The sequence below is a fragment of the Streptomyces sp. NPDC088400 genome (assembly GCF_044753355.1).
Classification (GTDB): Bacteria; Actinomycetota; Actinomycetes; order Streptomycetales; family Streptomycetaceae; genus Streptomyces.
Map to the genome: position 1 here is coordinate 57,672 of NZ_JBIVMZ010000015.1, position 57,671 is coordinate 115,342.

The 57,671-nt window shown below is 69.9% G+C and carries 45 protein-coding genes (2 of these 45 cut by a window edge); 30 read left to right on the forward strand and 15 right to left on the reverse strand.

Features of this window, described 5'->3' with window-relative positions; translation table 11 throughout:
• Positions 1-556: the 3' end of an AAA family ATPase gene (locus tag ACIQD6_RS30265; RefSeq protein ID WP_401888546.1), read on the forward strand. Its footprint begins 2,543 nt before the window's first position; 556 of the gene's 3,099 nt are visible here — the last part of the coding sequence; its start codon lies beyond the left edge, outside the window; its stop codon occupies positions 554-556.
• Here the strand turns inward: ACIQD6_RS30265 and ACIQD6_RS30270 are convergent, their stop codons facing one another.
• The 3 genes from ACIQD6_RS30270 to ACIQD6_RS30280 form a co-directional block, all read right to left on the reverse strand.
• The gene (locus ACIQD6_RS30270) at positions 557-748 is read right to left on the reverse strand and encodes a DUF6191 domain-containing protein (protein ID WP_401888847.1); all 192 of its coding nucleotides are present in this window, start codon (positions 746-748) and stop codon (positions 557-559) included.
• Between the two features lie 53 nt (positions 749-801).
• Entirely contained in the window at positions 802-1,977 is a 1,176-nt protein-coding gene (locus ACIQD6_RS30275) for a PQQ-dependent sugar dehydrogenase (RefSeq protein WP_401888548.1), read from the reverse strand.
• A 174-nt stretch (positions 1,978-2,151) separates the two neighbouring features.
• The gene (locus ACIQD6_RS30280) at positions 2,152-3,147 is read right to left on the reverse strand and encodes an aldo/keto reductase (RefSeq protein WP_401888551.1); all 996 of its coding nucleotides are present in this window, start codon (positions 3,145-3,147) and stop codon (positions 2,152-2,154) included.
• A 73-nt stretch (positions 3,148-3,220) separates the two neighbouring features.
• Here ACIQD6_RS30280 and ACIQD6_RS30285 point away from each other — a divergent pair, with 73 nt between their 5' ends.
• From ACIQD6_RS30285 to serA, 6 genes are all read left to right on the forward strand, one after another.
• Complete coding sequence (locus ACIQD6_RS30285; protein ID WP_401888553.1) at positions 3,221-4,183, forward strand: 2-hydroxyacid dehydrogenase; 963 nt, start codon at positions 3,221-3,223, stop codon at positions 4,181-4,183.
• A gap of 325 nt (positions 4,184-4,508) precedes the next feature.
• Positions 4,509-7,622: a putative bifunctional diguanylate cyclase/phosphodiesterase gene (locus ACIQD6_RS30290; protein WP_401888555.1), complete on the forward strand. Its 3,114-nt coding sequence runs from the start codon at positions 4,509-4,511 to the stop codon at positions 7,620-7,622.
• A 207-nt stretch (positions 7,623-7,829) separates the two neighbouring features.
• On the forward strand, positions 7,830-9,680 hold the full coding sequence (locus ACIQD6_RS30295; protein WP_401888558.1) for an acetolactate synthase large subunit: 1,851 nt from the start codon (positions 7,830-7,832) through the stop codon (positions 9,678-9,680).
• Between the two features lie 82 nt (positions 9,681-9,762).
• Positions 9,763-10,287 carry an acetolactate synthase small subunit gene (ilvN, locus tag ACIQD6_RS30300; protein ID WP_401888560.1) on the forward strand — a complete coding sequence of 175 codons (525 nt, stop codon included), beginning with the start codon at positions 9,763-9,765 and terminating at the stop codon, positions 10,285-10,287.
• Between the two features lie 192 nt (positions 10,288-10,479).
• Positions 10,480-11,481, forward strand: a complete 1,002-nt coding sequence (gene ilvC / locus ACIQD6_RS30305; RefSeq protein ID WP_401888562.1) for a ketol-acid reductoisomerase — start codon at positions 10,480-10,482, stop codon at positions 11,479-11,481.
• A gap of 364 nt (positions 11,482-11,845) precedes the next feature.
• The gene (serA, locus tag ACIQD6_RS30310; protein ID WP_401888564.1) at positions 11,846-13,438 is read left to right on the forward strand and encodes a phosphoglycerate dehydrogenase; all 1,593 of its coding nucleotides are present in this window, start codon (positions 11,846-11,848) and stop codon (positions 13,436-13,438) included.
• A gap of 147 nt (positions 13,439-13,585) precedes the next feature.
• Here the strand turns inward: serA and ACIQD6_RS30315 are convergent, their stop codons facing one another.
• Complete coding sequence (locus ACIQD6_RS30315) at positions 13,586-14,830, reverse strand: PucR family transcriptional regulator (protein ID WP_401888566.1); 1,245 nt, start codon at positions 14,828-14,830, stop codon at positions 13,586-13,588.
• A gap of 185 nt (positions 14,831-15,015) precedes the next feature.
• On the opposite strand from ACIQD6_RS30315, the gene ACIQD6_RS30320 reads away from it, so the two are divergent.
• From ACIQD6_RS30320 to ACIQD6_RS30330, 3 genes are all read left to right on the forward strand, one after another.
• The gene (locus ACIQD6_RS30320; protein WP_401888568.1) at positions 15,016-15,942 is read left to right on the forward strand and encodes a proline dehydrogenase family protein; all 927 of its coding nucleotides are present in this window, start codon (positions 15,016-15,018) and stop codon (positions 15,940-15,942) included.
• A gap of 82 nt (positions 15,943-16,024) precedes the next feature.
• Entirely contained in the window at positions 16,025-17,656 is a 1,632-nt protein-coding gene (gene pruA / locus ACIQD6_RS30325; protein ID WP_401888571.1) for an L-glutamate gamma-semialdehyde dehydrogenase, read from the forward strand.
• A 426-nt stretch (positions 17,657-18,082) separates the two neighbouring features.
• Positions 18,083-18,211 (forward strand): hypothetical protein, encoded by a 129-nt coding sequence (locus ACIQD6_RS30330; protein WP_401888574.1) that lies wholly within the window; start codon positions 18,083-18,085, stop codon positions 18,209-18,211.
• Between the two features lie 34 nt (positions 18,212-18,245).
• On the opposite strand, the gene ACIQD6_RS30335 is transcribed toward ACIQD6_RS30330, so the two are convergent.
• Positions 18,246-19,838, reverse strand: a complete 1,593-nt coding sequence (locus ACIQD6_RS30335) for a purple acid phosphatase family protein (protein WP_401888576.1) — start codon at positions 19,836-19,838, stop codon at positions 18,246-18,248.
• A 128-nt stretch (positions 19,839-19,966) separates the two neighbouring features.
• Between ACIQD6_RS30335 and ACIQD6_RS30340 the strand changes: the two genes are divergently transcribed.
• The 3 genes from ACIQD6_RS30340 to cimA all read left to right on the forward strand — a co-directional run bounded on the left by ACIQD6_RS30340 (position 19,967) and on the right by cimA (position 24,384).
• On the forward strand, positions 19,967-21,010 hold the full coding sequence (locus ACIQD6_RS30340) for a 3-isopropylmalate dehydrogenase (RefSeq protein ID WP_401888579.1): 1,044 nt from the start codon (positions 19,967-19,969) through the stop codon (positions 21,008-21,010).
• Positions 21,011-21,234: 224 nt separating this feature from the next.
• The gene (locus tag ACIQD6_RS30345) at positions 21,235-22,353 is read left to right on the forward strand and encodes a branched-chain amino acid aminotransferase (RefSeq protein WP_401888582.1); all 1,119 of its coding nucleotides are present in this window, start codon (positions 21,235-21,237) and stop codon (positions 22,351-22,353) included.
• A gap of 423 nt (positions 22,354-22,776) precedes the next feature.
• On the forward strand, positions 22,777-24,384 hold the full coding sequence (gene cimA / locus ACIQD6_RS30350; RefSeq protein ID WP_401888584.1) for a citramalate synthase: 1,608 nt from the start codon (positions 22,777-22,779) through the stop codon (positions 24,382-24,384).
• Between the two features lie 244 nt (positions 24,385-24,628).
• On the opposite strand, the gene ACIQD6_RS30355 is transcribed toward cimA, so the two are convergent.
• Positions 24,629-26,596: a ricin-type beta-trefoil lectin domain protein gene (locus ACIQD6_RS30355; RefSeq protein ID WP_401888586.1), complete on the reverse strand. Its 1,968-nt coding sequence runs from the start codon at positions 26,594-26,596 to the stop codon at positions 24,629-24,631.
• 311 nt (positions 26,597-26,907) lie between these two features.
• Between ACIQD6_RS30355 and ACIQD6_RS30360 the strand changes: the two genes are divergently transcribed.
• The 9 genes from ACIQD6_RS30360 to ACIQD6_RS30400 all read left to right on the forward strand — a co-directional run bounded on the left by ACIQD6_RS30360 (position 26,908) and on the right by ACIQD6_RS30400 (position 39,874).
• The gene (locus ACIQD6_RS30360) at positions 26,908-27,912 is read left to right on the forward strand and encodes a LacI family DNA-binding transcriptional regulator (protein ID WP_401888589.1); all 1,005 of its coding nucleotides are present in this window, start codon (positions 26,908-26,910) and stop codon (positions 27,910-27,912) included.
• Between the two features lie 61 nt (positions 27,913-27,973).
• A complete protein-coding gene (locus ACIQD6_RS30365; protein WP_401888592.1) occupies positions 27,974-29,641 on the forward strand; it encodes an ABC transporter substrate-binding protein in 1,668 nt (555 codons plus the stop codon).
• A 15-nt stretch (positions 29,642-29,656) separates the two neighbouring features.
• A complete protein-coding gene (locus ACIQD6_RS30370) occupies positions 29,657-30,961 on the forward strand; it encodes an ABC transporter ATP-binding protein (RefSeq protein ID WP_401888593.1) in 1,305 nt (434 codons plus the stop codon).
• The gene (locus tag ACIQD6_RS30375) at positions 30,958-31,938 is read left to right on the forward strand and encodes an ABC transporter permease (protein ID WP_401888596.1); all 981 of its coding nucleotides are present in this window, start codon (positions 30,958-30,960) and stop codon (positions 31,936-31,938) included. Before ACIQD6_RS30370 ends, ACIQD6_RS30375 begins: the two co-directional genes overlap by 4 nt.
• A 3-nt stretch (positions 31,939-31,941) precedes the next feature.
• Positions 31,942-33,024 (forward strand): ABC transporter permease, encoded by a 1,083-nt coding sequence (locus ACIQD6_RS30380; protein WP_401888599.1) that lies wholly within the window; start codon positions 31,942-31,944, stop codon positions 33,022-33,024.
• Positions 33,021-34,052, forward strand: coding sequence for an ABC transporter ATP-binding protein (locus ACIQD6_RS30385; RefSeq protein WP_401888602.1), 1,032 nt, complete (start codon positions 33,021-33,023; stop codon positions 34,050-34,052). Before ACIQD6_RS30380 ends, ACIQD6_RS30385 begins: the two co-directional genes overlap by 4 nt.
• Positions 34,053-34,167: 115 nt before the next feature.
• Positions 34,168-35,643, forward strand: coding sequence for a GH1 family beta-glucosidase (locus ACIQD6_RS30390; protein WP_401888604.1), 1,476 nt, complete (start codon positions 34,168-34,170; stop codon positions 35,641-35,643).
• 25 nt (positions 35,644-35,668) lie between these two features.
• Entirely contained in the window at positions 35,669-38,320 is a 2,652-nt protein-coding gene (locus ACIQD6_RS30395) for a glycoside hydrolase family 3 protein (protein WP_401888606.1), read from the forward strand.
• A 96-nt stretch (positions 38,321-38,416) separates the two neighbouring features.
• Positions 38,417-39,874: a hypothetical protein gene (locus ACIQD6_RS30400; protein WP_401888609.1), complete on the forward strand. Its 1,458-nt coding sequence runs from the start codon at positions 38,417-38,419 to the stop codon at positions 39,872-39,874.
• Here the strand turns inward: ACIQD6_RS30400 and ACIQD6_RS30405 are convergent.
• Positions 39,849-40,481, reverse strand: coding sequence for a YceI family protein (locus tag ACIQD6_RS30405; protein WP_401888612.1), 633 nt, complete (start codon positions 40,479-40,481; stop codon positions 39,849-39,851). The genes ACIQD6_RS30400 and ACIQD6_RS30405 overlap by 26 nt on opposite strands.
• Before the next feature lie 290 nt (positions 40,482-40,771).
• Between ACIQD6_RS30405 and ACIQD6_RS30410 the strand changes: the two genes are divergently transcribed.
• Complete coding sequence (locus ACIQD6_RS30410) at positions 40,772-41,278, forward strand: hypothetical protein (RefSeq protein ID WP_401888614.1); 507 nt, start codon at positions 40,772-40,774, stop codon at positions 41,276-41,278.
• Between the two features lie 112 nt (positions 41,279-41,390).
• Here the strand turns inward: ACIQD6_RS30410 and ACIQD6_RS30415 are convergent, their stop codons facing one another.
• Positions 41,391-42,581: a glycoside hydrolase family 64 protein gene (locus ACIQD6_RS30415; RefSeq protein WP_401888850.1), complete on the reverse strand. Its 1,191-nt coding sequence runs from the start codon at positions 42,579-42,581 to the stop codon at positions 41,391-41,393.
• Between the two features lie 194 nt (positions 42,582-42,775).
• A complete protein-coding gene (locus tag ACIQD6_RS30420; RefSeq protein ID WP_401888616.1) occupies positions 42,776-43,321 on the reverse strand; it encodes an ATP-binding protein in 546 nt (181 codons plus the stop codon).
• Positions 43,322-43,610: 289 nt separating this feature from the next.
• Between ACIQD6_RS30420 and ACIQD6_RS30425 the strand changes: the two genes are divergently transcribed.
• Both ACIQD6_RS30425 and ACIQD6_RS30430 read left to right on the forward strand, forming a co-directional pair.
• Complete coding sequence (locus ACIQD6_RS30425; RefSeq protein WP_401888618.1) at positions 43,611-44,462, forward strand: helix-turn-helix domain-containing protein; 852 nt, start codon at positions 43,611-43,613, stop codon at positions 44,460-44,462.
• 11 nt (positions 44,463-44,473) lie between these two features.
• The gene (locus tag ACIQD6_RS30430; protein ID WP_401888620.1) at positions 44,474-44,665 is read left to right on the forward strand and encodes a hypothetical protein; all 192 of its coding nucleotides are present in this window, start codon (positions 44,474-44,476) and stop codon (positions 44,663-44,665) included.
• 1 nt (position 44,666) lies between these two features.
• Here ACIQD6_RS30430 and ACIQD6_RS30435 read toward each other — a convergent pair whose 3' ends face one another.
• Positions 44,667-45,428 (reverse strand): DeoR/GlpR family DNA-binding transcription regulator, encoded by a 762-nt coding sequence (locus ACIQD6_RS30435; RefSeq protein WP_401888621.1) that lies wholly within the window; start codon positions 45,426-45,428, stop codon positions 44,667-44,669.
• 89 nt (positions 45,429-45,517) lie between these two features.
• Here ACIQD6_RS30435 and ACIQD6_RS30440 point away from each other — a divergent pair, with 89 nt between their 5' ends.
• Positions 45,518-46,801, forward strand: coding sequence for an MFS transporter (locus tag ACIQD6_RS30440; protein ID WP_401888624.1), 1,284 nt, complete (start codon positions 45,518-45,520; stop codon positions 46,799-46,801).
• Between the two features lie 56 nt (positions 46,802-46,857).
• Positions 46,858-47,529: an HAD-IA family hydrolase gene (locus ACIQD6_RS30445; RefSeq protein ID WP_401888853.1), complete on the forward strand. Its 672-nt coding sequence runs from the start codon at positions 46,858-46,860 to the stop codon at positions 47,527-47,529.
• 28 nt (positions 47,530-47,557) lie between these two features.
• On the opposite strand, the gene bla is transcribed toward ACIQD6_RS30445, so the two are convergent.
• Positions 47,558-48,397 (reverse strand): class A beta-lactamase, encoded by an 840-nt coding sequence (gene bla / locus ACIQD6_RS30450; protein ID WP_401888856.1) that lies wholly within the window; start codon positions 48,395-48,397, stop codon positions 47,558-47,560.
• A 256-nt stretch (positions 48,398-48,653) separates the two neighbouring features.
• Between bla and ACIQD6_RS30455 the strand changes: the two genes are divergently transcribed.
• From ACIQD6_RS30455 to ACIQD6_RS30465, 3 genes are all read left to right on the forward strand, one after another.
• On the forward strand, positions 48,654-51,014 hold the full coding sequence (locus tag ACIQD6_RS30455) for a polysaccharide lyase 8 family protein (RefSeq protein ID WP_401888859.1): 2,361 nt from the start codon (positions 48,654-48,656) through the stop codon (positions 51,012-51,014).
• A 153-nt stretch (positions 51,015-51,167) separates the two neighbouring features.
• Positions 51,168-52,751 carry an acyl-CoA carboxylase subunit beta gene (locus ACIQD6_RS30460; protein ID WP_401888626.1) on the forward strand — a complete coding sequence of 528 codons (1,584 nt, stop codon included), beginning with the start codon at positions 51,168-51,170 and terminating at the stop codon, positions 52,749-52,751.
• A 93-nt stretch (positions 52,752-52,844) separates the two neighbouring features.
• Entirely contained in the window at positions 52,845-53,048 is a 204-nt protein-coding gene (locus ACIQD6_RS30465; protein ID WP_401888628.1) for an acyl-CoA carboxylase subunit epsilon, read from the forward strand.
• A gap of 80 nt (positions 53,049-53,128) precedes the next feature.
• On the opposite strand, the gene ACIQD6_RS30470 is transcribed toward ACIQD6_RS30465, so the two are convergent.
• From ACIQD6_RS30470 to ACIQD6_RS30485, 4 genes are all read right to left on the reverse strand, one after another.
• A complete protein-coding gene (locus tag ACIQD6_RS30470) occupies positions 53,129-53,710 on the reverse strand; it encodes an ATP/GTP-binding protein (RefSeq protein WP_031229389.1) in 582 nt (193 codons plus the stop codon).
• Positions 53,691-54,425 (reverse strand): DUF742 domain-containing protein, encoded by a 735-nt coding sequence (locus tag ACIQD6_RS30475; RefSeq protein WP_401888631.1) that lies wholly within the window; start codon positions 54,423-54,425, stop codon positions 53,691-53,693. The genes ACIQD6_RS30470 and ACIQD6_RS30475 overlap by 20 nt, the downstream gene beginning before the upstream one ends.
• A 92-nt stretch (positions 54,426-54,517) precedes the next feature.
• On the reverse strand, positions 54,518-54,931 hold the full coding sequence (locus tag ACIQD6_RS30480) for a roadblock/LC7 domain-containing protein (protein WP_010984131.1): 414 nt from the start codon (positions 54,929-54,931) through the stop codon (positions 54,518-54,520).
• A 10-nt stretch (positions 54,932-54,941) separates the two neighbouring features.
• Positions 54,942-57,671, reverse strand: partial view of a nitrate- and nitrite sensing domain-containing protein gene (locus ACIQD6_RS30485; RefSeq protein WP_401888633.1) — the 3' portion only. Its footprint extends 696 nt past the window's final position; only the last 2,730 of its 3,426 coding nucleotides appear in the window; its start codon lies off the right edge, out of view; it ends in the stop codon at positions 54,942-54,944.

Genomic DNA, 57,671 nt, shown 5'->3' on the forward strand with positions numbered 1-57,671 from the left:
GGACGCCGAGCTGGCGCGCGCGGAGGGCCGGGCGGCACCGGAGCTCTGGGCGCGCGCCGTGGCGGCCTTCGAAGCGGTCGAGCGGCCCTACGAACGGGCGCTCGCCCGGCAGCGCCGGGCCGCCGCCCTGCTGGACTCCCACGGCGACCGCGCCGAAGCGGCGGAGCTGCTCGTCCGGGCCCACACCACGGCCGTCCGGCTCGGCGCGAGTCCGCTGGCCGAGGAGATCGCACGGACCGCGGGCCGGGCGCGGATCAGCCTCGCCCCGGCGGCCGGTGGCCGGACCGCTCAGGCCCCCGGTACGCCCGCCCAGGCGGCCGACCCGGCACGCTCACTGGGTCTGACCCCGCGCGAGCGGGACGTACTGCGCCTGGTCGCCGCCGGCCGCAGCAACCGCCGGATAGCCGAGGAGCTGTACATCTCGCCCAAGACCGCGAGCGTCCACGTCTCCAACATCCTGGCCAAGATGGGGGTTTCGGGCCGCACGGAAGCGGCGGCGCTCGCCCATCGGCTCCAGCTCTTCCCCGTCCCCGTCCCTGTAACGGGCGAGTCCTGATCAGTTTTCAGGATCCGTAGGTTTCGAGGAGTCCACCGGCTCCTCCTCGACTCTTATCGTGACCTTTCCCGAAGCGAGGTCTATCGGGCCCCGTCCCGGGTCGTTGTCATTCACATCGGCCCGGCTCAGTTCCAGTCTTTTCTGTTCGTCATGGGCATGCTTACGGCCCGGCGCGAAGAGCTGCTCGATCATGTTGAACACAGACTGCCCACCTCTTTGTGTGCGTTACCGCTCACCGTGCGTCGCTATGAGACCTCCAGCTGGAGGATCTTGTCGTCCCCCGGCTTCGGTGTGCCCCGGCCGTCCGTATTGCTGGTCATGAGCAACACCTTGTCGCCACCCACCGAGAGCACCGTGCGCAGGCGGCCGTACTTTCCCTCCAGCAACGCCTGAGGAGCGGCCGCGGATTCCCGTCCCGCCAGCGGAATCCGCCAGAGCCGCTCGCCACGCAGTGAAGCCATCCAGATGGAGCCCTCCGCGTACGCGATACCGCTCGGCGACGCGTCCTTCGTCTTCCACTGGACCACGGGATCGACATATCCGGCCTTACCGGCCTTGCCCTCGACGGTCGGCCAGCCATAATTCTTCCCGGGCTCGATCAGATTCAGCTCGTCCCAGGTGTTCTGGCCGAACTCCGATGCCCACAGCCGTTTCCCGGAGTCCCAGGCAAGTCCCTGCACATTGCGGTGGCCCAGCGAATAGACGACCGAATCCGCTTCCGGATTGCCGTGCACGGGCTGTCCGTCCGGGGTCATTCTGAGGATTTTGCCCGCCAGTGAATTCTTGTCCTGAGCGAGCCCCGTCTCACCCGTCTCGCCCGTGCCCGCGTAGAGCATCTTGTCGGGGCCGAAGGCGATCCGCCCGCCATTGTGGATGGTGCCCTTGGGAATGCCGCGCAGGATCGTGTCGGGCGCCCCCAACTGCTGCCCGGCCGGCTTCTTCTCGTCGTACACCATGCGGGCGATGCGATTGTCCGACTCAGTGGTGAAGTACGCGTACACCAGATGGTCCGAGGCGTAGGTGGGGGAGACCGCGATCCCCAGCAGACCGCCCTCGCCCGCCGGGGAGACCCCCGGCACCGTGCCGATCCCGGTCTTCTGCCCGCTCGCGCCGTCGACTCGGGTGATCGTGCCCTCGTCGCGTGAGGAGACCAGCAGGTCGCCGTCCGGCAGGGCGGCCAGGCCCCAGGGTGACTTGAGGCCCTCGGCCAGGGTGGCCGCCACCTTCGCCGACCCCTTCGCGGGCGCGGCCGACGGACTCGGGGACGCGTCCCCGGACCCGTCGCCGGACGCGGTGGCGGCCGGACTCGACGCGGCGGGCAGACCGCGGCCCGTACCGTCCCCGCCGCCGTCGGAGGAGCATCCGGTGACCACGAGAAGCGCGGCAGCGGCCCATACGGCCGTCACTGCTGAACGTTGCACGGTTCTGATCCCTTCGACGGCTGCGTTCCTACAGTTCTTACACTGCCGCTCCGTCTCGGGTTCCCCATGACGGCCGATCAGCACATCCGAGAAACGGGCGATCAGCACATCCGAGAAGGGGCAACGAGACGACCCCGATCAGCCGGCACACCCGCCCCGTCCGGCCCGGCCGCCTCAGTCCCACGACTCCCGCACCGGCGGCAGCGCCGCTATCTCGGCCAGGTCCCGCGCCGTCAGCTCAAGCTCCGCCGCACGCGCGTTCTCCACCGCCCACGGCTCCCGCTTCGTCCCCGGCAGCGGCACCACATGGCGCCCCTGGCTCAGCACCCACGCCAGCGCCACCTGCGCCGGTGTCGCGCCGTGCCGCTCCGCGACCCGCCGCAGCCCCGCCACCAGTGGCTGGTTCGCGGCCATGATCTCCGCCGTGAACCGCGGATGGCGCGCCCGTATGTCGTCCGGCTCGAAACCCTGCCCCGGGGGGAGCGTGCCCGTCAGAAAACCGTTGCCCAGCGGCATCGCCGCCAGGAACCCGATACCGCGCGCCTCGCACCACGGCAGCAGCCGCCGCAGCGCCTCCGGCGACCAGACCGACAGCTCCGCCTCCACCGCGCTCACCGGGAACACCTGCTGTACGCGCTCCAGTTGCCGGATCGTCGCGTCGTGCGGATGCGTCCCCGATCTGCGGCGCGGCGCGGGCGCCCCCACCGCGCACAGCCCGAGCGCGCGCACCTTCCCCGCGCCCACCAACTCCGCCATCGCCCCCCAGGTCTCCTCGACGGGTATCTCGGGATCGGCGCGGTGCAGCTGGTAGAGGTCGATCACATCGGTCTGGAGCCGCCGCAGCGAGGCGTCGCAGGCCCGCCGCACATAGCCGGGCCGGCCGTTGGCGACGATGTGCTGGTCGCCGACCAGCAGCCCGCACTTGGTGGAGACGAACGCGTCCGCGCGCCGCTGCCCCAGCGCCCGGCCCAGCAACAGCTCATTGGTGAAGGGGCCGTACATGTCGGCCGTGTCGAGCAGGGTCGTACCGGCGTCGAGCGCCGCGTGCACCGTACGGAGTGAGCGGTCACCGCGCTGCTGCGAGCCGGTGTACGCCCAGTGCATCGGCATACAGCCGAGCCCGACCGCCCCCACTTCGAGCGCCGCCGCACCGATTGTCCTGCGCTCCAACTGCCGTACCCCTCCTTGTGCCGTCCTCAAGCTAACCTCATTGGCCCGGAACGCTTCGCATAGCCTCCTGACCATGACTTCAGAGACTTCAGACGTGTGGCTCCCGTTCCCCGCCGATGAGATCGAAGGTCTTCCCGAGGGCCTCGACTACCGCCTCTGGGACGGCGGGCCGGACTATCCGGCGGACCCCGCCGACTGCGCCTTCTACGCCGTCCCGTACATGAAGAAGGTGGAGGTCGGTATACGGCCGTTCGCCGAGATGACCTCGGTGCGCGTGGTGCAGACCCTCTCGGCCGGTATCGATCATGTGGCACCCGGGCTCGGCACGCTGCCCGCCGGAGTCCGGCTGTGCAACGCCAAGAGCGTCCACGAGGCCAGCACCGCCGAACTCACCCTCGCACTGATCCTCGCCTCACTGCGCGGAATTCCGGGCTTCGTCCAGGGCCAGGAACGGGAGGAATGGCGCTCGGGCTTCTATCCGGCGCTCGCCGACAAGTCCGTACTGATCGTCGGATACGGCTCGATCGGCGCCGCCGTCGAAGACCGGCTCGCGCCTTTCGAATGCGCGCGGGTGGCGCGCGTCGCGCGCTCCGCCCGCACGACGGAACGCGGTCCGGTCCACGCGCTCACCGACCTTCCCGCGCTGCTCCCCGAAGCCGATGTCGTGATTCTCTCGACGCCGCTCACCGAGCAGACAAAGGGCTTGGCGGGAGCCGAATTCCTGGCCCGGATGAAGGACGGAGCGCTGTTCGTGAATGTCGCGCGCGGCGCCGTCGCCGACACCGGGGCGCTGCTCGCGGAACTGGAAAGCGGAAGGATCAGGGCCGCGCTGGATGTCACCGATCCGGAACCCCTGCCCGCCGGCCATCCGCTCTGGCATGCTCCGGGTGTCCTGATCAGCCCCCATGTCGGCGGATCCACTTCGGCGTTCCTGCCGCGCGCCAAGCGCCTGCTGGCCGCACAGCTCACCCGGTTCGCCGCCGGCGAGGAGTTGCGGAACGTCGTACTCACCACCGAAGGAGCGCCCCGGACCTGAGGAAGGGAGCGAGGAGCGGACGGGACGGCGCGACGGCGGCCGAAACGAGGGGAAGCGGCCCGTACGAGCCGCCGCGCGAGCCGCCACCGGGGCAGCCGCCGGAACCGCCGCACGAACAGCCGCCGGAACCGCCCCGCAACCACTCTCCGCAGCCGCTCGAACACCCTCGTGGCCGACAATATCCCTGGTCGTCACGGAGAGTAGGAGAACTATGTCCCTGAGTGACGAGTCTGGTGTATCGTCCCGATCTGGGGGCTGCACCGAACCAGTGACGGTGCGGCGGAAAGATCAGAATCCGAGGGGGGCGACGGGCGATGTACGGCCAATGGACCAACGATCCGACGCGGCAGGGGCGGCGAACGCGGCCTCCGGACACCCTGGTACGTACGCCGGACATCCCGGCGCGCATGCCGGAGGATCCGGTGCGCATCGCGCCTACCCCGGCGCGCACGCCGGACACCCCGGTGAGCCACCCGAGTTCCTCGACAGCGACAGCGACAGCGACAGCGACAGCGACAGCGACAGTGGCAGTGACGGCCACGGCGACAGCGACAGCCACGGTGACAGCGACGCCCCCCGGGACGATCCGGTGAGCGCCGGGAGCGTCCTCGTCAGCAGGCGGCCGTTCTGCGGCGGAAGCACCGGACTGGTCGCCCAGCTCTTCCTCGCCCTGATCTGCGGAGGTTACGCGGCGGGCGCGGCGCTGGGCTGGGGGTCGACCGAACTGGCCCTGTTCATGGGTGACTTCGGGCTGAGCCTCGCGGCAGCCATCGCCGCGGTCTCCTGTTTCTTCTACGCACGCGGCCGCGACCGCCGATTCCGGCCCGCCTGGCTGCTGTTCTCCTTCTCCTCGGCCATGGCCTCGGCGGGGAACGCGGTCTGGGGCTGGTACGAGGTCGTCCTCGGCCGGTCCGTGCCCAACTTCTCGCTCGCCGACCTCTTCTTCCTCTGCTTCGCACCGCCCGCGATCGTGGGCCTGCTCGTTCTCGCCAAACGCCCGGTCAGCAGGGCCGGCTGGGTCTGCCTCGGGCTGGACTCCTGGCTGATCGGCGGCTCACTGCTGACCCTCTCCTGGAGCCTCGCCCTGGCGCGCACCACGCAATTCCAGGGCGAGAGCGTCACTCAGGCCGCGCTCTCCCTCGCGTATCCGCTGCTCGACATCGTCCTCGTCAGCATGGTGCTCGCGCTGCACTTCCGGCGGGCCACGGGCAGCCGTTCCGCGGTGAACACGGCGATCGCCGCACTCGCGCTGACCGTGCTGTGCGACGCCCTGTTCACCTCCCCGCTGCTGCGGGAGTCCTACCGCTCGGGGCAGTTGCTGGACGCCGGCTGGTTCGCCGGTTCGCTGCTCCTCGCCTACGCGCCCTGGGGTGTGCGCCGCGTCCCCGAGAGCGTCCCGCAGCCCCGCCAGGCCCGGCAGTCCGGCCGCCCCATCGCGGGCTCGCTCGCCGCGATCACGCCGTACCTCGCCGCGGCCGTCTGCACGCTGGGCATCCTCTACAACGTCATCGAGGACCGCCGGGTCGACCGGGTGGTCGTCCTCACCGGCTGTACGGTCGTGCTCGCCCTGGTCGTCCGGCAGGGCATCATGCTCGTCGACAACATCGCGCTCACCCATGAACTGGCCCAGAAGGAGAACCACTTCCGCTCCCTGGTGCAGGGCTCCAGCGATGTCATCATGATCGCCGCGCCCTCCGGCATACTCCGCTACGTGAGCCCCGCCGCGTCGGGTGTGTACGGCCGCGAGGCCGAGGATCTCGTCGGCGCCGAACTGGCCTCGATCATCCATCCCGAGGATCTCGGCCGCGTCGTCCACGAGGTACGCCGGTTCCTCGCCGCTCCTCCGTCGGACGAGCCCACGACCCGTATCGAATGCCGCTTCAGGTCCGGGACGGGCGACTGGCTCAACGTCGAGTCCACCGTCAACCGCCACCAGGGCGGGCTGATCTTCAACAGCCGAGATGTCACCGAACGGGTCCGCCTCCAGGCACAGTTGCAGCACAACGCCGAGCACGACCCGCTCACCGACCTGCCCAACCGGGCCCTGTTCACCGAGCGGGTCCGCCAGGCCCTCTGCGGCCGCCGGACGACCGACCCCGGCACCGCCGTGCTCTTCATCGACCTCGACGGCTTCAAGGCCGTCAACGACCGGCTGGGCCACCAGGTCGGGGACGAACTGCTGATCCTCGCCGCCCACCGCCTCCAGGACTCGGTACGGTCCGGGGACACCGCGGCCCGCCTCGGCGGCGACGAGTTCGCGGCCATCGTCCTCGGTGACGGCAACCCCGACCGTACGGCCCGGGAGTACCAGGTCCACGAGATCGCCGACCGGCTGCGCCTCAAGCTCTCCCAGCCGTACCGCATCGACGGCAACGACGTCCGGGTCGCCGCCTCCATCGGCGTCGCCTTCGCCGGGCCCGGCATAACCCCCAGCGAACTGATGCGCAACGCCGACCTCGCCATGTACCGCGCCAAGGCCGGCGGCAAGAACCGCGTCGAGATGTACGCGCCCCAGATGCAGGCCGACGTAGTCCGCAGGACCGAGCTGGCCGCCCGGCTCCGTACCGCCCTGCACGACGGCGAATTCGCCCTGCTCCACCAGCCGGTGGTGAACCTCGCCACCGGCCACGTCTCCTCCGTCGCCGCCCAGGCCCGCTGGCGCTCCGCCCAGGGCATCCTCTTCACCCCCGCCGAGTTCCTGCGCGTCGCCGACGACGGCGACCGCACGGCGGAGCTCGGCCGCTGGCTGCTGGAGGAAGCCGTCGCCCAGGCCGCGGAGCGCGCCGGAACCGGGCACGACGTGCCCGTGGCCGTACGGCTCCCGGCCCGCAGACTGCTCGACAAGTCCCTGCCGCTCGGCTCCATCGAAGGGCTGCTCACCCGCCACGGCCTGCCCTCCGGGGCCCTGATGATCGAACTGGCCGACAGCGACCCGCGCGCCTCCCTGGACGAGCTGGAGCACCGCCTCGTCGCGCTGCGCCGGCTCGGCGTACGGATCGCGCTCGACGGCTTCGGCAGCGGCTACGCGGCGATCAACGCACTGCGCCGGCTCCCCGTCGACGTACTGAAACTGGACCGCGGTCTGGTGGAGGGCGTCGTGGAGTCCGCCCGGCTGCACAAGATCACCGCGGGGCTGCTGCGGATCGCCGGAGATCTGGGCATGCAGTCCGTCGCCGACGGCGTGGACCTCCCCGAGCAGGTGCTCGCCCTGCGCGCCATGGGGTGCACCCACGGCCAGGGGATGGCCTTCTCCGGGCCGCTCGACGAGTACCGGCTGCGCCGGGCCCTGGCGCGCGGCGCGTATCCGCTGCCGGGCGGCACCGCCCTGCCCGTCCTCACCGGGAGCGCGCTGCCCGTACGGCACTCCCGCCCTATCCCCGACCGGATCCCGCACACCTCGCTGCGCTCAAATAATGAGACTCCCGTCCCACCCACTTGACAGTCATAGCGCGCGGGGGGGAGGGTCGGTTCCATGCGCACCCGAATTCTCGTACTTGGAAAGCGCGTCGGCTGAAGCAGAGTCCCGTCCCGCTCTGTCACCGCACCGACGCGCTCCCCTCGCCTGCCTCCCGGCACGAGGGGTTTTTTGTTGCATCAGCACCCCCCAAAACCCCGCAAAAACCTCAGCTTCGAGAAGAGAATGCAGATGACCGAGCAGGCCACCGGGGCCCACCAGCCGCAGCCGCGGGCCCGTAACGCCGGATCGTCCTCCAACCCCGTCGAGCACGTCACGGGTGCGCAGTCCCTCATCCGCTCTCTCGAGGAAGTGGGCGCCGAGACGGTATTCGGCATCCCCGGCGGCGCCATCCTCCCCGCCTACGACCCGATGATGGACTCCACCCGGGTCCGGCACGTCCTCGTCCGCCACGAGCAGGGCGCGGGCCACGCGGCCACCGGCTACGCCCAGGCCACCGGCAAGGTCGGCGTCTGCATGGCCACCTCGGGCCCCGGCGCCACCAACCTGGTCACCCCGATCGCCGACGCGCACATGGACTCCGTGCCGCTGGTCGCGATCACCGGCCAGGTGGCGAGCAAGGCCATCGGCACGGACGCCTTCCAGGAGGCGGACATCTGCGGCATCACGATGCCGATCACCAAGCACAACTTCCTGGTCACCGACCCCCAGGAGATCCCGCGGACCATCGCGGAGGCCTTCCACATCGCCTCCACCGGCCGCCCGGGGCCCGTCCTGGTCGACATCGCCAAGGACGCCCTCCAGGCGCGCACGACCTTCAGCTGGCCGCCCACCCAGGACCTGCCCGGCTACCGCCCGGTGACCAAGCCGCACGCCAAGCAGATCCGCGAGGCCGCCAAGCTGATCACCCAGGCCAAGCGCCCGGTGCTGTACGTCGGCGGCGGTGTGATCAAGGCCGGCGCCACCGCCGAGCTGAAGGTCCTCGCCGAGCTCACCGGCGCCCCCGTCACCACCACCCTGATGGCGCTGGGATCGTTCCCCGACAGCCACCCGCTGCACGTGGGAATGCCGGGCATGCACGGTTCGGTCACCGCCGTCACCGCGCTGCAGAAGGCCGACCTGATCGTCGCCCTCGGAGCCCGCTTCGACGACCGCGTCACCGGCAAGCTGGACAGCTTCGCGCCGTACGCCAAGATCGTCCACGCCGACATCGACCCGGCCGAGATCGGCAAGAACCGCACCGCGGACGTGCCCATCGTCGGCGACGCCCGTGAGGTCCTGGCCGATCTGGTCCAGGCCGTGCAGGCCGAGCACACCGAAGGCCACGTCGGGGACTACAGCGCCTGGTGGAAGGACCTCAACCGCTGGCGCGAGACCTACCCCCTCGGCTACGACCAGCCCGGCAACGGCAGCCTCTCCCCGCAGCACGTCATCCAGCGCATCGGACAGCTCGCGCCGGACGACACCATCTACGCCGCGGGCGTCGGCCAGCACCAGATGTGGGCCGCGCACTTCATCGACTACGAGAAGCCCGCCACCTGGCTGAACTCCGGCGGCGCCGGGACCATGGGCTACGCCGTCCCGGCCGCCATGGGCGCCAAGGCCGGACAGCCGGACCGTACCGTCTGGGCGATCGACGGCGACGGCTGCTTCCAGATGACCAACCAGGAACTGACCACCTGCGCGCTCAACAACATCCCGATCAAGGTCGCCATCATCAACAACGGCGCGCTCGGGATGGTCCGCCAGTGGCAGACCCTCTTCTACAACCAGCGCTACTCCAACACCGTGCTCCACTCCAGCACGGAGCCGGACGGCGCCCCGAGCGGCGGCACCCGCGTCCCCGACTTCGTGAAGCTGTCCGAGGCCATGGGCTGTGTCGCGATGCGCTGCGAGTCCCCGGACGAGCTGGACGCGGTGATCGCCAAGGCCAACGCGATCAACGACCGCCCGGTCGTGGTCGACTTCATCGTCCACGAGGACGCGCAGGTGTGGCCGATGGTCGCCGCCGGCACCTCGAACGACGAGGTCATGGCCGCGCTGGGAGTCCGCCCCGACTTCGGCGACAACGAAGACGACTGACGGCCCCCCCCGCCCGCCCCCGACCGACCCCCCGACCGACGACTGACGACTGAAGACGACTGAGCCGAGAGAGACCGACACCATGTCCAAGCACACACTCTCCGTCCTGGTGGAGAACACACCCGGCATCCTCGCCCGGATCGCCGCCCTGTTCTCCCGCCGCGGCTTCAACATCGACTCGCTCGCCGTCGGTGTCACAGAACACCCCGACATCTCCCGCATCACCATCGTGGTCAATGTCGAGGAACTGCCCCTGGAGCAGGTGACGAAGCAGCTCAACAAGCTGGTGAACGTCCTGAAGATCGTCGAACTCGAGCCCGGCGCTGCGATCCAGCGCGAGCTCGTCCTGGTGAAGGTCCGAGCCGACAACGAGACCCGCTCCCAGATCGTCGAGATCGTCCAGCTGTTCCGTGCCAAGACCGTGGACGTCTCGCCCGAGGCCGTCACGATCGAGGCCACCGGTTCGAGTGACAAGCTCGACGCGATGCTCAAGATGCTGGAGCCGTTCGGCATCAAGGAGCTCGTGCAGTCCGGGACGATCGCCATAGGGCGCGGCGGGCGGTCCATCACGGACCGCAGCCTGCGGGCGCTCGACCGCAGCGCCTAGGCGCGTCGCGACCGCGGCGCCGTCCGCCCCTCTCAGTACGCCTGCCCATTCCCGTCCGCCGCGCCGGCCCGTCCGGTTCGTATGGCGAGACCGGGAGACCGGCTTCGAACGTCCCGCCGTACGGTGGGACACAAGCTGCGACATTTCACAGCTGCGTTCACCTCAAGCAGCGCACACCAAGGAGAAGACCCAGTGGCCGAGCTGTTCTACGACGACGATGCCGACCTGTCCATCATCCAGAACCGCAAGGTCGCGGTCATCGGTTACGGCAGCCAGGGCCATGCCCACGCGCTGTCGCTCCGTGACTCGGGTGTCGATGTCCGGGTCGGTCTGCACGAGGGCTCCAAGTCCAAGGCCAAGGCCGAGGAGCAGGGCCTGCGCGTGGTGACGCCGGCGGAGGCCGCCACCGAGGCCGACGTCATCATGATCCTGGTGCCGGACCCGATCCAGTCCCAGGTCTACGAGGAGTCCGTGAAGGACAACCTGAAGGACGGCGACGCGCTGTTCTTCGGCCACGGCCTCAACATCCGCTACGGCTTCATCAAGCCGCCGGCCAACGTCGATGTCGCGATGGTCGCCCCCAAGGGACCGGGCCACCTGGTCCGCCGCCAGTACGAGGAAGGCCGCGGCGTTCCGTGCATCGCCGCCGTCGAGCAGAACCCCACGGGCAAGGCCTTCGAGCTGGCCCTGTCGTACGCGAAGGGCATCGGCGGCACCCGCGCCGGCGTCATCAAGACGACCTTCACCGAGGAGACCGAGACCGACCTGTTCGGTGAGCAGGCCGTGCTCTGCGGCGGTACCGCCGCCCTGGTCAAGGCGGGCTTCGAGACCCTGACCGAGGCCGGCTACCAGCCGGAGATCGCGTACTTCGAGTGCCTCCACGAGCTGAAGCTGATCGTGGACCTCATGTACGAGGGCGGCCTGGAGAAGATGCGCTGGTCGATCTCCGAGACCGCCGAGTGGGGCGACTACGTCAGCGGCCCGCGCGTCATCAACGACCAGACCAAGGTCGAGATGAAGAAGATCCTGTCCGAGATCCAGGACGGGACGTTCGCCAAGAACTGGATGGACGAGTACCACGGCGGCCTGAAGAAGTACAACGAGTACAAGAAGGCCGACAGCGAGCACCTGCTGGAGACCACGGGCCGTGAGCTGCGCAAGCTCATGAGCTGGGTCGACGACCCGGACGCGTAACACCGTGCGGTGGGCGCCCGGGCCGGGGACGAGCCGGGGCGCCCACCGTGGCGGGTCGCGAAAGCAGCGCCGTCCGCCCGCAGTCGCGGGCCGGGCGGGACTGTCGCCACCCGCCCTGACGCCGCCGCGGGACCGCACGTACGAGTGACCCTGGCACACGGGCGGAATTCCGCCCGGTGGCGGCACTACACTGCACGAGACATACGCGTCAGGGCCCACAGCGTCGTGCGTCTTCCACGCGGCCGGGGGTGTCTTACGGATGACGCCGCAGGCCCGGCCTGATCCGTAAACAGACACCCCCTTCCCCCTCCACCGCCTGCGGCCGTCGGGACGGCCGTCCGCAATGGGACTTGTGAGGACTCACGTGAGCTCGAAACCTGTCGTACTCATCGCCGAAGAGCTTTCGCCCGCCACCGTCGACGCGCTCGGTCCGGACTTCGAGATCCGGCACTGCAACGGAGCCGACCGCGCGGAGCTGCTGCCGGCGATCGCCGACGTGGACGCGATCCTCGTCCGCTCCGCGACCAAGATCGACGCCGAGGCCGTCGCCGCGGCGCCGAAGCTGAGGGTCGTCGCCCGAGCCGGCGTCGGGCTCGACAACGTCGATGTCTCCGCCGCCACCAAGGCCGGCGTGATGGTCGTCAACGCGCCGACCTCCAACATCGTCACCGCCGCCGAACTGGCCTGCGGTCTGCTGGTCGCCACCGCGCGCAACATCCCGCAGGCCAACACCGCCCTCAAGAACGGCGAGTGGAAGCGCTCCAAGTACACGGGCGTCGAGCTGAGCGAGAAGACCCTGGGCGTCGTCGGCCTCGGCCGGATCGGCGTACTGGTCGCGCAGCGGATGTCCGCCTTCGGCATGAAGATCGTCGCGTACGACCCCTACGTACAGCCGGCCCGCGCCGCCCAGATGGGCGTCAAGCTGCTGACGCTGGACGAGCTGCTGGAGGTGTCGGACTTCATCACCGTGCACCTGCCCAAGACCCCCGAGACGCTCGGCCTGATCGGCGACGAGGCGCTGCACAAGGTCAAGCCGTCGGTGCGGATCGTCAACGCCGCGCGCGGCGGGATCGTCGACGAGGAAGCGCTGCACTCCGCGCTCAAGGAGGGCCGCGTCGCCGGCGCCGGCCTGGACGTGTACGCGAAGGAGCCCTGCACGGACTCCCCGCTGTTCCAGTTCGACCAGGTCGTCTGCACCCCGCACCTCGGCGCGTCCACCGACGAGGCGCAGGAGAAGGCGGGCATCGCGGTCGCCAGGTCCGTCCGTCTCGCGCTCGCCGGTGAACTCGTGCCGGACGCGGTCAACGTCCAGGGCGGGGTCATCGCCGAGGACGTCCGCCCCGGTCTGCCGCTCGCCGAGAAGCTCGGCCGGATCTTCACCGCGCTCGCGGGCGAGGTCGCGGCCCGTCTCGATGTCGAGGTGTACGGCGAGATCACCCAGCACGACGTGAAGGTGCTCGAACTCTCCGCGCTCAAGGGCGTGTTCGAGGACGTCGTCGCCGAGACCGTCAGTTACGTCAACGCCCCGCTGTTCGCGCAGGAGCGTGGCGTCGAGGTCCGGCTGACCACGTCGAGCGAGTCCCCGAACCACCGCAACGTCGTCACGGTGCGCGGCACGCTCGCCAGTGGCGAGGAGGTCTCCGTCTCCGGCACGCTGGCGGGCCCCAAGCACCTCCAGAAGATCGTCGCGATCGGCGAGTTCGACACGGACCTGGCGCTGGCCGAGCACATGATCGTGCTCCGGTACGAGGACCGTCCCGGTGTGGTCGGCACGGTCGGCCGGATCCTCGGCGAGGCCGGGCTGAACATCGCGGGGATGCAGGTCTCGCGCGCGGAGGAGGGCGGCGAGGCGCTGGTCGTTCTCACCGTCGACGACAACGTGCCGGCGGCCGTGCTCGCGGAGATCTCCGAGGAGATCGGTGCGGCTTCGGCGCGCTCGGTGGACCTGACCGACTGAACTGACGCGGTCGCGAAGCGACTTGGTGGTGAACTGACCCGGTCGTGAACTGGCCCAGTCATGAACTGACCTGGTCGCGAACCGACTCGGTCGCGAACTGAACGATCCGAAGGGCCCGGTGGCTTCCACCGGGCCCTTCGGCACAGGTCAGAGCCGGGCCGACTTCAGCGCCATGTGCAGGAGCAGGCGGTCCTCGCCCTCGTCCAGGTCCAGGCCCGTCAGCTGTTCGATCCGGGAGAGCCGGTAGTAGAGCGTCTGGCGGTGGATGCCGAGGGCCGCCGCCGTGCGGCCCGCCTGGCCCGCGTGGTCGAGGAACACCTCGGCGGTGTGCGCCAGTTCGCCGTGGGCCCGGGTGAGCAGCGGCCGGACGGCGGGGTCGGGCCCGGTGGGGAGCGCGGTCAGCAGGCGGTACGCGCCCATCGACGCCCACTGCGCGACCGGGCCGAGGCGAGGCTGCGCCACGGACGCGCGGGCCGCCGCGACCGCCTCCCGCCAGGCCGCCGGAAGCTCGTGCGGACCCCGGCGCGGCGCCCCGGCCCCGGCAGCGGCTTCCGGGCCCGCGCCCTCGCGCAGCCGGGACACGGCCGCGAGGACGGGCGGGAGCGCGTCCGCCGAGCGGAGCCGCACGAGCAGGGCCAGCGCCTCGACGCCGCCGGAGGAGGTGGCCGCCCCGTCCTCGGCCGCCGGAAGGGCATCCGGCCCCGCATGCTCGGAGGCGTACTCGGACGCAGGCTCCTGAGGAGACTGCCCCTGGCCGGGCCCCGGCCCGTACGGCAGCGTGCACAGGGCCGCCGTCCCCGGCACCGCCCGTACCCGTGGTTCCTCGCCCCGCCACGGCGCCACACACGCCACCACATGCAGCCCGTCCGCGCCCGGTCCCAGCGCGGTGCGCAGCGCCGCCACCGCCATGTCCCGCTGCCAGCCGGGCTCCGCCGTGAGGACGGCCCGCAGCTCCCGGGAGAGGTCCGTGCCCGCCTTCACCTCCTCGGCCAGCAGGTCGCCGATCCGGGACGTCACCTCCATGGCCGCCGCCAGCCGGGCCTCGCTCGGGCCCGGGTCGGAGTCGCCCAGCAGCCAGACGTATCCGAGCACCATGCCCCGGTGCCGAACGGGCAGACAGATCCGGTCCCGGAACACCCCCGCCTCCGGGGCCGCCGGGATACGGACCGGTTCCGTGGCGCGGGTGATGCCGAAGGCCTCGAACCACGCGCGGACCGCCGGGGTGGACTTCCTCGTCAGGATCGAGCGGGTCCGGACGGGGTCCATCGCCGTGTCGTCCTCGCTGTCGTGCGCGCCGAAGGCGATCAGGCCGAAGTCCCGGTTCTCCAGGGTCGCGGGGACGCCGAGCAGCGCCGAGATCTCGTCCACCAGGTCCTGGTAATCGCCTTTCATCCGGACATTCTCGCACCGCCTTCAGACAAATGTCTGAGATCCGGGCCACGGATGCGTGACAGCTGTCGATGGCAGAGGATCGGAGCGGTCCCTAGGTTTCACAGTGGTTCTCCGTGCCGTACCGGACATGGTCATTTCTGGTCCACTCCGGTCCGGCCCCGCTCGTCCTACCGTGGAGGTGCCCTGTGCTGGGTCCCGTGATCCTCGCCGCGTCCCGCAGCGGCACCATGCGCCGTGCCGTCTCGGCCGCACCGGTCACCAAGCCCGTGGTGAAGCGTTTCGTCGCAGGTGAATCGGTCGAGGAGACGGCGCCCGTCATCCAGGCCATGGCCGACCGCGGCCTGGAGGTCACGCTCGACGTCCTCGGCGAGGACATCACCGACCCGGCCGCCGCGCTGCTCGCCCGGGACTCCTACCTGCGGCTGATCGAGGCCCTCGCGCCGCTGGAGCTGGGGACGCGCGCCGAGATGTCGGTGAAGCTGTCCTCCTTCGGCCAGGCCCTGCCCGGCGGACACGACCTCGCGCTGAAGAACGTCACCGCCGTCGTCGAGGCCGCCGCCGCGATCGGCACGACGGTCACCCTCGACATGGAGGACCACACCACCGTCGACTCGACGCTCGCCATCCACGGCGAGCTGTTCGCGCGCTTCCCGGAGACGGGCGCCGTCGTCCAGTCGTACCTCTTCCGTACGGAGGACGACTGCCGCGCGCTGGCCGCCGCCGGGGCGCGCGTACGCCTGGTCAAGGGCGCGTACAACGAGCCCGCCACCGTCGCGTACCAGGACAAGGCCGAGGTCGACAAGGCGTACATCCGCTGCCTCAAGATCCTGATGGAGGGCAGTGGTTATCCGATGATCGGCTCCCACGACCCGCGCGTCATAGCGATCGGTCAGGATCTCGCCCGGCGTGCCGGACGTAAACTCGATGAGTACGAGTTCCAGTTGCTGTACGGGATTCGCGCGGCCGAGCAGGACCGGCTCGCCGCCGAGGGACACCGGGTGCGTGTCTACATCGCCTACGGCACCGACTGGTACGGATATTTCATGCGCCGCCTCGCCGAGCGCCCCGCCAACCTCGCGTTCTTCCTGCGTTCGCTGGTCAGCCGCGGCTGAACCCCCGTACCGCCGCACGCCGGTACGCACCGATTCGCACCGACTGACCTACAGATAAAGCAGATTAAGGAGATTCGGCACCATGGATGCTGTGACCCAGGTACCCGCGCCGGTCAACGAGCCGGTGCACGGCTACGCCCCCGGTTCCCCCGAGCGGGCCCGTCTGGAGGTCAAGCTCAAGGAGCTGGCCGAGAACCCGGTCGACCTTCCGATGACGATCGGCGGCGTGAAGCGGATGGGCGGCGGCGAGCGCGTCAGCGTCGTACAGCCGCACAACCACAAGTCCGTACTCGGTACGTTCGCCGGAGCCACCGAGCAGGACGCGCAGGACGCGGTCGACGCCGCCCTGGCCGCCGCCCCGGCATGGCGCGCGATGGCCTTCGACGACCGCGCCGCGATCATCCTGCGGGCGGCCGAACTGCTGTCGGGACCGTGGCGCGAGACACTGGCCGCGGCGACCATGCTCGGCCAGTCGAAGACCGCCCAGCAGGCCGAGATCGACACCCCCTGCGAGCTGATCGACTTCTGGCGCTTCAACGTCAAGTACGCCCGTGACCTGCTCGCCGAGCAGCCTCCGGCCAACTCGCCGGGCGTCTGGAACCGTCTCGACCACCGCCCGCTCGAAGGCTTCGTCTACGCGATCACGCCGTTCAACTTCACGGCGATCGCGGGCAACCTGCCGACCGCGCCCGCGCTCATGGGCAATGTCGTGGTGTGGAAGCCGTCCCCGACCCAGACGCTGGCGGCGGTGCTGCTGATGGAGCTGCTGGAGGAGGCGGGGCTGCCCAAGGGCGTCATCAACCTCGTGACGGGCGACGGCATCGCCGTCTCCGAGGTGGCGCTGAACCACCCGGAGCTGGCCGGTATCCACTTCACCGGTTCGACCAAGACCTTCCAGCACCTGTGGAAGACGGTCGGCAACAACATCGAGAAGTACCGCTCCTACCCGCGGATCGTCGGTGAGACGGGCGGCAAGGACTTCGTCGTCGCGCACCCGAGCGCCGACCGCGGAATCCTCAAGATGTCGCTGACCAGGGGCTCCTTCGAGTTCCAGGGCCAGAAGTGTTCCGCCTCCTCGCGCGCGTACGTTCCCGCGTCGATCTGGAACGACGGCTTCAAGGAGGAGTTCGCGGCCGAGGTCGACGGGATCGCCATGGGTGATGTCACCGACCTGACGAACTTCATCGGCGCTGTCATCGACGAGCGCGCCTTCGCCAAGAACAAGGCCGCGATCGACCGCGCCGCCGCCGACCCGACCTGCACGATCGTCGCGGGCGGTACGTACGACGACTCCGTCGGCTACTTCGTCCGGCCCACCGTCATCGCCTGCACCGACCCCGAGAACGAGGTCTTCAGGACCGAGTACTTCGGCCCGATCCTCGCGGTGCACGTCTACGACGACGCCGACTACGAGTCGGTGCTGGCGCAGATGGAGTCCGTCTCGGCGTACGCGCTGACCGGCGCGGTCATCGCCAACGACCGCGCGGCCGCCGCCGACGCGATGGAGAAGCTGCGCTACGCGGCCGGCAACTTCTACATCAACGACAAGTCGACCGGCGCCGTCGTCGGCCAGCAGCCCTTCGGCGGTGGCCGCGCGTCCGGTACGAACGACAAGGCGGGCGCCCCGCAGAACCTGATGCGCTGGACGCTGACCCGCGCCATCAAGGAGACGCTGGTGCCGCCGACGGACTACCGCTACCCGCACATGGGCTGACCCCGCGCACGGGCTGCCCCGTAAGGGGCGTGGCCCCGGCAGGACACCGCCCCCGGGCCGGCTCCCCAGCCGGCCCGGGGGCGGACTCATGCTCCGGGGCCTCGGGCTCCAGGAATCCCGTTCCTCCGGGAACCCCGTACTCCGAAATCCCCTCTTCCTGACGGGATGACGGGAACCGGCTTTCGCAGGGCGAAGTGATCCCTGTCTCAGATACTAGGACGTCCGAGTAAATGAAGAGACAGGGCGTCCCGGCTCCCTTAGCTTGGAATAGCCGAACGTCTCGCTTCATCCAGCGAATGGCGGTCGTGGGCCCGCGCCCTCAGGCAGGTAACCCCTGCGGCGCACGCCCTCCGCCTCTTCCGGCGCCTCGTGGATTCGTCATGCGGCCCCGCCGTATGACTCAGCGATCTCAAGGAGTCGATCACCATGGCCGAGACGACAGTCCGACGCGTCCGTCACACCCCCCGTACGAGCGACGCCGACCGCAGGAATGCCGCCGCCGCCCTGCAGCGCGCGCTCGACCGCAGGGACAACGGCGGCTCGACCGGTCACTGAGCCGTATCCGCCCGGCCGCCTGTGCGGACGGGGATCAGCGGGTGACGGTGAAATGGTCCACCCGCTCGCCCGTCTCGGCGAGCGCGGTGACCTTCAGCTCCGGGCTGCTGCCCGTCGTCACCTCGACGGCGAGGAACGAGAAGCCCGTGTAGCGCACCCGCGACCACTCCACGGTCTCGGTGGCCTTCTTGCCGCCGGTCTCCCAGTGGTACGACGGCACACTGTCCAGGTCGGCGACATGACCCTCGTAGCTGTCCGGTACGGGGAAGTCGTACAGCGCCTTGCCCGCGCCGCCCGCCGTGACGTACACGATGCCGTCCCGCACCGAGCTGACGGACTCGCCGATCGGGGTCTTGCGCCCGACCTTCCCGCCGCGCAGCGCGTCGGTGCGCTCGTACACATGGTTGTGGCCGTTGACGACCAGGTCCACGCCGTGCTTGTCGAAGAGCGGCACCCACGCGTCGCGCACCCCGCCGTCCGAGGCGTGCGAGTTGGTCGTGGAGAAGGCGCAGTGGTGGAAGAACACCACGATGAAGTCGATGCCCTGGTCCGCGCGCAGCTCGCCCAGGCGCCGGTCCAGCCAGCGGGTCTGGGCGCCGTCCGTGTAGCCGGTGTTGGCGCGGATCTCGTACGAGATGTCGTTGGCGTCCAGGGCCACCACGCCGACGTTGCCGTACGTGAAGGAGTACACGCCCGGCGACTTCACCGGGTCGAGGCCGCTGTCCGGCAGGGTCCAGCGCGCGTTCTGGCCGCCGTAGCCGTTGGGGGAGTACCACGCCTCCATGTCGTGGTTGCCCGTCGTCACCATCCACGGCACCCGCGAGGCCACCGTCTCGGTCTGCGCCAGGAACTGGTCCCAGACCCGGGCGTCGTACGTGTCCGACTCGGTGCCCTGGCCGCTGGTGTCCGCGTAGCAGATGTCGCCCGCGTGCAGATGGAAGACCGGGTTCTGGCCGAGGATCACCTGGTCGTTGGCGAGAGCGTCGTACGAGACCCCCTGGTCGCCGAAGGCCGTGAAGACGAACGACTCGGCGCGGGCCGGGGCCGTACGGAACGTGCTGACGGTCCCGAGGTTGCGCGCGTCCGCCGGGTCGAAGCCGTCGTGGCCCACGCCGTAGTAGTACGTCGTCCCGGGGCGCAGCCGCTCCAGCGCCGCGTGCAGGTAGTACTGCTCCACCGCCGGCAGCTTCGCCGACAGCGACGGCGTGTGCAGCGACCGGACCTCGGCCGTGATCTTCTGGCTCAGGTCCCAGGGCTTCAGGCCCACCCGTACGTAGGGGTTCTTGACCGCGAACGGCACCTGCCAGGAGACCGTCATCCTCGTCTTCGGGTCGGAGCCGAAGGCCAGATGCCGGCCGAAGGGCGCCACCAGCGATCCGTCGACCCGGGTGGTGGCCGACGACGGCAGGAAGGCGGGGGCTCCGGCTCCGGCGAGGCCGTTCGCGGTGCCGCCCGCGGTCGCCGAGCTGGAGCCCAGCAGACCGGCGCCCGCCACGGTCCCGGCGGCGATCGTGCCCGCGCGCAGCAGGCCGCGCCGTCCGATACGGTCGCGCAGGTACTCGTGCTGCTCCGGCATGCTCATGCGGGAAGCGAGATGGTCGGGAATCCCGACGCGGGGAGTGTCCATGGCCCGACGGTGACACCGGCGGGTGGCCCAAGCGTGGAGCCAGGGCGTACGGCGGGCGACCGAATCGCAATGTGTCCACAGAATGGACGGTCCGTGTCAGGCAGTGGGACGGGGGGTAGGGTGCGGGCATGTCTCGCAGCATCAATCTCGCAGTGATCCCCGGTGACGGCATCGGTCAGGAGGTCGTGGCCCAGGGCCTGAAAGTCCTGAGTTCCGTCCTTCCGCAGGATGTGAAGCTGGAGACCAGGAAGTACGACCTCGGCGCGAGCCGCTGGCACCGGACCGGGGAGACCCTCCCGGACACGGAGCTGGAAGCCCTCAAGGGCCATGACGCCATCCTGCTCGGCGCGATCGGCGACCCGACCGTGCCGTCCGGCGTCCTGGAGCGCGGGCTGCTGCTCAAGCTGCGCTTCGCCTTCGACCACTACGTGAACCTCCGCCCGTCGAAGCTCTTCCCGAACACGGAGACCCCGCTGGCCGGCCGCCCCGACATCGACTTCGTCGTCGTCCGCGAGGGCACCGAGGGTCCGTACACGGGCAACGGAGGTTCGCTGCGCACCGGTACGCCCGCCGAGGTGGCCACCGAGGTAAGTCTCAACACGGCGTACGGCGTGGAGCGTGTCGTCCGCGACGCGTACGAGCGGGCCAACTCCCGTCCGCGCAAGAAGCTGACGCTGGTCCACAAGAACAACGTCCTCGTCTACGCGGGCCACATGTGGAAGAACATCTTCGACCGCGTCGGCCAGGAGTACCCCGAGGTCACCACCGACTACCTGCATGTCGACGCCGCGACGATCTTCTTCGTCACCCAGCCCGAGCGCTTCGACGTGATCGTCACCGACAACCTCTTCGGCGACATCCTCACCGACCTGGCCGCTGCCGTGACCGGCGGCATCGGTCTGGCCGCGTCCGCGAACATCAACCCGGACCGCGCCTTCCCGTCCATGTTCGAGCCGGTCCACGGCTCGGCACCGGACATCGCGGGACAGGGGAAGGCCGACCCCACGGCCACGATCCTCTCCGTCGCCCTGCTGCTGCGGCACCTCGGTCTCGACGCCGAGGCCGCCCGGATCGAGGAGGCCGTCGCGGCCGACCTCGCCGGGCGCGACGGTACGGCCACGCGCACGACCGACGAGATCGGCGACGCGCTCGCCGTACGAGTAGCGAGCTGACACCCCGTCGGATTTTTACAGCCGCCGGGTCTTCGCACCCGGCGGCTGTGCTGTGCGGCCACCGGGCGCTTCCCCAGCCCCCGGGCCGCATTCACCCCATTTCTTCCTTCCGCCGTCCCCGCCGAGTGATAATCGGCTCGGGCCGCGGTATACGGGAATGCTCGGACGTCCTAGTAGCGACGTGAACGCGGTCCGTCACAACCAAACGTGAAGGACGAGTATTCATGACCACGCGTACGCCCACGCCCACGATCGAGGCCCGGCCCACGATCCAGCTCAAGCCCTCCGCGCATCCGCTGTCCGCCGCCGAGCGCGAGGCGATCCTGGCCAACCCCGGATTCGGCCGTCACTTCACCGACCACATGGTGACGATCAAATGGACGGAGGGGCGGGGCTGGCACGACGCGGAACTCGTTCCGTACGCGCCGCTCTCGATCGACCCGGCCAACATGACGCTGCACTACGCGCAGGAGATCTTCGAGGGGCTCAAGGCCTACCGCCGCCCCGACGGCTCGGTCGCCACGTTCCGCCCCGACGCGAACGCGGCCCGCTTCCAGCGCTCGGCCCGCCGGCTCGCGATGCCGGAGCTGCCGGCCGAGACGTTCATCGCGGCGTGCGACGCGCTGGTCCAGCAGGACAAGGCGTGGGTGCCCGCGCACGGCGGGGAGGAGTCCCTCTACCTGCGCCCGTTCATGATCGCGACCGAGGTCGGTCTCGGTGTGCGGCCGTCGAACGAGTATCTGTTCCTGGTCATCGCCTCGCCCGCCGGCGCGTACTTCCCCGGCGGGGTCGAGCCGGTCTCGGTCTGGCTCTCGGAGAACTACGTCCGCGCTGTCCCCGGCGGCATGGGCTTCGCCAAGACCGGCGGCAACTACGCGGCGTCCCTGCTCGCCCAGGCCGAAGCGGCGGAGAAGGGCTGCGACCAGGTGGTCTGGCTGGACGCGCTGGAACACCGCTGGGTCGAGGAGATGGGCGGGATGAACCTGTACTTCGTGTACGGCGACCGCATCGTCACCCCCGAGCTGACCGGCTCCCTGCTGGCGGGCATCACCCGTGACTCGCTGCTGAAGCTGGCGGGGGACCTCGGCTGCACCTCCGAGGAAGGCCGTATCTCCACGGAGGACTGGCGCCGCGACACCGAGAACGGCACGCTCACCGAGGTCTTCGCCTGCGGCACGGCCGCGGTGATCACTCCGGTCGGCGTGGTCAAGTCGGCGGACGGCGAGTGGGTCCAGTCGGGCGGCGAGCCGGGCGAGGTCACGATGAGGCTGCGCAAGGCGCTGCTGGACATCCAGACGGGCTCGGCGGCGGACCCGCACGGCTGGATGCACGAGCTGGGCTGAGGCCCGGTGGTTTTTCAGGCTCTACGGGACGGGGCCCGCATCCGATCCGGGTGCGGGCCCCGCCGGCCCCCACCGGGCCCCTCAACCGCCCAGTGTCACCGGATATGACCGCATCGTGAGACGAGATTTCACCAGCGCGGCAGACGTGCGAAAATCGGCTCGTGCTCTCGTTCGCCATGATTATCGGCAGCAAGCGCGCCGGTCCGCAGTGACCGCCCCGTACCACCCCGTACGGCGCGGCCATCGTGCCTCAGACCCGCGCGCAGACCTCTCGCTACCCGCGAGGGGTTTTTTCGTTTTCCGACCCCACCTCGGCGGAGAGCGAGCCGCGCGGGAAGATGGGGGCAAGTGGAGCCAGGCCTTCCGGAACCTTCCGATGTCTCCGGAAGGCAGATCTCATCCACTCGACAGGAGCAGGACACCATGACCACAGAGTCCACGGTGAGCAACGACAGTTTCCATGTCTTCGACACGACGCTGCGCGACGGCGCCCAGCGCGAGGGCATCAATCTGACGGTCGCCGACAAGCTGACCATCGCCCGGCACCTGGACGACTTCGGCGTGGGCTTCATCGAGGGCGGCTGGCCCGGCGCCAACCCGCGGGACACCGAGTTCTTCGCCCGCGCCCAGCAGGAGATCGACTTCCGGCACGCCCAGCTCGTCGCCTTCGGCTCCACCCGGCGGCCGGGCGCGAAGGCCTCGGAGGACCCCCAGGTCAGGGCCCTGGTCGAGTCCGGGGCGCCGGTGGTCACGCTGGTCGCCAAGTCGCACGACCGGCATGTGGAACTGGCGCTGCGCACCACCCTCGACGAGAACGTGGCGATGGTCCGCGACACCGTCTCCTACCTGCGCGAACAGGGCCGCCGCGTGTTCGTCGACTGCGAGCACTTCTTCGACGGCTACCGCGCCAACCCCGAGTACGCCAAGGCCGTCGTACGGGCCGCCTCCGAGGCCGGCGCCGATGTGGTCATCCTCTGCGACACCAACGGCGGCATGCTGCCCGCCCAGATCCAGGCCGTCGTCTCCACCGTGCTCGCCGACACCGGCGCGCGGCTCGGAATCCACGCCCAGGACGACACCGGCTGCGCCGTCGCCAACACCCTCGCCGCCGTCGACGCGGGCGCCACACACGTCCAGTGCACGGCCAACGGCTACGGCGAGCGCGTCGGCAACGCCAACCTCTTCCCCGTCGTCGCCGCCCTGGAGCTGAAGTACGACCAGCGCGTCCTGCCCGCCGGGGCGCTCTCCGAGATGACCCGGATCTCGCACGCCATCGCCGAGGTCGTCAACCTCGCGCCCTCCACCCACCAGCCGTACGTCGGCGTCTCCGCCTTCGCCCACAAGGGCGGACTCCACGCCTCCGCGATCAAGGTCGACCCCGACCTGTACCAGCACATCGCCCCCGAGGCGGTCGGCAACTCCATGCGGATGCTCGTCTCCGACATGGCGGGCCGCGCCTCCATCGAGCTCAAGGGCAAGGAACTGGGCATCGACCTGGGCGGCGACCGCGATCTGGTCGGCCGGGTCGTCGGCCGGGTCAAGGAGCGTGAGCTGAAGGGCTACACGTACGAGGCGGCCGACGCGTCGTTCGAGCTGATGCTGCGCGAAGAGGTGGAAGGCCGGCCCCGCAGCTACTTCCGTACGGAGTCCTGGCGCGCGATCGTCGAGGACCGCCCCGACGGCTCGCACGCCAACGAGGCCACCGTGAAGCTGTGGGCCAAGGGCGAGCGCATCGTCGCCACCGCCGAGGGAAACGGCCCGGTCAACGCCCTGGACCGGGCCATGCGGGTCGGCCTGGAGCGGATCTATCCGCAGCTGGCCAAGCTGGAGCTGGTGGACTACAAGGTCCGGATCCTCGAAGGCAGGCACGGTACGGAGTCCACCACCCGGGTGCTGATCACCACGGCGGACGGCAACGGCGACTGGGCCACGGTCGGGGTCGCGGAGAACGTCATCGCCGCCTCCTGGCAGGCGCTGGAGGACGCGTACACCTACGGGCTGCTGCGGGCCGGGGTCGAACCGGCCCAGTGACCGTCGCGTCGGCCTCGATCGCCGGACGGGCTGCTCCCCGGCCCGCCCGGCGATCGAGTCCCGAACATCCGGCACAGAGCAGCTAGGGCCTCTCGTTTGGATCTTGCCGGGCTCGCGTGCCCTGGTGCCGCGCCTCGCCGCGTTGTCGTCACTCCACGACGCTCCGCGTCGCCTCACTCCTCCGCCTTGCGATCCACGGCACCAGACCCCGCTCCCTGATCCGGCCTGATCCAAACGAAAGACCCTAGCTCTGAAGCCGCCACTTCTGGTTGGCGGCCCCGGTGCAGGCCCAGATCTGCGCCCGCGTCCCGTTCGCCGACGAGTTGTCCGACGCGTCGAGACACTTGTCCGCCGGTACGTTCACCAGGTCGCCGGAGGACGACTCGTATCTCCACTGCTGCGCCCCGGACCCGTTGCACTCGTACAACTGGACCTTCGCGCCGTCCGCCGTGGACGCCGACGTCACATCCAGGCACTTGCCCAGCGCCCTGACCGTGGAGTCCGCGCCGAACGTCCAGCGCTGGCCCGTCGAGCCGTCGCAGTCGTACAGCTGGACGGCCGTTCCGTTCGCGCTGGAGTCGCCCGCGACGTCCAGGCACTTGCCGCCGAGCCCCGTGACGGCGCCCGTGGTGCCCGTACCGCCGTCACCGGACTGGGTGCCGGCCCAGGTGAAGGTCGCCGAGGTCTTGCCGGGCAGCGAGTAACTGAACGTCTGCCCGCCCCAGTTGACCCGCATCTCCTTGGCCGCCGACGCGTCGTTGTAGGCGATCAGCGCCTTGGACCCGTCCGGGTTGCGCCAGGCCACATTGGGCACGGCGCTGCTGGCGGAGGAGGAGATCCGCTGGGCGCCGGGCTTCACGAACTTGGTGAGGTGGCCCATCGTGTAGTACTCGATGGTGTAGTCGACCTGGCCGTGCCTGCCGTCCCCGTTGTGGACGGTGATCAGGCCGTCGCAGGTGCCGCAGCCGCCGTTGTGCGGGCCGCGGTTCTGGTCCACCGCCAGGGACCACTTGGTCACCGACTTCGCCCAGTTACGGGTGTAGTCGATGATGTTCGACATGTCCTCGCGCTGCTGATTGGCGATCCACGTACCGCCCGAGTGCTCGGTCTGGAACGCGTTCAGCTGCGGATACTGGTTGTGGACGGTCGTCTGCTTCTGTACGTCGCCGCCGTAGCCGTGCCAGGCGATCCCGCCGAAGTTGGGGTGGTCGCGGACCGCCGCGTCATTCACGGTGGCCGCCGCGTACGCGTCGTACGTGTCCCAGTTCCAGTCGTGCGCCAGCACCTTCGTGGACAGTCCGGCGCTCTGGAGCTTCGGCAGCAACTCGCTCTTGGTGAAGTACGCGAGGCCCGAGCCGTTCCAGCTCATCGACGGGTAACCGGCGCAGCAGGTCGGCTCGTTCTGCACCGAGACGTAGTCGACGGGTAAGCCCTGGTCGCGGTAGGCCTGAAGGTACTTCACGAAGTAGCTCGCGTAGGTGCCGTAGTTCTCCGCCTTCAGCCAGCCGCCGTTGAGCTGCCCGTTGTCCTTCATCCAGGCCGGAGCCGTCCATGGCGAGGCCATCGTCGACAGCGCCGGGTTGAGCTGCTTCGCCTGCTTGGTCAGCGGCAGCACGTCCGCCAGGTCGTGCGCGATCGAGAACCTGGTGAGGCTCGGGTCGGTCTGACCGGCCGCCAGATCGTTGTACGTGTAGCCGAACCGGGCGAGGTCGGAACCGCCCATCGGGTTACGGATGAAGGAGAGCCCGATCCCGTCGGTGGGGGAGAAGAGCTTCCTCATCGTGTCGTCGCGGGTCGCCTGCGAGAGCGCCCCGCTGCCCTTCATCAGCCAGGCCGCGGTGTCCGTGAACGAGGCGCCGCCCCCGGTGAAGGTCTGGTAGCGGGTGCCCTCGTCCACGCTGATGTTCGTGCCGCTGCCGCCGTTGCCCGTCTGGAAGTTGACGGGGGTCTGCTGCTGGAGACCGCGGGTGACATGGCGTCCGCCGCTGTCATCGGTCGTCGTCAGCCAGATGTTGACCTGTTCGCCGGCGGCCTGCGCCGGACCGGCCGACAGCCCGGTGAGCCCGGCGGTGACCAGGGCGCCGGACAGGAGAATCCTCGTCAGCCGCAGCCCGGTGCGGGCCGATCGCAGCCCGGTCCGGACCGATCGCCGCCCGGTGCGGGCCGATCCTGATCCCGAACCCGGTCTTAATCCCGATCTCGATCTCGACATAAGTCTGCTGCCTTTCTCGGCAGGGTGTGGGGGGTGGTGCGGAGGTGCTGTGCGGCGTGAGTGAACTGCTCCGGTGAACTCCCGTCAAGAGGAAGCGCATTCACAACCTGAACGCACAACCACCATGACTGACCCCTGACCTGAACGCTGGCCTGCTGCGTAGTAAAGGTGTGGACCAATTGTGGTGTGAAGTATTGACGGGCGTGTTGTGGTCCCGGTTAACTCACCGCCCAGCGCCGGTACCGGTTCCGGTACCGGTTGCAGGCACCGTCGTACGGCACTGATCCACAGCACCTCAACGCGGAGGCCCGATGCGTGTCACGATGGCTGACGTCGCCCGTCAGGCCGGCGTCAGCAAGACGACCGTGTCCCGGGTGATCAACACAAAGGGTGAAGTCGACGGCGGTACGGCCGCGCGCGTCCGCGCCGTGATCGCCCGGCTCGGTTACGTGCCCAGCTCGGGCGCCGTCGGACTGGCCCGCGGCAGCAGCCGTACGGTCGGCATGCTCGTCCCGTCACTCGTCTGGCCATGGATGGGCGAGGTGCTCCAAGGAGTGGCCGACACCGTCGAGGCCGCGGACTACGGACTCCTGCTCTTCAGCTGCAACCGCGGCGCCGAATCGGTGGAGCGCTTCACCACCCAGGTCTCGGCCCGCGCCTTCGACGGACTGCTCGTGGTCGAACCCGCGAACACCCTCGACACCCTCGTCGGCCTGCACCACAAGGGCCTGCCCGTCGTCCTGATCGACGACCGCGGCAGCCACCCGGAGGACTTTCCGTCCGTCGCGACCACCAACCACGAAGGAGGCGCGTCCGCGGCCCGCCACCTGCTGGCCGACGGGCGCCGCAGACCCCTGGTCATCACGGGCCCCGCGCACTTCGGTTGCGTACGGGACCGGCTCGCCGGCTTCAGCGGGATCATGCCCGACGCCCGTGTCTTCGAAGGGGACTTCACCGAGCTGTCCGGGCGCCTCGCCGTCGAACACGTCCTCGCCGAGGGGACCGCCATCGACTCCGTGTTCGCGCACAACGACATCTGCGCGGCCGGCGCGCTGCGGGCCCTGCGGGCCGCCGGGCGGTCCGTTCCCGACGATGTCGCGGTGGTCGGGTTCGACGACATCCCGCTGGCCCGGCACACCGAGCCGCCGCTGACCACCGTGCGCCAGCCCACCCGGCGGATGGGGGAGACGGCGGCGCGGATGCTGCTCACCCGGCTCGGCGGGGCGTCCGTGCCGGAACGGCGGGTCGTCCTGCCCACCGAACTCGTCGTACGGCGGTCGGCCCCGCTCGCCGCCGCGGCGGCCCGTATCCGATAGCCCGACCGTCAACGTGACCACCTCGAATTCCGCAGCGCAGCCCATTCCAGGAGTCCTCACCATGTCCGCACCCCGCACGCTCCGGGCGCTGGCCGCCACCACCGCCGTGGCCGCCCTCGCCGCCGGATGTTCCTCGGCCAACTCGAACGCCAACCGGTCCGCCGGGGCCTCGGGCGTTCTGACCGTCGGCATGCCGAACGGCCCGCAGACCAACAACAGCAATCCGTTCCTGAGCACCTCCGCCAGTGCCTCGCTCGGCTACCGCTACATGATCTACGAGCCGCTGGTGATGACGAACCCCGTGCGGCCCGAGGAGAAGGGCGAGCCCTGGCTGGCCAGCGCCTGGAAGTGGGAGGCCAACTTCACCAAGGTCACCTTCACGATGAACCCCAAGGCCAAGTGGTCCGACGGCAAGCCGCTCACCGCCGAGGACGCCGCGTTCACCTTCGGGCTGATCAAGAAGTACCCGGCGCTCAACGGTTTCGGCATCCCGTACGACGGGATCGCGACGGAGGGCGACAAGGTCGTACTGACCTTCAAGGAGTCGCAGTTCGTCAACCAGATCAAGATCGGCATCACCTATGTGGTGCCGAAACACATATGGCAGGGCGTCAAGGACCCGGCGACCTGGCCCAACCGCACGCCGGTCGGCTCGGGACCGTACCGGCTCAAGACGTTCACCCCGCAGACCACCACGCTCACCGCCACGCCCTCCTACTGGAAGGGCGCCACGCGGGTGAAGGAGCTGCGCTACACCTCGTACAACGACAACAGCGCGCAGACCACCGCCCTGGGCAGCGGCAAGTCCGAGTGGTCGTTCGTCTTCATGCCGGACTACAAGCAGCTGTACGTCGCCAGGGACCCCAAGAACAACAAGCTCTGGTTCCCCTCCGGGCTCGGCATCCACGGCCTGTGGTTCAACACCAAGAAGGGCGCCCTGAGCAACGCCTCGTTGCGCAAGGCCATGGCCATGGTGGTCGACCGCCGCGCCATCCATGTCCAGGCGGAGGCCACGCTCTACCCGGAGATCACCAACCCCACCGGTGTGCCGCTGCCCGCCGGTGAGTCCTTCCTCGCGCCCGCGTACAAGAACGCCACGACGAAGCCCGATGTGGCGGGGGCGAAGAAGGTGCTGAGCGACGCCGGATTCACGCTCTCCGGCGGACAGTTGAAGGACCCCTCGGGCAAGCCCGTGTCGCTCACCCTCACCGACCCGGCCGGCTGGAACGACTACATCACCGGGCTCTCCATCATCAAGGACAACATCAAGCAGCTCGGTATCGAGGCGAAGGTCAAGACCCAGACGGCGGAGGCCTGGACGTCCGACGTCGCCAACGGCAACTTCGACGCCACGCTGCACTGGACCAACAACGGGCCCACGCCGTACGACATGTACCAGAACATCATGGACGGCTCGCTGCTCCAGCCCATCGGCAAGAGCGCCCCGCTCGGCAACTTCGGGCGCTTCGACAGCCCCGAGGCGACCAAGGCGCTCAAGGAGTACGCCAACGCCGAGGAGGACTCGGCCCGTACGGCGGCCATGAACACCCTCCAGAAGATCATGGTCGAGGAGGTGCCGATGATTCCGACGGCGGCGGCGCCCCTCGGAGCGGAGTACTCCACCAAGAACTGGGTCGGCTGGCCGAGCGAGGCCGATCCGTACGGCCCTCCGCAGCCGACCCTGCCGAACGCGCTGGACATCGTGCTGCGCCTCAAGCCCGCCAAGTGACGGCGGGACGCGGCCATGACCACGCAGAAGAGCCAGAAGGCTCATCAGTCTTATGAAGCCCATGAGGCCCATGTTCCGGGCACCGAGGACTCCGCCGTCGTACTCGAAGCGCGCGGCGTCACCAAGCACTTCCCCGTCAAGCGCACCGGCGCTGACCTGCTCGCGCGCCGCCACCGTACGGTCCACGCCGTGGACGATGTCTCGCTGCGGCTGCGGCGGGGCAGCGTCACCGCGCTGGTGGGGGAGTCCGGCTCGGGGAAATCCACCGTCGCCCGGCTGCTCGCCCAGCTGTACCCGCTCACCGGAGGTGAGATACGGCTCGGGGGCAAGCCGGTCGTGGCCGGTCGCGGCCGGTCCTTCCGCGCGTACGTCCGGCAGGTCCAGCTGATCTTCCAGGACCCGTTCGCCTCCCTCAACCCCGTACACACCGTTCGCTACCACCTCACGCGCTCGCTGAAGATCCATGGCAAGCAGGCCACCGAGGCGGAGGCGGCCGAGCTGCTGGAACGGGTCCAACTGACCCCGCCGGGACAGTTCCTGGACAAGTTCCCGCACGAACTGTCGGGCGGTCAGCGCCAGCGCGTCGCCATCGCCCGCGCCCTGGGCGCCGATCCGCAGGTGCTGCTCGCCGACGAGCCGGTCTCGATGCTCGACGTCTCCATCCGGCTCGGCGTGCTCAATCTGCTGCGCGACCTCAAGGAGCGTCTGCGGCTGGCGATTCTCTACATCACGCACGACATCGCCTCCGCGCGGTACTTCGCGGACACGACCCTGGTGATGTACGCGGGCCGGATCGTGGAGGGCGGGGACAGCGAGACCGTCACCCAGCGCCCGGCCCACCCCTACACCCAGCTGCTGATCGCCTCCGCGCCCGACCCCGACCGGGTCGTCGCCGGGGGTGAACCGGGTGAGGACCAGGAAGAAGGCGGGGACGAGAGCGGCGAGCCGCCCTCCCTGATCGACCCGCCCGACGGCTGCCGCTTCCACCCCCGCTGCCCGAAGGCGATGGAGCGCTGCCGCACCGAACTCCCGCCGCGCTTCGAGCTGGACGGGGACGGCGACCAGTGGGCGGCCTGCTGGCTGTACGAGAACGGCCGGGCAGCACCCGCGCCGGGTCCGGATGCACCCCAGCAGGGCCCGGCGCCCGACGCGCCCGGCCCGGCGGCCGACGCGCCAGGGCCGACAGCCGACGTACCGGGCCCGACAGCCGACGTACCGGGCCCGACAGCCGACGTACCGGGCCCGACAGCCGACGTACCGGGCCCGACAGCCGACGCACCGGGCCCGGCGGCCGACGCGCCGGAAGGGGCGACCTCGTGAAGTACGTACTCCAGCGGCTCGCCTTCTACGCCCTCACCGCCTGGGCCGCGATCACCATCAACTTCCTGATCCCGCGCCTGATGCCGGGCGATCCGGTCCAGGCGCTGATCTCCCGCTTCCAGGGCCAGCTCGACTCCAACGCGGTCAACTCCCTCAGGGCCCTCTTCGGCCTCGACAAGGAACGTTCGCTCTGGCAGCAGTACACCGACTACTGGTCCCAGCTCCTCCAGGGCGACCTGGGCCTCTCCTTCACCTTCTTCCCCACGCCCGTCAGCGAGGTGATCTCCCAGTCGCTGCCCTGGACGCTGGCCCTGGTCGGCACCGCCACCCTGATCAGCTTCCTCCTCGGCACCGGTATCGGCGTCTACAGCGGCTGGCGGCGCGGCTCCTGGCTGGACGGGCTGCTGCCCGTCACCACCTTCATCTCGTCCATCCCCTACTTCTGGCTCGGGCTGATCGCCATCTCCCTGTTCGCCGTGAAGTGGCCGCTCTTCCCGGCCGCCGGCGGCTACGACAGCGCGCTGGTGCCCGCCTTCGACGTGCCGTTCCTCTCCAGCGCGCTGTACCACGCGGTGCTGCCGGGCGTGACGATCGTGCTGAGCGCCATGGCCGGCTGGATCCTCGGCATGCGGAACATGATGGTGACCGTCTCCTCCGAGGACTACGTCATGGTCGCGCAGGCCAAGGGCCTCTCGGAGCGGCGCGTGATGTTCTCGTACGCCGCCAGGAACGCGATCCTGCCGAACATCTCCGGCTTCGCCCTGTCCCTGGGCTTCATCGTCGGCGGCACGCTGCTCGTCGAGATGGTCTTCTCCTATCCCGGCATCGGCTTCCAGCTCTTCCAGGCCGTCGGCGCCAAGGACTATCCGCTGATGCAGGGCGTCTTCCTGATCATCACGCTCGCGGTCCTCGCCGCGAACCTGCTGGCCGACCTGATCTACCTGCTGCTCGATCCGCGTACCCGAAGGGAGGCCTGAGCCATGGCCGTCACCGCTGCCGAAGCAGCCGTTCTCGAAGCGGGCGCGGACCCGGAGCCCGGCCGGAGCACGAGCCGGGGCGGAGGCCAGGGCCGACGGGCCCGGCTGCGCTTCCTGCGCGGCGGAAAGACCGTCACCGGGCTCGCCATCCTCGGATTCTTCACTCTGCTGGCCGTCGTCGGACCGTGGCTCGCGCCGTACGACCCCGACAAGATGAGTGAGGACATCCTCCAGGCGCCCTCGGCGGCGCACTGGTTCGGCACCACACAGACCGGTCAGGACGTGCTCTCCCAGATCCTCGTCGGCACCCGAGGCGTGCTGGTCGTCGGCTTCGTCGCCGGACTCCTCGCGACGGTCCTGTCCGTGCTGATCGGCGTCAGCGCCGGTTTCCTGGGCGGGGTCGCGGACGAACTGCTCTCGGCGCTCTCCAACATCTTCCTGGTCATCCCCGCGCTGCCGCTGATCATCATCATCGCCAGCTTCGTCTCGGACACCGGGGACATGCTGATCGCCGGTGTCATCGCCGCCACCTCCTGGGCCTGGGGCGCCCGCGTGCTGCGCGCGCAGACGCTCTCGCTGCGCCGCCGGGACTATGTGGAGGCGGCCCGGGCCACCGGCGAACCCACCTGGCGGATCATCTGCTTCGAGATCATGCCGAACCTCACCGCCGTCATCGCGTCCGGCTTCGTCGGCACCGTCATCTTCGCCGTCCTGCTGGAGATCACCCTCGCGTTCACGGGTGTCGCCGACATCTCCAACTGGAACTGGGGGACGGTGCTCTTCTGGGCCCAGTCCAACCAGGCGCTGGCCCAGGGCGCGTGGTGGTGGTTCGTACCGGCCGGGCTCTGTATCGCCCTGCTCGGCGCGGCCCTCTCCCTCATCAATTTCGGTATCGACGAGTTCATCAACCCACGGCTGCGCACCGAGACCGGCGCGTCGAGGAAGGTCAGGATGCGCGTGGGCTTCACACCGGTGGTCCGCGACCTCCAGGACCCCGGGAGCAACCGGAACCTCCAGAAACACCGGAACCTCCAGCAACCCCAGAAACCCCAGAGCCTCTACGACGGCAAGGAGCCGCGCGCATGACCGGCAGCCCCGTTCTCACGATGCGCGGACTCACCGTCGACTACGGCACCGGGGCCGGCGCCGTACGTGCCCTGCGCGACATCGATCTGACCCTGCACCGGGGCGAAGTCCTCGGTCTCGCGGGGGAGTCGGGCTCCGGCAAGTCCACGCTCGCGTACGCCGTGACCCGGCTCCTCTCCCCGCCCGGCGTGATCACCGGCGGCGATGTCCACTACCACCCGCCCGCCGCGCGGAACGGGACGGAAGCGGCCCCGGCCCCGGTGGACCTGCTGGCGCTCAGCCCCCGGGAGCTACGGTCCTTCCGCTGGCAGGAGCTGTCGATCGTCTTCCAGGGCGCGATGAACTCCCTCAACCCCGTGCACACCGTGCACAGTCAGCTCACCGATGTGCTCAAGGCCCACCGGCCGGGGATGAAGGCCGCCGAACGCACGGCGCGCGCCGAGGAACTGCTCTCGCTGGTCGGTATCTCCACGGACCGGCTGACCGCCTTTCCGCACCAGCTCTCCGGCGGCATGCGCCAGCGCGTGATGATCGCGATGGCGCTCGCCCTGGAGCCCGAGATCGTCATCATGGACGAACCGACCACCGCACTCGATGTGGTGATGCAGCGTCAGATCCTCCGGCAGCTGGTCAGGCTCCGTGAGGAGCTGGGCTTCTCGGTCGTCTTCATCACGCATGACATCTCGCTGCTGATCGAGTTCTCGGACCGGATCGCGATCATGTACGGCGGGCGGATCGTCGAGGAGGCCGGCGCCGCCGAGATCTACCGCGACCCGCGCCATCCGTACAGCGACGGACTGCTGCACTCGTTCCCGGCCCTGCACGGGCCCCGCCGCGAGCTGACCGGGATACCCGGCTCGCCCCCGCACCTGTCGGCGATGCCGGCCGGCTGTGCGTTCCATCCGCGCTGCGGCAAGGCGTTCGCGCCCTGCGCGGAACGGGTGCCGGTGCCGGCGGCCCCGGCCGACGAACCGGAGCGATCGGTGGCCTGTTGGCTGCACCACCCGGTGCCCGCTGACTCCGTGTGACCACCTTCGTTCATTTTCGGCCATATCTGCCAACTCTCGTACGTCTTCCCTCCCCCCACCTCCGCGCACCCCCACCCTCACGCACCGCTGGGTGCGCCCCTGCCCCAGGAGACCTATGAACGCCACCCCCGTCCAGGCCGCGACCACCCCCGTCACCCCCGTCCGGGCCGCCGCCCGCCCCGCCGTGGCGGTCCCCGGTCTGCCCGCGGACTTCCGCTGGGGCGTCGCCACCTCCGCGTACCAGATCGAGGGCGCGGCGACCGAGGACGGCCGGACCGCCTCGATCTGGGACACCTTCTGCCGGGTGCCGGGCGCCGTCGTACGCGGTGAGCACGGCGATGTGGCCTGCGACCACTACCACCGGATGCCCGAGGACGTGGAGCTGATCGCCGGTCTCGGCGTCGACACGTACCGCTTCTCGCTGGCCTGGCCGCGCATCCAGCCGGGCGGTCGAGGCCCCGCCAACGCGAAGGGCCTGGACTTCTACAAGCGGCTCGTCGACGAGCTGCGCGGGCGGAACATCACCCCCTGGATCACCCTCTACCACTGGGATCTCCCGCAGGAACTGGAAGACGCGGGCGGCTGGCCCGCCCGCGACACCGCGTACCGCTTCGCCGACTACGCGATGCTCGCCCACGAAGCCCTCGGCGACCGGGTCGAGCACTGGACCACCCTCAACGAGCCCTGGTGCTCGGCCATGCTCGGCTACGACATCGGCGTCCACGCGCCCGGCCGGAGGAACTTCGGCGACGCCGTCCACGCCGTCCACCATCTCCTCCTCGGCCACGGACTCGCCGCGCGGCGCATCCGGGAGGCCGCCGGGGACCGCCCGCTCGACCTCGGCATCACCCTCAACCTGGGCACCGCCACTCCCGAGACCGGCAGCGAGGCCGACGCCGAGGCCTGCCGCCGCGCCGACGGCATGGGTACGCGGCTCTATCTCGACCCGCTCGTCCACGGACGCTACCCCGAGGACACTGTCGCCGACCTGGCCCTGCGCGGGGTCGAACTGCCCGTACGCGACGGCGACTTGGAGATCATCTCCGCGCCGCTCGACACCCTCGGGGTCAACTTCTACCGGGGCATGCTCTTCTCCGGAGTCACCGAGGAGGGCTCCCCGGTGGACGCCGACGGGCTGCCCGTCACCCGGGTCGTGCCGCGCGATCTGCCCCGTACGGCCATGGACTGGGAGATCACTCCGGCCGAGCTCACCGAGCTGCTCGTCCGCCTCCAGCGCGACTACGGCGTACCGACGGTGATCACCGAGAACGGCGCCGCGTTCGACGACACCGTCGCCGCCGACGGCTCCGTACCGGACGCCGACCGTACGGCCTACCTCGACGACCACATCGCGGCCGTCACCGAGGCGCGGGCCCAAGGGGCGGACGTACGCGGCTACTTCGCCTGGTCGCTGATGGACAACTTCGAGTGGGCGTACGGCTACGACAAGCGCTTCGGGATCGTCCGGGTCGACTACGACACCCAGGCGAGGACGCTCAAGGACAGCGCCAAGTGGTACCGCGACACGATCCGCCTGACTCGCGCGCTCACGCCCGGCCCCACGCACGACGCGACGCGGCAGCGGCACTGACCGCGCGCCGAAGGAGCACGACACCATGCACCACACACGTGTGAGACGGGGGCCGGGACGGAGCACGAGGCGGGGCGTCAGGACGGTGGTGCTCGCTGCGGGCGCCGTCCTGGCGGGCCTGCTGCCCCTCACCGGGGCCGGGTCGTCCGTCCCGGTGGACGACCTCGCCCCGGTGGGCGAACTGGCGTCGCGGGCGAGCGTCCTCACCGACGCCGCCGTGTACCCGGTCGAGGAAGGGGCCACGGCCACGGTCACGATCTCGGTCACGACCCCTGGGGGCGGCCGTACCGGCGGGGCCGTGACCGTCGCTTACGAGACCGGCACCGACACGACCGGCACAGACACGACCGGCACCGACACGACCGAGGCAGGCGCCTCGGAAGACAGCGTCACCGAGCGCGCCGCCGACCCCGGCAACGACCACCGCCCCGTCTCCGGCACGCTCACCTTCCCGGCGGGCACCCCCTCCGGCACCTCCCGAACGGTCAGCGTGCCCACCCGCCGGGACCGGGTCGCCGAGAGCGCGGAGACCGTCCCGCTCACGCTCACCGTCACCGGAGCCGAGGCACCCGCCGAGACACCGAAGATTGTCATCGACGCACACGGCCTGCCCTATCTCGACGCGAGGCTGCCGGTGAAGAAGCGCGTCGCCGACCTCCTCTCCCGGATGTCGCTCGCCGAGAAGGCCGGTCAGATGACCCAGGCCGAGCGCAACGCCCTCACGCACCAGGGCGACATCGGCACGTACGCCCTCGGCTCGCTGCTCTCCGGCGGCGGGTCCGCGCCGACCCCCAACACCCCTGCCGCCTGGGCCGAGATGGTCGACTCGTACCAGCTCAGGACGCGGACCACCCGCCACCAGATCCCGCTGATCTACGGCGTGGACGCCGTCCACGGCCACAACAACGTCATCGGCGCGACGATCATGCCGCACAACATCGGTATCGGCGCGACCAGGGACCCGGCGGTCGCGGAGAAGACCGGGGCCGTCACGGCGCGGGAGGTGCGCGCGACCGGCATCCCGTGGGACTTCGCCCCCTGCCTGTGCGTCGCCCGCGACGAACGCTGGGGCCGTACGTACGAGGCCTTCGGCGAGGACCCGGCCCTGGTGACCGCCATGGAGACGGTCGTCAACGGCATGCAGGGCGCGCGGTCCGGCGAGGAACTGTCCCGTAACGACAAGGTGTTGACCAGCGCGAAGCACTTCGTCGGGGACGGCGGTACGGAGTACGGCTCGTCCACCTCGGGCCCGTACACCATCGACCAGGGCGTCACGAAGGTCACCCGCCACGAGCTGGAAACGGTCCACCTCGCCCCGTTCACCGAGGCGGTCCGGCGCGGTGCGGGCACGGTCATGCCCTCGTACTCCTCGCTGGACATCCTCGGCGAGGCCAGGAGCGCGGGCACGGGTGCCGGTACGGGCCCGGTGAAGATGCACGCCAACGCAGCCATGATCGACAAGGAGCTCAAGGGCCGGATGGGCTTCAAGGGCTTCGTCGTCAGCGACTTCCAGGCGATCGACCAGATCCCCGGCGACTACGCGAGCGACGTCCGCACCTCGGTCAACGCCGGCCTCGACATGATCATGGTGCCGACCGCGTACCGGGACTTCGGCCGGACCCTCCAGGACGAGGTGACGGCGGGCCGGATTGCCAGGAGCCGGATCGATGACGCGGTGTCCCGGATCCTTGAACAGAAGTTCAGGCTGGGCCTGTTCGAGAGGCCGTACGCGGACACCACCCACCTCTCGTCGGTCGGCTCGGACGAACACCGCGCCGTGGCCCGGGACGCGGTCGCCAAGTCCCAGGTGCTGCTGAAGAACGCCGGGGGCATCCTGCCGCTGAAGCCGTCCCAGAAGGTGTACGTGGCCGGCTCCAACGCACACGATCTCGGCAACCAGATGGGCGGCTGGTCCATCAGCTGGCAGGGCGCGTCCGGGACGACGACCACCGGCACGACCATCCTGGAGGGCATGCGGAAGGCGGCCCACGGCGCTTCCCTCACCTACTCCGAGGACGCCTCGACCGGCACGGCGGGGTACGACGTGGGCGTGGTCGTCGTCGGCGAGACGCCCTACACCGAGGGCAAGGGCGATGTCGGCAACGGCCACGACCTGGAGCTGTCCGGCGCCGACAAGAAGGCCGTCGACAGGGTCTGCGCGGCCATGAAGTGCGCGGTGCTGACCGTGTCGGGCCGTCCGCTGCTCATCGGCGACCGCCTGGCCGGCATCGACGCGCTGGTGGCGTCCTGGCTGCCGGGCACCGAGGGGGACGGTGTCGCCGATGTCCTCTACGGCGCGCGCCCCTTCACCGGTCAACTACCGCTGACCTGGCCGAAGTCCGTCGCCTCGCTGCCGGTCAACGTCGGTGACGCGTCGTACGATCCCCAGTTCCCGTACGGCTGGGGGCTGACAACCCTCAAGCCGCCGCCCGTGGGCGGGCTGCGGACCCTCACCGGCCTCGGTGCCGAGGCGAGGGCGCTCGCGAAGGCCGGGCGCGGGTACTCCCCGAAGAGCAGGGCCCTGGTCGAACGGGCCAGGCTGCTCGTACAGCACAGGATCGGACAGTATCCGACGGCGGCGTCGGCGAAGCCGTTCGCCGACGCGGACCATCTGCTGCTCACCGGTGACCCGGCGGGAGCGGTGGCGAGGCTGACGGCGGCCTACCGGGCTTCGTAACCGTACGAACCCGAAAGGTTCGGCACTCGGACACCTGTACGAGTGCCGAACCTTTCGCCGTTCCGTATTGCCCCGTTTCAGGTAGCGTCGATAGGTATGAGGACGAGGCTCTTCCCCGCGCTGTCCGGGCTGCTGCTCGCCTTTTCGGCCGCCGCCCTCGGAGTGGCGCCCGCCGCGCAGGCCGCCACCGGCCCCACGACCGTCGCCCAGGCCCTCAAGAAAGGCCCGGTCTATGTGGACCCACGGGTCTCGGACCAGCTCTCGGCGGCCGAAGCGAAGGCCCTGACGAAGAAGATAGAGGACGCGGACAAGCCGCTGTTCGTGGCGGTCCTGCCGAACAACGCCCAGTTCCCGCCGGGCTCCGTGCTGCGCACGATACGGGCCGAGACCGGCGTGACCGGCCTGTACGCCATCCACCTGGGCGACGGGTTCAACGCGGGCGCCGACTCCAGTGTGATGTCCCAGCGGGCGGTCCGTAACCTCACCGACGCGGTCAAGGCGGGCGGCGCCGTCGACGCCTCGACCGAGCTGAACAACTTCGTCGACCAGGCACTCCCGCAGATCCGTGGCCACGCCCCCGACTCGTGGAACGTGAGCTCAGGATCGGGCGGCGGATCGGGTGGCGACGCGTCCACCGGACTGATCGTGCTGGGCTCGGTGGTCGTACTGGGCGGGGCGGGCGCGTACGCCGTGATCCACCGGAACCGCCGCAAGCAGGCCGAGCGGGAGCGTGCCGCCCTCGACAAGCTGCGCGTCGTCGTGGACGAGGACATCACCGCCTTCGGCGAGGAACTCGACCGGCTCGACTTCCGCCCCGCCGAGGCCGGCGCCGACGAGGCGATGCGCGCGGACTACGAGCATTCGCTCGACGCGTACGAGAGGGCGAAGTCCCTGATGGCCTCGGCCCAACGGCCCGCCGATGTGCGGGGGGTGACCGAAACGCTGGAGGACGGCCGGTTCTCCCTGGCCGTGCTCGACGCACGCAGAAAAGGCGCCCCGCTTCCGGAGCGCCGTTCACCGTGCTTCTTCGACCCGCGCCACGGCCCGTCGGTGACCGACGCGGAATGGGCCCCGCCCGCCGGTGCCCGGCGGACCGTCCCGGTCTGCGCGGCCGACGCGGCCCGGCTGGCGGACGGCGACGACCCGATGACCCGTACGGTGCACACCGACCAGGGTCCCCGCCCCTACTGGGAGGCGGGACCGGCGTACGGCCCCTGGGCCGGCGGCTACTTCGGCGGCGGACTGCTGCCGGTACTGCTGGTGGGCACGGCGCTCGGCTCGCTCATGTCGACTCCCGCGTACGGCGCGGACTTCGGCGGCGGAGACTACGGCGGCGGGGACTACTCGGGCTCGGACTTCGACCCGGGTGACTTCGGCGGCGGAGGCTTCGGCGGGGGAGGGGACTTCGGAGGAGGAGGCGGGGGGGGGGGGGGGGGGGGGGGGGGGGGGGGGGGGCGCCCCCCCCCCCCCCCCCCCCCCCCCCCCCCCCCCCGCCGGTCCTCTCCTGCTGTCACTGTCACAGACCGGCTCAGGCAGCCTCGGGGGCCTGCTTGATCGCGGAGATGTCGAACGTCAGCTTGACCTTGTCGCTGACCATCACGCCGCCGGTCTCCAGCGCCGCGTTCCAGGTCAGGCCCCAGTCCGAGCGCAGAATGTTGGCGCTGCCCTCGAAGCCGACGCGCTCGTTGCCGTACACATCGGTGGCGGAGCCGTGGAACTCCAGGTCGATGCTGAGCGGCCGCGTCACGTCCTTGATGGTCAGGTCGCCGGTGATGCGGTAGGTCTCCGCGTCGAGCTGCTCGGCGGAGGTGGAGCGGAACGACATCTTCGGGAAGGTCTCGGCGTCGAAGAAGTCGGCGCTGCGGAGGTGTCCGTCGCGGTCCGTCATCCCGGTGTCGATGCTGGCGATCGAGACGTCGATGGAGGCCGAGGAGGCCGCCGGGTTGGAGCCGTCCAGGCTCAGCGAGCCCTCGTGCTCGATGAACGTGCCACGCACATTGGTGACCATCGCGTGGCGGACCGTGAAGCCGATGCTGCTGTGGGCGGGGTCGACGGTGTATTCGCCGGTCAGCGCCGCCAGCGCGGGGTCCAGGGTGGCCACGGCGGTGGCCGAGGCGGCGGTGGTGTGGGCGGCGGCGTTCTTGCGACCGAAGAGAGCCATGATTTCCTCCTGGGAGTAACTGTTCAACGTTCAACGAGTTCGATGAGCCCCACCATAGACCCATCTCGTTCAAGGTTCAACAATGTCACCCGATCGAGTTCCTGAGGCCCTGGCGGACGCGCGTAGACGTCGGGCACGATCTCCGTGGCTCCACCCGTACCGCCGCACCGCCGCCCGATCGACGTAACGGTCCGTGCCACGGCCCGTAAGCGCGGTCGGCGACAGTTCTCTTGTTCTGACAGTCCTTGAAGTCCCTTGAGTACGGTCCCCACGCTGGAGGCATTCCCCCCATGAAGATCCGCTCGGCGCTCAGCGCCCTCGCCCTCGTCACGGGCGCACTCTTCGCCCCCGGATTCGGCGTCCTCAGCACGTCCACCGACGCCCAGGCAGCCACCAAGGTCACCCACGCCACGGCGACCTCGATGTTCAGTTCGTCCGGCATCACCTGGTCCTCGTCGGGCGGCTGCTCCGACCGCAACACCCCGACCTGTACCTCGTTCGACCAGCTCAACCTCGACTCGGCCAAGGGCGCGCAGACCCTGAAGAGCGCCAGCGGCTGCGCCCTCAACATCACCGGAGGTACGGAGACCGGCCACGCGGGCGGCACGTACTCGCACTGGAACGGCTACAAGCTCGACTTCGCCAAGGCCACCTGTGTCACCAACTACGTCAAGAACACGTTCACTTACATAGGCATACGCGGCGACGGCGCTCCGCAGTGGCAGTCGGGCGCGGGCAACGTCTACGCGGACGAGGGCAACCACTGGGATGTGACGTTCCACAGCTGCGGCTGCTGAGGTTCGTCGGCCACATATGACGGTGCCCCGCCCTCCCGCCGAAATGGCTGGGGGAGCGGGGCACCGCCGTCACGTACTCGTCACGCACTCACGTACGCATGTACGGCGTGGGTCAGGAACCGACCGCCACCGTCCAGCGGCGCGGGTTGCCGTCGTGCGCGGCGCCCGAGACGTCCGGCTGGCCGGTCGGCTGTACGTCGTCGTACGGGAAGGCGTACCCGATCGGGGTGTTGGCGTGCAGCACCCGTGCGAAGTGGTTGGTGACCGGGTCCTTGTAGTAGTCCGCCGCCGTGGCGCCGTTCGGCTGGTCGGGGTGGGTGAGGAGCGTCGAGCGGTTGAAGGCGGCGCCGAGCCGCGCGAGCAGCCCCTTCTTGTCGTCCGAGTCGTTCGGGTTGTTGGCGAACGGCCCGCTGTTGCAGGTGAAGATGTCCATCGAGGTCGGCTTGGAGAAGGTGTGCCCACCGTTGAAGGTGAGCGTGTCACCGCTGACCCGGCCGGTGAACACGCCCCGGCCGCCCTGGAGATCGATCTTCAGGTCCTCGGAGCGGTACTTCTCCCAGACCTTGTCGACATAGCTGTTGAAGACGTTGTCGAACGGCTTCTCGCCGGACAGGTTCTGCGGCGAGATGACGCGCAGCACCTTTCCGTCCTCACCGCGCAGCACCAGCTTGTCCCACGGGTGCCCGTCGACGGCCGCCTGGGCGGTGAGCCCGTCCGCGATCTTCTCCAGGGCACCTTCGGGCAGCGGGGCGACCGTGTGGGTGGCGTCCCCTTCCAGCTTGATGCCGATCGGCAGGGCCGTCACCAGGTCGACGTAGCTGATGTTCGAGTAGAGCTGGTCCGAGTTGAAGGTGAACTCGGCGAACGACCAGGTGCGGCCGTAGTTGGGGTCGGCCTTGGTCGCGAAGGCCGGCTCGACCAGGGAGGGTCCCGGGTTGAGGAAGAAGTCCAGCTTGTCGTCGCGTACGAAGTAGACGCGCGCGCCGAACATCTGAGGCAGCGTCAGTACCACCGGCGCCGCACCTGCCGCATTCAGCGGGATCGCACAGTCGACGGGCAGCGGGGTCTGCGGGGCGCCCGGGGACTCCGGCCGGTAGACACTGCCGTCGGCACGCAGCAGCACCCAGCTGTTGGTGGCCTGGTCGTGACCGGTGACATAGGCGTTCACCGCACCGGGCAGCGACTTGTTCTCAAGGGCCAGCTCACAAGTGGCCGGAGCCGCCGACGCCTTGGAGCTGAGAGAGCTCCCCCAGACGGGGTACGTGAGCGCCGTCGCCGCCGCGGCCGTGCCGGACAGGAACATTCTGCGGGATATCACGGATGTTCTCCTGAAATGTGGGGGGTGCGCAGACATGTGCGGTACGTGGGGGGCCGCGTCTGCGCTGCCCAACACTCTTGCTACCTATAGGGATTCGCGTCAAGAGTTGAGGCTGAGAGCGCTCTCAGTGACGGGTGATGTTCACAACATGACGTGAGACGGCGGCCGTTGACGAGGGGTCAGGCGGCTCGCCGTGGAGGGGTCAGCGCGAGCGTGGCCCAGGTGCGGGTCCCGTTGGCGGCGCTGTGAGCGGCGTCGAAGCCCCACCTGCCCCGATGGGTGCGTACGAGGTCGGGAACGACCCGCAGCGCGGCATGGCGCCGCTGATCGCAGGCGGCGGCGAGGCGGGGATGGCTGTGTCGCGGATGGGTGTCGTACGCGATGACACGCAGGACGCCGTCCCGCTGACGCAGTGCGAGATAGACGTCCTCACCTGCGGCGGTGAACCGGCAGGCACAGGTCATGAGTTCACGCACGAGGTGCATGGCGGGACGGACGAGGCGTCCCAGCTGATGGCTCTCCAGGAGGACTTCGGCGATCTCGAAGGCGATGGCGGGCGTCGAGACGGCAGAGGGGAGGGTGAGGCTGTAGGCGAGATTCCCGGGGTGCGGCTCGGCGGTGTCCGGTGGTGGCGGCGGGCACTGCGTGAACCGTGCGGGGCCCCGGTGCGCGAACGGCGCGTGCGCGGTGGGCGGTACGGGGGTGAGCCGGTCGGCGTCGGGCATGGCAACTCCGCTTGCTGGTGGGTGAGTTGTTCGGCGCGTGAGGTGGACGCCGGTGGCACGCGGCGAAGTGGTGGCTTGGCTCCCTGACGCGAGTCGGCCCCTCCCAGGGCAGGAGGGCGCGGGCAGGCTCGCGCGATGCGCTTCCGTTTCGCCGTGTGTGAACGTCGCATCACTGACGGTAGAGCAACGCTCCCCAACTGCGCCACTCAGTAGGTACAAAATTAACCACCCGTGGTTTGTTAGCCTGATGCCCGGCAGACTGAGCGGTAGTCAGACAGGAAGGACCCCCGTGCCCCCACGGACCACACCCACGCAGCGCCAGAAGCGACTCGGCGCCGAGGTTCGGAAGATACGGACCACCGCGGGCATGTCCGCCGAGCACGCCGCCGGGTTGCTCGGTGTCGACCGGGGCAAGATCTCGAACATCGAGTCGGGTATCCGCAACATCAGTCCCGAACGGCTGCGCACCCTCGCCACCCACTGCGAGTGCGCGGACGAGCGGTACGTGTCCGGGCTCGTGGAACTTGCCGAGCCTCCAGGGCGGAACTGGTGGGACGAGTACAGGGGGCGGGTGTCCCCCGGACTGCTGGACATCGTGGAGCTCGAATGGCACTCGGTCCGGATACAGACCGTCCAGACGGTCCACGTGCCGGGGCTTCTCCAGACCGAGGACTACGCCCGCAGTATCTTCGCGGCGGTACTCCCCGAGCTCTCACGTCTCGAAATCGAACTACGCGTGGCCCACCGGATGGACCGGCAGCGCGTACTCGACCGTGAACGGCCCGTCGACTACGTGGGATACGTGCACGAGGCGGCGCTGCGCATGCGCTTCGGTGGCCTTGAGACGACCAGGAAACAGCTCAGTGCTCTGATCGATGCCGGTGAACGGGACTGCATCACCCTGCGCGTCATCCCGGTGGAACTCGGCAGCTTCCCCGGTGCCGGGCATGCTCTGCTCTATTCGGAAGGCGCCGTCGCTCAACTCGACACCGCCCAACTCGACGCGGCTCACGGCCCGCAGTTCACGGACGCCGAGCCGCAGCTCGCCAAGTACCGTGCCCACCTGGACTGGATGGACGCGGAGTGCTTGTCGGCCGGCGCCTCGCGTGACTTCATCCACGGGATCATTCGCGAACTATGAGGAGACCTGTCGTGCCCGAGATCACTTGGGAAGACCCGTTCTGTGGCGAGGGCAACAACTGCTTCCGCATGGGCACGGACGCCGACGGCAACGCGTACATAGCCGTCGCCGGTCAGGAGGGCACGTACCTCACCGACACCCGTGAAGCCCTCCGCACGATGATCCAGGACATCAAGGCCGGCAAGGCCGACCACCTGCTGTAGGTCAGACGGCCTTGACGACGGTGCCGGTGCCTTCGAGTGCGGTGACCTCGTCAGTGGGTGCCGTGGTGTCGGTGACGAGGGTGTGCAGGAGCGTGGCCGGGCCGACGTAGGCGTAGGCGGTGTGGCCGAGCTTGCTGCCGTCGGCGGCGACGATGATGCGGCGCGCGGAGGCGATGGCGGCCTTCTTCACGGCCGCGTCGTCGAGGTCGTAGGCGGTCAGGCCGTCGGCCGAGCTCAGGCCGCAGCAGCCCATGACGGCGGTGTCGAAGCGCAGCGCCGCCAGGGACGCGAGGGTGAGCGGGCCGGTGAGTGCTCCCTCGGCGGCCCGGGGCTGCCCGCCGGGCACCATCAGCGTGGCCCGGCCCGGTCCCTCGCCGAGTACGTGGATGGCTTGCAGCGACAGGGGCATCACGGTGACCGGCCGCCGGCGCAGCAGGTGGGCGAGCTCCAGGCAGGTGGTGCCGCTGTCGAGGAGGACGGTCTCACCGTCGGCGATGAGTGAGGACACCTCGGCCGCGATGCGGCGCTTGGCATCGACGGCCTCGTGAGTACGCAGGGCGAAGGGCGGCTCGTCGCCCCTGAGCAGCAGCGTGCGCGCCCCGCCACGGACGCGTTCGAGGACGCCTTGCGCGGCCAGCGTGTCGAGGTCGCGCCGGATGGTCATCTCGGAGGCGCCGGTCAGTTCGGCGAGTTCCTGGACCGTGGTCCTTCCCGACTCTCTGACGGCCTGCGCGATCATCCCGTGCCGGTCTGCGTTGCTCATGCCGCGATTGAACACCACCCGAAATGAACATTCAATGTGTGTGAAACGACAGTATTCAATCGCGCTAGGTGTTCGTTACGGTGGGTCTCATGAGCGATTCGCTTCGATCCGCCCGAGTGGCGACCTTTGTCTACTTCGTCCTCTGCGGCACTGTGATGGGCACCTGGGTGGTGAACATCCCCGCCATCGAGGAGCGCGTGGGCATCAGCCACGCGACGCTCGGAGGACTCCTGGTGCTGCTGGGGCTGGGGGCCTTCATCGGTATGCAGGTGGCCGGGCGTCTGACCGACAGTCTCGGCGCGCGCGTCGTCGTCCCCGCCACCGGTGTGCTGTGCAGCGCGGCCCTGGTGCTGCCCGGCCTTTCTCCGGAGCCGTGGATGCTCGCGGGTGCCCTGCTGGTCTTCGGTTTCTGCAACGGCTGCCTGGACGTGAGCATGAATGCCCACGCCGTGCACGTGGAGAAGGCGTACGGCCGGCCCGTCATGTCGGCCTTCCACGCCACGTTCTCGGTCGGCGGTGTCCTTGCCGCACTCGTCGGAGCGGCTACGGCGAGCGCGGACCTGAGCCCGGCCGTGGGCATGGCCGCTGTGGGAGCGCTGGGCATCGTGATCGCCCTGGTGTCGGGACGTGCCCTGCTGCCGGCCGCACCCCCCGCTGCCGCCACCGACTCCGCTGCGGACACCGACTCCGCGGGGGAGGCCGAAGGCTCCGCGAAGGAGGCCCAGGGCTTCGCGGGAGAGGCCCAAGGCTTCGCGGGGGAGCCCGGGCAGGCGCCGACCGCCGAGCGCCGCAGCGCCAACGGGCGTATCTGGATCCTCGCCACCCTGGCTCTGATGGTCATGCTGTGCGAGGGAGCCGCCAACGACTGGAGCACGCTGCACCTGAAGGACACCCTCGGTGCCCCCGCGAGCGTCGCCGCCTTCGCGTACGGCACCTTCGCGGCGACCATGACCATCGGCCGGCTGCTCGCCGACCGCCTCGTCGCCCGGTTCGGGTCCATGCCGATCCTGCGTTACGGCGCGGCGACGGCCGCCGTCGGCATCACGATCGTGGCCGTCGCCCCGTGGATCTGGGCCGCGTTCGCAGGATGGGCGCTGTTCGGTCTGGGGCTGTCCGGCTGTGTCCCGCAGTTGTTCAGCGCGGCCGGGCACGCCGACCCCGCCGCCGCGGGGGCCAATGTCTCCCGCGTCGCCGGACTCGGCTACGTCGGCATGCTCGCCGGCCCGGCCGTCATCGGCTGGCTGACCCACCTCGTCGCCCTGAACCACACCTTCATTCTGCTGACCCTGCTGTGTGCGATCACCGCTGTGGCCGCCGGGATCCTGCGCACCGGATCCGACCGCACGCGCGAGATGGCAACACGCGCCCACTGAAAGCCCCTTGAGACAGGGAGGAACCCACGACGATGTCCACCGAAATATCCACCGGGATGTCCACCGACCGCAGCATCGTGCTGTTCGACCTCTTCGGGGTCATCGCCCGCCACCAACGCCCGGGCGCCCTGGACAAGATGGCCGCCCGCGCTCACGCACCCACCGAAGCCTTCACCACGGCCTACTGGGCCTGCCGTCAGCCCTACGATGCCGGTCAGCAGTCCGCGTCCGAGTACTGGACCGCGGTACTGCGATGGCTGTCCCTGCCCGTCGACGCCGCCACCATCGAGGAGTTGCGCCTCACCGACATCGACAGCTGGTCACGCGTCGACGACCGGATGGTCGCCTACGTCCAGTCCCTCCGCGATGTCGCCGAGGTCGCCCTGCTGTCCAACATCCCCTCGGACCACGCGGACGCCTTCCTCGCCGCGCAGCCCTGGCTGCACGACCTGGACCACGTGGCCTTCTCCGGGAAGATCAAAGCGGCGAAGCCGGCCCCGGCCGCCTTCCACCACTGCGTCGTCGCCATGCGGGCCGCCCCGGCCGACTTCCTCTTCGTCGACGACCGCGAGGAGAACGTACGCGCCGCGCAGGCCACCGGTATGAACGGGCAGGTCTTCACCGGCCGCGACGAGCTGGCAACCGCCATCGACACCTGGCTGACGACCGGACGCGGATCCCGTACCGGGAGTCCCATGAGGCGGGACTCCCGGTACAGGACTCAGTGACGATCGCGGCGCACGGGCCCGGCGCGCGTCAGGTGAGTTCCGCCGCCACCAGTTCCGCGACCTTGGCGACCATCGGGTTGTCCGTCGGCCCGTCGGCGGCGTGCTTGGTCGTCAGCACGCTCAGCACCAGGGGCGCCCTGTCCGGAGGCCAGACCACGCCCACGTCGTTGGCGACGCCGTACTGGCTGCCGCCGCCCGTCTTGTCGGCCAGGATCCAGTCGGCGGGGAGGCCGGCCCGGAAACGCTCGGTGTTGGTCGAGTTGGCGACCAGCCAGCCGGTCAGCCGCTCCCGGTCCTCGGCCGGGAGAGCGTCACCGAGTACGAGCCGCCCGTAGGTCCGCCCGATGGCGAGGGGGCTGGTGACGTCGGTCTTCCGCCACGGTTCCGCCGTGTTCAGCTCGGGCTCCCACCGGTCGAGGCGGGTGACCGGGTCGCCCAGCGACCGGCTGAAGCGGGTGATCGCGGTGGGCCCGCCCAGCTCGCGGAGCAGCAGGTTTCCCGCCCCGTTGTCGCTGTGGGAGACGGTGGCGGAGCACAGCTCCTCGACGGTCATGCCGTTGGCGATGTTCTCGGGCTTGCCGGTCTCCGGGACGTGACCGATGTCGGTGACGTACTCCTTCGTGTACCGGATCCGCTTGGCGAGGAACTCGCCGTTCCGGTCGAGGTCCCGCAGGACGGCAGCGGCGGCGAGCGTCTTGAACACCGAGCACATCGGAAAGAGCTCGTCCGCGCGGTACGCCACGGTCCGGCCCGTGGCCGTGTCGCGGGCGAACACCCCGATGCGCGCGGCGTACTTGGCCTCCAGGTCGCTCAGCTGCCGGGAGATCTCTCCGCCGCCCGAAGCCACGGCGTACGCCGCCGTCGGCATCGCTGTCGCCAGTAATGCCCCGGCGCCGAGGGTCAGTACCGCGCGGCGGGAGGAAGGTCTTGTGGGTCGCACGATCGTGTTTCTCCTTGTTCCTAAGGACAGAACACTTGTTCAGACTGTTGGGGGTGATCGGATGGTTCCCGCCGCCGGAGATGTCCGGCCGGCTCGAATCCCGTTGAGGACCCGGCGCGCGCGTGCTAAACCAACGGGCAGCCGGTCTACACCACTTCCGCTTCCGGAGGCCCCCGTGCCGCTGCTGCCCGCCTGGACCCGTCGTGCCCTCCTGATCGCGGCCGGAGCGGGGGCCGCCCTCCTCGCCCTCCCGCGCCCGGCCGCCGCGAAGGCGGAATCCGCCGACGAGTTCGAGCGGCTACGGCTGCACTGGGTGGACCTTCAGCTCGGCAGCGGCTACGACCCGGCCGCCGCGCCCTACGCCGCCCGGCTCGCCGAGACCGGTGAACTCGCCGCGCGGTTCCGGCAGTCGATGGCCCCGGCGGACATCTCCCTCTGGCCCGACCGGCCGTACGATCCGCCGTCCGGCATCACCCAGAGCTACAGCAGACTCTGGACCATGACCCAGGCCTTCGCCCAGCCCGGCACCGGCCTCACCGGGGACGAGACGCTCCTCGCCGCCGTCCTCCGGGGCCTCGACCACCTCTCGGCGACCGTCTACCGGCCCGCCACCACCCCGTACGGCAACTGGTGGGAGTGGCAGATCGGCAGCCCCCGGCTCCTCATGGACATCGTCGCCGTTCTGTACGAGCACCTCACCGCCGAGCAGCGGGCCGCCGCGGCAGCAGCCGTCGATCACTTCATCCCGGACACCGCGCTCACCGACTACTCCGGCACCAGCACCGGCGCCAACCGCGTCGACCTCTGCCGTTCCGTCACCCTGCGGGGCATCATCGGCGCGGCTCCCGCGAAGATCGCGCTCGCCCGTGACGCGCTGTCGCCCGTGTTCCCGTACGTGACGAAGGGCGACGGCCTCTACGCCGACGGGTCGTTCGTCCAGCACACCTGGGTACCCTACTCCGGTACGTACGGCCAGGTCATGCTGGACGGTCTCGGGCGGCTGTTCACCCTGCTCGCCGGGTCCACCTGGGCCGTCACCGACCCGAACCGGCAGATCGTCCTCGACAGCGTGGAGCGTGCCTACGCCCCGCTCATCTTCAACGGTCTGATGATGGACAGCGTCAACGGCCGTGCCGTCAGCCGCGGTTACCTCGCGAGCGACGAGCGCCGGGTGATGCGCAGCGACCACTTCCACGGCCAGGAGCTGATCGCGGCCATCCCGCTGCTCGCGGGCGGGGCGTCCGCCGCCGAGCGCGAGCGCTGGACCGCGCTCGTCAAGGGCTGGATCGAACGGGACGCCGTGGCGCCCATCCTCACCGCCCGGCAGTTCGGCGTCGCGGACCTCGCCCGGCTGGCCGCCGTCGCCGCCTCCGGGGTGCCCGCCGCCCCCGAACCGGCCGGCCACCGGCTGTTCGCCTCGATGGACCGGGCCGTGCACCGGGGGAGCGGCGGCTGGGCCGCCAACATCGCCATGGCCTCGGACCGGATCGCGTACTACGAGTGCGGCGGCGGCGAGAATCCGCGCGGCTGGCACACCGGTGCCGGAATGCTCTACTGGTGGGGCGCGCGGCAGGGCAACGACCAGTACACCGACTGGTTCTGGCCCACGGTCGACCCGTACCGGCTGCCCGGCACGACCGTCTCCACCCAGCGGCTCGCGGACCGGGCCGGCGGCGAGTGGGGCGAACCGAAGCCCGCCGTACGGTGGGTCGGCGGCGCGACCGACGGACGGTTCGCGGCCGTCGGACAGCACCTCAAGGGGCTCGGCTCCACCCTCGAAGCGCGCACATCCTGGTTCTGCGCCGACGACGCCGTCATCTGCCTGGGCGCGGGGATCACCGGCATGGACGGAGTACCGGTCGAGACGGTCGTGGACAACCGCAACCTGGGAGAGCCCGCCGCCCCGGGCAACGACGGGTTCACTCTCGATGACGGACCCCGCCCCCGCTGGGCGCACCTGGAAGGCCACGGCGGCTGGGTCTTCCCCGCAGGCGGCGGGGACGCGCCCCTGCGGACGCTCGCCGAGGACCGGACCGGCGCCTGGCACGACATCAACACCACCAGCTCCACCGAACGCCGCATCCGCCGCTACCGCACCCTCTGGCTGGACCACGGCACCGACCCCGTGGACGCCTCGTACGTCTATCTGCTGATGCCCGGCGCCTCCCGGCGTACGGTCGCGGCCCGCGCGGCCGACCGCCACTGGCCGGAGATCCTCGCCAACACGGCCGCCTGCCAGGCCGTGGCGATTCGCTCCCTCGGCTGTACCGCCGCGAACTTCTGGGAGTCCGGTACGGCGGGACCGCTCACCGCGACCGCGCCCGCGAGCGTGCTCGTCGTCGTCCGGGGCCGGACCGCGACGCTGCGCGTGAGCGACCCCACCCGCTCGGGGCGGCCGTTCGAGATCGGCTGGAGCCGGCGGGTGCGGGCCGTAACCGACCGGGACCCGTCTGTCGAGGTGCTCGCGGCGGGACGTACGGTACGGCTGAGGATCAGCCCCGGAGTGGCCGGCGCCACTCATGGCTGCACGGTGACGTTGCGCTGAAGTCTAGGGGGATCCCCACAAATGCCAGGGGTACCTTGCTGTTCGGGAACCCCGCATCGGGCAGGGTTCTGTCCAGGCCCACCAGGAATACCGCCGGGAGACTGTGTGGAGTCGACGGCGCGCTTTCCTTGGTGATGTTCGTAGGGTTGGGACATGACCGTAGTGGACGAGACTTCGAGCGAGCCCGCAGACGCCAGGGGCCGTGTGGCCGAATTGCACGCCCTGCGTGAGCAGGCCCGCCGAGGGCCCAGCGACCGTGCGACCGAGGCGCAGCGAGCAAAGGGCAAGCTGACCGCCCGCGAGCGCATCGAGCTGTTGCTCGACGAGGGCTCGTTCAAGGAGGTCGAGCAGCTGCGCAGGCACCGCGCGACCGGCTTCGGCCTGGAGGCCAAGAAGCCTTACACGGACGGTGTCATCACCGGCTGGGGCACCGTCGAGGGCCGGACGGTCTTCGTGTACGCGCACGACTTCCGGATCTTCGGCGGCGCCCTCGGCGAAGCCCACGCCACCAAGATCCACAAGATCATGGACATGGCCATCTCGGCCGGTGCCCCGCTGGTCTCGCTGAACGACGGCGCCGGCGCCCGTATCCAGGAGGGCGTCTCCGCGCTCGCCGGTTACGGCGGGATCTTCCAGCGCAACACCCGCGCCTCCGGTGTCATCCCCCAGATCAGCGTGATGCTCGGCCCGTGCGCGGGCGGCGCCGCCTACAGCCCGGCGCTCACGGACTTCGTGTTCATGGTCCGCGAGACCTCGCAGATGTTCATCACCGGCCCCGACGTGGTCAAGGCCGTCACCGGCGAGGAGATCACCCAGAACGGCCTCGGCGGCGCCGATGTGCACGCCGAGACCTCGGGCGTCGCGCACTTCGCGTACGACGACGAGGAGACCTGCATCGCCGAGGTGCGCTACCTCCTGTCGATGCTGCCGCAGAACAACCGCGAGAACCCGCCCAGGACCGAGCCCGAGGACCCGGCGGACCGCCGCTCCGAGGTCCTGCTCGACCTGGTGCCCGCGGACGGCAACCGCCCGTACGACATGCACAAGGTGATCGAGGAGCTCGTCGACGACGGCGACTTCCTGGAGGTCCACGAGCGCTGGGCCCGCAACATCATCTGCGCCATGGCCCGGCTCGACGGCCAGGTCATCGGCATCGTCGCCAACCAGCCGCAGTCCCTCGCCGGGGTCCTGGACATCGAGGCGTCCGAAAAGGCCGCACGCTTTGTCCAAATGTGTGATGCTTTCAATATCCCGATCGTCACGCTGCTGGACGTTCCCGGCTTCCTGCCGGGCGTCGACCAGGAGCACGGCGGCATCATCCGGCACGGCGCCAAGCTGCTGTACGCCTACTGCAACGCCACCGTGCCCCGGATCTCGCTGATCCTGCGCAAGGCGTACGGAGGCGCGTACATCGTCATGGACTCCCAGTCCATCGGTGCCGACCTCACCTATGCCTGGCCCACCAACGAGATCGCGGTGATGGGCGCCGAGGGTGCCGCCAACGTCATCTTCCGCAAGCAGATCGCCGAGGCCGAGGACTCCGACGCCATGCGGGCCCGCATGGTCAAGGAGTACAAGGCCGAGCTGATGCATCCCTACTACGCGGCCGAGCGCGGCCTGGTCGACGACGTCATCGACCCCACCGAGACCCGAGAGGTCCTCGCCGGGGCGCTGGCCATGCTCCGTACCAAGCACGCCGACCTGCCGTCCCGCAAGCACGGCAACCCGCCGCAGTGATCCACCGCCCATCGGGCGAGCAGACCGCAGTGACCGCCGCCCTCCGGCGAGAAGCCACCGCCCATCGGGCGAGAAGACGGAGACACGACTTCCATGAGCGATCCGACGAAAGAATCCCTGCTGCGCGTCGAGAAGGGCCACGCCGGCCCCGAGGAGCTCGCGGCGATCACCGCCATCCTGATGGCCCGCGCCGCGGCCCAGCCCGAGGCTCCGGCGCACCGCGGCCGCTCCACGGCCGGCTGGCGCCGCCTGGAGCGCACTCCCGGCTTCCGCGCCCCGCACAGCTGGCAGGGCTGAGCACGTCAGGTCCTTGTCGCACCGCATACGACGGCCCCCGCACTCCTTCGAGTGCGGGGGCCGTCGCATGAAGCGGTGTACTACCGCAGTCGTGCCATGAGTGCGTGTTCGACGAGGGTGATGAGTCCGCTTTTGGCGTCGGCGCGGTGGCGGGCGTCGGTGGTGATGATGGGGGTGTCGGGGCCGATCTGGAGTGCTTCGCGTACTTCGTCGGGGGTGTAGGGCTGGTGTCCGTCGAAGCCGTTGAGGGCGATGACGAAGGGGAGTCCTGAGTTTTCGAAGTAGTCGACGGCGGGGAAGCAGTCGGCGAGGCGGCGGGTGTCGACGAGGACGACGGCGCCGATGGCGCCGCGGACGAGGTCGTCCCACATGAACCAGAAGCGGTCCTGTCCGGGGGTGCCGAACAGGTAGAGGATGAGGTCTTGGTCGAGGGTGATGCGGCCGAAGTCCATGGCCACGGTGGTGGTGGTCTTGTCTCCGGTGTGGGTGAGGTCGTCGATGCCGGCGGATGCGCTGGTCATGACGGCTTCGGTACGCAGCGGGTTGATCTCCGAGACGGCGCCGACGAACGTGGTCTTGCCCACGCCGAAGCCGCCCGCCACCACGATCTTCGCGCTGGTGGTTGAGCGGGCCGCACCGCCGCTAGAGCTTGCGAAGTCCACTGAGCACCCTTTCGAGCAGTGTCACGTCTGGCTGACCCCCGACGGTCTCGTCGCCGCCGGGCTGATGGATGGCGACGAGGCCCGCCTCCGCCAGGTCGGCTACGAGGATCCGGGCCACGCCGAGAGGAATGGAGAGGAGCGCCGAAATCTCGGCGACCGATTTGATCTCAAAACACAGTTGGCAGATCCGCTGATGCTCGGGCAACTGCCCTTGCAGCTGGGACGGATCCGCCGTCGTACTGACCAGCGCCTCGATGGCGAGCTGGTACCGGGGCCGGGTCCGGCCGCCGGTCATCGCGTACGGGCGCACCAACGGGTTGTGCGCGCCCATGGACGGAGCGGGTTCCACATGCCTCGGCGGCACCGGCTGGATGCGGGGCTGCCTGGGCTGCTCGTACGGCTGCTGCCGTGCCGGTTCCTCGTACGGCTGCCGCTGCGGGGTGCGCTGCGGCGGTTCCTCGTACGACTGCCGCTGCGGCGGCTGCTCGTACGGTTGTTGCTGTTGCTGTTGATGCTGGGGCGGGCGGTAGGTCTGTTGTCTCGGGCCTTGGCCGTCGCTCTGCCCACCCTGGCCGTCCCGTCCTCCCTGACCGTCCTGTCCTCCCAGGCCGCTCTGCCTGCTCGGCGTGGAGGGAAAGTTGAAACGGTTCCGAGCATGATCACTCGGGGACCGCGGGCCACCGTCATAGGGGTGTCCGCCTGGGGGTGTAGCCACGTGTCCTCCTCCGACTGCCGGTCGCCGGTCCATATCCCTCTAGGCCGCGCCACCGCACCTTAATGGTGCGGTGGCGGAACGTGCACTGTCTGTCAGTTCAGCAGACTTCCCTGGAGCTCGGCACGCAGGTCCGGAGTGAGGACCGTGCCCGCGCGGTCGACCAGAAGCGCCATCTCGTAACCCACCAGGCCGATATCGGCCTCGGGGTGGGCGAGTACGGCCAGCGACGAGCCGTCGGAGATGGACATGAGGAAGAGGAAACCGCGCTCCATCTCGACGACGGTCTGGTTGACCGCGCCGCCTTCGAAGATCCGGGACGCCCCCGCGGTCAGCGAGGTCAAACCGGATGCCACGGCCGCGAGTTGGTCGGCGCGGTCGCGGGGGAAACCTTCGGACATGGCCAGCAGGAGTCCGTCGGCGGAGACCACCACTGTGTGGGACACCCCAGGGGTGTTGTCCACGAAGTTGGTGATCAACCAGTTCAGATTCTGCGCCGCCTGGCTCATCGGGCTCACACTAACGCTCCTGGTTGTAGGTACTGCCGGGGCCCTGGCCCGGTCCGTTCGTGTCCGATCCCGCGTTGCGTCCCCGCTGGACACCGCGGCGCAGGTTGCTCAACCTGCCGCGGATGTCCTCCGGGGCGCGGGAAACCTGAGGTCCACTCTGCGTGGCCTGCTCCGCCGCTCCCTCGACCAGGTTGGCCTTGGGTACGCGGCGGGGGAGACCGGACGAGGTGATCCCGCCGGCTTTGGGCTCACGGAGTTTCTCGGCCCGCTGAAAGCGATCGTCGTTCGTCGATCGCCAGTCCTCGGAACCGGCCGCCCCGATCCGCCCGTTGCTCTGCCCGTTGTCCTGACCATTGTCACGGTTGCCGGCCTGGCCGTTGACCAAGCTGCTGAGGCCGTTGATCCGGTCGTCGCTCCGGTCGTTGTCCTGATCACCACCGCCACTGTGGCCGTTGCCGCCGCCGTGCCCATTGTCCAGGCCGGTGCTCAGGCCGTTCAACTGGGTCTGTACGGACGGCCCGTTGTCCTGATCGGTGGGCTGCCACTGCTGAGGCGGCTGGCTGCTGCCACGGCGCGGCAGGCCCGCATCCGTCAATGCGTGGCTGGCGCTCGGAGAGGGACCCGGACGGTCGAAGCCTACGCGTTCCTGAGCGATCTCGGGAGCGTGCGGGGCAGATTCCGGTTCCGTTCGCCGCTCGGCCTCCTGGGCGCCTTGGTACGCACCTTGACCGGCCCAGTCGTCCTGGTGGGCCTGGGGAGCGAAGGCGTTCTCGTACGATCCGCCGGCACCCTGCGAAGCCTGGAAGGGGGCTTCCGTATAGGGCTGCCCCTGGGACCCCTGGTACGCGTCGGACTGCTGGTGCTCCCCGGGCGCGCGGTACTCGTCGAACCCGGCCGTCGCGTGGTCCGTACCGTGCCCGGCTCCGTGGCCCGCTCCCGGGCCCGCGGTGAGGTCCGGCCCGGTCGGGAATCCCGCGTCGTACGACACGTCCTGAGGCGTGAACTGGCCATCGGCGCCGCCGCGGTACTGGCCGTCGACCTGGTCGCTGTAGAGCGGCTGTGCGCCCTCCGGCGGGGTCCCCGGCGCGGACCGGGGGCCGTCGCCCGCGAACGAGCGGTTGACCGGGTTCGGCGTGAGCGGACCGTCGGCCGCCGGCTCGTCGTAACGCGAGTCGTCGAACCCCAGCTCGGCGGCGGTCTTCGGGGTGCTCGGCCGGAAGACCCGCTCCACCACCGGGGCCGTCTCGTCCAGGACCATCTGCGAGACCGCGAAGTCGTCGGACGGCGCCGCCTGGGCGCCACCGCCATGCGTGATCGAGTCGGGGAGCATGACCAGGGAGGTCGTACCGGCCTGCTCGCCGGAGGGGCGCAGCTGGACCCGGACGCCGTGCCGGTCGGAGAGCCGGCCGACCACGAACAGGCCCATGCGCTGGGAGACGGAGGCGTCCACGGTCGGCGGGTTGGCCAGCTTGTGGTTGATGTCCGCGAAGTCCTCGGCGGTGAGGCCGATGCCCTTGTCGTGGATCTCGATCATCACGCGGCCGTCGGGCAGCCGGGTCGCGGTGACCCGGACCTTGGTCTGCGGCGAGGAGAACGTGGTGGCGTTCTCCAGCAACTCGGCCAGCAGATGCACCAGGTCGGTCACGGCCTGGCCGTGGATCTCGGTCTCGGGGACGCCGGACAGCTCGATGCGCTCGTACGACTCGACCTCGGAGGAGGCGGCGCGCAGCACGTCCACGAGCGGCACCGGCTCGTTCCAGCGGCGGCCCGGCTCCTCACCGGCGAGCACCAGGAGGTTCTCGCCGTTACGGCGCATCCGGGTCGCCAGGTGGTCCAGCTTGAAGAGGTTCTCCAGCTGGTCCGGGTCGCCCTCGTGGTTCTCCAGGTCGGAGATCAGGGTCAACTGGCCCTCGATCAGCGACTGGTTGCGGCGCGAGAGGTTGGTGAAGATCGCGTTCACGTTGCCGCGGAGCATGGCCTGCTCGGCGGCGAGCCGGACCGCCTCGCGGTGGACCTGGTCGAAGGCGCGGGCGACCTCGCCGATCTCGTCACGCGAGTCGATCGGGATCGGCTGCACCCGGGTGTCGACCCGGCCGGGCTCGGTCCGGGAGAGCTGGTCGACCAGCATCGGCAGCCGCTGCTCGGCGATGCCGAACGCGGCCGTACGCAGCGAGGCCATCGAGCGGCTCATCTGCCGGGCCACCATCCCGGCCAGGATGAAGGCCGCCAGCAGGGCGACCAGCACGATGGCCGCGTTGGTGATGGCGTCGTTCCTGGCGTTGTCCGAGATCTGGGCCGCGTCGGTCACGGCCCGGTCGACGAGATCCTTCTCGATGACCGTGTAGCCGTCGAACTTGGAGGTGGAGGCGGCCATCCAGGTCTCGGGCGTGACACCGCGCTGCGCCAGCTGCTCGGGGTTGTCACCGGTGGCGATGGCCGTGACCATGCCCTCGAAGACGGAACCTTCCTGCGTCGGCGGCGGCGTGAACTCCTGGCCGGCGGCCGCGGCCTGCTGCTCGGCGGCGGCGAGCTTCCTGGCTCCCTCGGCCGCCTGCCGCTTCATGACGTCCTGAAGCTTGACCGTGTCCGCCTCGGTGCCACCGGAGACGTACTCGGCGATGGAGATGTCCTCCAGGTAGGCGTACGAGGAGAAGGCGATCGTCTGGCCGCGCCTGACGTCCTCCTTCTGGCTCGGCCTGACCAGCAGATGCGTTCCGATGGAGCGCTGGAGCGACTCGGC

What these genes read in the sequence shown, in the direction of transcription:
- ACIQD6_RS30270 (WP_401888847.1), bottom strand. Translation starts at nt 748, where the DNA reads ATGATCGAGCAGCTCTTCGCGCCGGGCCGTAAGCATGCCCATGACGAA.
- ACIQD6_RS30285 (WP_401888553.1), top strand. Translation starts at nt 3,221, where the DNA reads ATGACTTCAGAGACTTCAGACGTGTGGCTCCCGTTCCCCGCCGATGAG.
- ACIQD6_RS30290 (WP_401888555.1), top strand. Translation starts at nt 4,509, where the DNA reads ATGGACCAACGATCCGACGCGGCAGGGGCGGCGAACGCGGCCTCCGGA.
- ACIQD6_RS30295 (WP_401888558.1), top strand. Translation starts at nt 7,830, where the DNA reads ATGACCGAGCAGGCCACCGGGGCCCACCAGCCGCAGCCGCGGGCCCGT.
- ilvN (WP_401888560.1), top strand. Translation starts at nt 9,763, where the DNA reads ATGTCCAAGCACACACTCTCCGTCCTGGTGGAGAACACACCCGGCATC.
- ACIQD6_RS30315 (WP_401888566.1), bottom strand. Translation starts at nt 14,830, where the DNA reads ATGAAAGGCGATTACCAGGACCTGGTGGACGAGATCTCGGCGCTGCTC.
- pruA (WP_401888571.1), top strand. Translation starts at nt 16,025, where the DNA reads ATGGATGCTGTGACCCAGGTACCCGCGCCGGTCAACGAGCCGGTGCAC.
- ACIQD6_RS30330 (WP_401888574.1), top strand. Translation starts at nt 18,083, where the DNA reads ATGGCCGAGACGACAGTCCGACGCGTCCGTCACACCCCCCGTACGAGC.
- ACIQD6_RS30335 (WP_401888576.1), bottom strand. Translation starts at nt 19,838, where the DNA reads ATGGACACTCCCCGCGTCGGGATTCCCGACCATCTCGCTTCCCGCATG.
- ACIQD6_RS30340 (WP_401888579.1), top strand. Translation starts at nt 19,967, where the DNA reads ATGTCTCGCAGCATCAATCTCGCAGTGATCCCCGGTGACGGCATCGGT.
- ACIQD6_RS30345 (WP_401888582.1), top strand. Translation starts at nt 21,235, where the DNA reads ATGACCACGCGTACGCCCACGCCCACGATCGAGGCCCGGCCCACGATC.
- cimA (WP_401888584.1), top strand. Translation starts at nt 22,777, where the DNA reads ATGACCACAGAGTCCACGGTGAGCAACGACAGTTTCCATGTCTTCGAC.
- ACIQD6_RS30355 (WP_401888586.1), bottom strand. Translation starts at nt 26,596, where the DNA reads ATGTCGAGATCGAGATCGGGATTAAGACCGGGTTCGGGATCAGGATCG.
- ACIQD6_RS30360 (WP_401888589.1), top strand. Translation starts at nt 26,908, where the DNA reads ATGCGTGTCACGATGGCTGACGTCGCCCGTCAGGCCGGCGTCAGCAAG.
- ACIQD6_RS30365 (WP_401888592.1), top strand. Translation starts at nt 27,974, where the DNA reads ATGTCCGCACCCCGCACGCTCCGGGCGCTGGCCGCCACCACCGCCGTG.
- ACIQD6_RS30370 (WP_401888593.1), top strand. Translation starts at nt 29,657, where the DNA reads ATGACCACGCAGAAGAGCCAGAAGGCTCATCAGTCTTATGAAGCCCAT.
- ACIQD6_RS30380 (WP_401888599.1), top strand. Translation starts at nt 31,942, where the DNA reads ATGGCCGTCACCGCTGCCGAAGCAGCCGTTCTCGAAGCGGGCGCGGAC.
- ACIQD6_RS30385 (WP_401888602.1), top strand. Translation starts at nt 33,021, where the DNA reads ATGACCGGCAGCCCCGTTCTCACGATGCGCGGACTCACCGTCGACTAC.
- ACIQD6_RS30390 (WP_401888604.1), top strand. Translation starts at nt 34,168, where the DNA reads ATGAACGCCACCCCCGTCCAGGCCGCGACCACCCCCGTCACCCCCGTC.
- ACIQD6_RS30395 (WP_401888606.1), top strand. Translation starts at nt 35,669, where the DNA reads ATGCACCACACACGTGTGAGACGGGGGCCGGGACGGAGCACGAGGCGG.
- ACIQD6_RS30400 (WP_401888609.1), top strand. Translation starts at nt 38,417, where the DNA reads ATGAGGACGAGGCTCTTCCCCGCGCTGTCCGGGCTGCTGCTCGCCTTT.
- ACIQD6_RS30405 (WP_401888612.1), bottom strand. Translation starts at nt 40,481, where the DNA reads ATGGCTCTCTTCGGTCGCAAGAACGCCGCCGCCCACACCACCGCCGCC.
- ACIQD6_RS30410 (WP_401888614.1), top strand. Translation starts at nt 40,772, where the DNA reads ATGAAGATCCGCTCGGCGCTCAGCGCCCTCGCCCTCGTCACGGGCGCA.
- ACIQD6_RS30415 (WP_401888850.1), bottom strand. Translation starts at nt 42,581, where the DNA reads ATGTTCCTGTCCGGCACGGCCGCGGCGGCGACGGCGCTCACGTACCCC.
- ACIQD6_RS30420 (WP_401888616.1), bottom strand. Translation starts at nt 43,321, where the DNA reads ATGCCCGACGCCGACCGGCTCACCCCCGTACCGCCCACCGCGCACGCG.
- ACIQD6_RS30435 (WP_401888621.1), bottom strand. Translation starts at nt 45,428, where the DNA reads ATGAGCAACGCAGACCGGCACGGGATGATCGCGCAGGCCGTCAGAGAG.
- ACIQD6_RS30440 (WP_401888624.1), top strand. Translation starts at nt 45,518, where the DNA reads ATGAGCGATTCGCTTCGATCCGCCCGAGTGGCGACCTTTGTCTACTTC.
- ACIQD6_RS30445 (WP_401888853.1), top strand. Translation starts at nt 46,858, where the DNA reads ATGTCCACCGACCGCAGCATCGTGCTGTTCGACCTCTTCGGGGTCATC.
- bla (WP_401888856.1), bottom strand. Translation starts at nt 48,397, where the DNA reads ATGCCGACGGCGGCGTACGCCGTGGCTTCGGGCGGCGGAGAGATCTCC.
- ACIQD6_RS30460 (WP_401888626.1), top strand. Translation starts at nt 51,168, where the DNA reads ATGACCGTAGTGGACGAGACTTCGAGCGAGCCCGCAGACGCCAGGGGC.
- ACIQD6_RS30465 (WP_401888628.1), top strand. Translation starts at nt 52,845, where the DNA reads ATGAGCGATCCGACGAAAGAATCCCTGCTGCGCGTCGAGAAGGGCCAC.
- ACIQD6_RS30480 (WP_010984131.1), bottom strand. Translation starts at nt 54,931, where the DNA reads ATGAGCCAGGCGGCGCAGAATCTGAACTGGTTGATCACCAACTTCGTG.